This is a genomic window from Roseibacillus persicicus (assembly GCF_014651675.1).
GTDB classification, from domain to species: Bacteria; Verrucomicrobiota; Verrucomicrobiia; order Verrucomicrobiales; family Akkermansiaceae; genus Roseibacillus; species Roseibacillus persicicus.
Genome location: NZ_BMXI01000001.1, coordinates 238982 through 296652, shown reverse-complemented (window position 1 = coordinate 296652; position 57671 = coordinate 238982). Strand labels below are relative to the sequence as shown.

General features: G+C 56.3%; 46 protein-coding genes and 1 tRNA gene (1 of these 47 cut by a window edge). 28 read left to right on the top strand and 19 right to left on the bottom strand.

Translation table 11 applies throughout. From position 1 onward, the window contains the following. Positions 1-233: 233 nt before the first annotated feature. On the bottom strand, positions 234-434 hold the full coding sequence (locus tag IE099_RS20740) for a hypothetical protein (protein WP_229809334.1): 201 nt from the start codon (positions 432-434) through the stop codon (positions 234-236). A gap of 89 nt (positions 435-523) precedes the next feature. On the opposite strand from IE099_RS20740, the gene IE099_RS01125 reads away from it, so the two are divergent. Both IE099_RS01125 and IE099_RS01120 read left to right on the top strand, forming a co-directional pair. Next, entirely contained in the window at positions 524-1672 is a 1149-nt protein-coding gene (locus IE099_RS01125; RefSeq protein WP_189566533.1) for an AAA family ATPase, read from the top strand. A 60-nt stretch (positions 1673-1732) separates the two neighbouring features. Further along, positions 1733-2485 (top strand): hypothetical protein, encoded by a 753-nt coding sequence (locus IE099_RS01120; RefSeq protein WP_189566531.1) that lies wholly within the window; start codon positions 1733-1735, stop codon positions 2483-2485. 346 nt (positions 2486-2831) lie between these two features. On the opposite strand, the gene IE099_RS01115 is transcribed toward IE099_RS01120, so the two are convergent. Together IE099_RS01115 and IE099_RS01110 are read right to left on the bottom strand one after the other, a co-directional pair. Next, positions 2832-2907: transfer RNA gene (locus IE099_RS01115), tRNA-Lys, on the bottom strand. Between the two features lie 133 nt (positions 2908-3040). Next, positions 3041-4531 (bottom strand): malate:quinone oxidoreductase, encoded by a 1491-nt coding sequence (locus IE099_RS01110; protein WP_189566529.1) that lies wholly within the window; start codon positions 4529-4531, stop codon positions 3041-3043. Between the two features lie 179 nt (positions 4532-4710). On the opposite strand from IE099_RS01110, the gene IE099_RS01105 reads away from it, so the two are divergent. The 5 genes from IE099_RS01105 to IE099_RS01085 all read left to right on the top strand — a co-directional run bounded on the left by IE099_RS01105 (position 4711) and on the right by IE099_RS01085 (position 8061). After that, entirely contained in the window at positions 4711-5733 is a 1023-nt protein-coding gene (locus IE099_RS01105; RefSeq protein WP_189566527.1) for an ABC transporter permease, read from the top strand. A 65-nt stretch (positions 5734-5798) separates the two neighbouring features. Beyond that, complete coding sequence (locus tag IE099_RS01100) at positions 5799-5978, top strand: addiction module protein (RefSeq protein WP_229809333.1); 180 nt, start codon at positions 5799-5801, stop codon at positions 5976-5978. 53 nt (positions 5979-6031) lie between these two features. Continuing rightward, the gene (locus IE099_RS01095) at positions 6032-6304 is read left to right on the top strand and encodes a type II toxin-antitoxin system RelE/ParE family toxin (RefSeq protein ID WP_229809332.1); all 273 of its coding nucleotides are present in this window, start codon (positions 6032-6034) and stop codon (positions 6302-6304) included. Positions 6305-6331: 27 nt separating this feature from the next. After that, positions 6332-6691 (top strand): hypothetical protein, encoded by a 360-nt coding sequence (locus tag IE099_RS01090; protein ID WP_189566521.1) that lies wholly within the window; start codon positions 6332-6334, stop codon positions 6689-6691. Between the two features lie 38 nt (positions 6692-6729). Continuing rightward, positions 6730-8061 carry a dipeptidase gene (locus IE099_RS01085; protein WP_189566519.1) on the top strand — a complete coding sequence of 444 codons (1332 nt, stop codon included), beginning with the start codon at positions 6730-6732 and terminating at the stop codon, positions 8059-8061. On the opposite strand, the gene IE099_RS01080 is transcribed toward IE099_RS01085, so the two are convergent. Next, positions 8058-10748: an ATP-dependent DNA ligase gene (locus IE099_RS01080; RefSeq protein ID WP_189566517.1), complete on the bottom strand. Its 2691-nt coding sequence runs from the start codon at positions 10746-10748 to the stop codon at positions 8058-8060. The genes IE099_RS01085 and IE099_RS01080 overlap by 4 nt on opposite strands. Positions 10749-10895: 147 nt before the next feature. Here IE099_RS01080 and IE099_RS01075 point away from each other — a divergent pair, with 147 nt between their 5' ends. The 4 genes from IE099_RS01075 (at position 10896) to IE099_RS01060 (ending at position 16480) form a co-directional block, all read left to right on the top strand. Further along, a complete protein-coding gene (locus tag IE099_RS01075) occupies positions 10896-11270 on the top strand; it encodes a GntR family transcriptional regulator (protein ID WP_189566515.1) in 375 nt (124 codons plus the stop codon). Next, positions 11263-12174, top strand: coding sequence for an ABC transporter ATP-binding protein (locus tag IE099_RS01070; RefSeq protein WP_189566513.1), 912 nt, complete (start codon positions 11263-11265; stop codon positions 12172-12174). Before IE099_RS01075 ends, IE099_RS01070 begins: the two co-directional genes overlap by 8 nt. A gap of 80 nt (positions 12175-12254) precedes the next feature. Beyond that, complete coding sequence (locus tag IE099_RS01065) at positions 12255-14630, top strand: hypothetical protein (RefSeq protein ID WP_189566512.1); 2376 nt, start codon at positions 12255-12257, stop codon at positions 14628-14630. After that, entirely contained in the window at positions 14627-16480 is a 1854-nt protein-coding gene (locus tag IE099_RS01060; RefSeq protein WP_189566511.1) for a hypothetical protein, read from the top strand. The genes IE099_RS01065 and IE099_RS01060 overlap by 4 nt, the downstream gene beginning before the upstream one ends. A gap of 60 nt (positions 16481-16540) precedes the next feature. Here IE099_RS01060 and IE099_RS01055 read toward each other — a convergent pair whose 3' ends face one another. The 9 genes from IE099_RS01055 to IE099_RS01015 form a co-directional block, all read right to left on the bottom strand. After that, positions 16541-18502, bottom strand: a complete 1962-nt coding sequence (locus tag IE099_RS01055) for an alpha-amylase family glycosyl hydrolase (protein ID WP_189566510.1) — start codon at positions 18500-18502, stop codon at positions 16541-16543. 351 nt (positions 18503-18853) lie between these two features. Next, positions 18854-19174, bottom strand: coding sequence for a hypothetical protein (locus tag IE099_RS01050; protein ID WP_189566509.1), 321 nt, complete (start codon positions 19172-19174; stop codon positions 18854-18856). Between the two features lie 444 nt (positions 19175-19618). Continuing rightward, entirely contained in the window at positions 19619-20977 is a 1359-nt protein-coding gene (locus IE099_RS01045) for an alkene reductase (protein ID WP_189566508.1), read from the bottom strand. 115 nt (positions 20978-21092) lie between these two features. Further along, positions 21093-24053, bottom strand: a complete 2961-nt coding sequence (locus IE099_RS01040; protein WP_189566507.1) for a glycoside hydrolase family protein — start codon at positions 24051-24053, stop codon at positions 21093-21095. Positions 24054-24083: 30 nt separating this feature from the next. Then, positions 24084-26531: a sulfatase-like hydrolase/transferase gene (locus tag IE099_RS01035; RefSeq protein WP_189566506.1), complete on the bottom strand. Its 2448-nt coding sequence runs from the start codon at positions 26529-26531 to the stop codon at positions 24084-24086. Beyond that, entirely contained in the window at positions 26532-27938 is a 1407-nt protein-coding gene (locus IE099_RS01030; RefSeq protein ID WP_189566505.1) for a glycoside hydrolase family 2 TIM barrel-domain containing protein, read from the bottom strand. Between the two features lie 24 nt (positions 27939-27962). After that, positions 27963-30158, bottom strand: coding sequence for an autotransporter-associated beta strand repeat-containing protein (locus tag IE099_RS01025; protein WP_189566503.1), 2196 nt, complete (start codon positions 30156-30158; stop codon positions 27963-27965). 64 nt (positions 30159-30222) lie between these two features. Then, positions 30223-30882, bottom strand: a complete 660-nt coding sequence (locus IE099_RS01020) for a PEP-CTERM sorting domain-containing protein (RefSeq protein WP_189566501.1) — start codon at positions 30880-30882, stop codon at positions 30223-30225. Positions 30883-31143: 261 nt separating this feature from the next. Continuing rightward, a complete protein-coding gene (locus IE099_RS01015) occupies positions 31144-32181 on the bottom strand; it encodes an aldose epimerase family protein (protein WP_189566499.1) in 1038 nt (345 codons plus the stop codon). 193 nt (positions 32182-32374) lie between these two features. Between IE099_RS01015 and IE099_RS01010 the strand changes: the two genes are divergently transcribed. Further along, positions 32375-33427, top strand: a complete 1053-nt coding sequence (locus IE099_RS01010) for a M42 family metallopeptidase (RefSeq protein WP_189566496.1) — start codon at positions 32375-32377, stop codon at positions 33425-33427. Between the two features lie 355 nt (positions 33428-33782). On the opposite strand, the gene glnD is transcribed toward IE099_RS01010, so the two are convergent. From glnD to IE099_RS00980, 6 genes are all read right to left on the bottom strand, one after another. Then, positions 33783-36491, bottom strand: a complete 2709-nt coding sequence (gene glnD, locus IE099_RS01005; RefSeq protein ID WP_189566494.1) for a [protein-PII] uridylyltransferase — start codon at positions 36489-36491, stop codon at positions 33783-33785. 11 nt (positions 36492-36502) lie between these two features. Beyond that, the gene (locus IE099_RS01000) at positions 36503-37189 is read right to left on the bottom strand and encodes a transporter family protein (RefSeq protein ID WP_189566492.1); all 687 of its coding nucleotides are present in this window, start codon (positions 37187-37189) and stop codon (positions 36503-36505) included. A 235-nt stretch (positions 37190-37424) separates the two neighbouring features. Then, positions 37425-38711, bottom strand: a complete 1287-nt coding sequence (locus IE099_RS00995) for an ABC transporter permease (RefSeq protein WP_189566490.1) — start codon at positions 38709-38711, stop codon at positions 37425-37427. A gap of 41 nt (positions 38712-38752) precedes the next feature. Next, positions 38753-39454 carry an ABC transporter ATP-binding protein gene (locus tag IE099_RS00990; protein ID WP_189566488.1) on the bottom strand — a complete coding sequence of 234 codons (702 nt, stop codon included), beginning with the start codon at positions 39452-39454 and terminating at the stop codon, positions 38753-38755. A gap of 9 nt (positions 39455-39463) precedes the next feature. Further along, entirely contained in the window at positions 39464-40954 is a 1491-nt protein-coding gene (locus IE099_RS00985; RefSeq protein ID WP_189566486.1) for an efflux RND transporter periplasmic adaptor subunit, read from the bottom strand. Positions 40955-40960: 6 nt separating this feature from the next. Continuing rightward, a complete protein-coding gene (locus IE099_RS00980; RefSeq protein WP_189566484.1) occupies positions 40961-42667 on the bottom strand; it encodes a TolC family protein in 1707 nt (568 codons plus the stop codon). Positions 42668-42687: 20 nt separating this feature from the next. On the opposite strand from IE099_RS00980, the gene IE099_RS00975 reads away from it, so the two are divergent. The 16 genes from IE099_RS00975 to IE099_RS00900 form a co-directional block, all read left to right on the top strand. Further along, positions 42688-42996: a hypothetical protein gene (locus IE099_RS00975; RefSeq protein ID WP_189566482.1), complete on the top strand. Its 309-nt coding sequence runs from the start codon at positions 42688-42690 to the stop codon at positions 42994-42996. 25 nt (positions 42997-43021) lie between these two features. Then, positions 43022-44965 carry a molecular chaperone DnaK gene (dnaK, locus tag IE099_RS00970; protein WP_189566480.1) on the top strand — a complete coding sequence of 648 codons (1944 nt, stop codon included), beginning with the start codon at positions 43022-43024 and terminating at the stop codon, positions 44963-44965. Between the two features lie 82 nt (positions 44966-45047). Further along, entirely contained in the window at positions 45048-45341 is a 294-nt protein-coding gene (locus IE099_RS00965) for a co-chaperone GroES (protein WP_189566478.1), read from the top strand. Positions 45342-45372: 31 nt separating this feature from the next. After that, the gene (gene groL, locus IE099_RS00960) at positions 45373-46998 is read left to right on the top strand and encodes a chaperonin GroEL (RefSeq protein WP_189566476.1); all 1626 of its coding nucleotides are present in this window, start codon (positions 45373-45375) and stop codon (positions 46996-46998) included. Between the two features lie 916 nt (positions 46999-47914). Continuing rightward, complete coding sequence (locus IE099_RS00955) at positions 47915-48907, top strand: thiamine pyrophosphate-dependent enzyme (protein WP_229809331.1); 993 nt, start codon at positions 47915-47917, stop codon at positions 48905-48907. 13 nt (positions 48908-48920) lie between these two features. Further along, positions 48921-49889: an alpha-ketoacid dehydrogenase subunit beta gene (locus IE099_RS00950; RefSeq protein ID WP_189566474.1), complete on the top strand. Its 969-nt coding sequence runs from the start codon at positions 48921-48923 to the stop codon at positions 49887-49889. A gap of 8 nt (positions 49890-49897) precedes the next feature. Next, the gene (locus IE099_RS00945) at positions 49898-51130 is read left to right on the top strand and encodes a dihydrolipoamide acetyltransferase family protein (RefSeq protein ID WP_229809330.1); all 1233 of its coding nucleotides are present in this window, start codon (positions 49898-49900) and stop codon (positions 51128-51130) included. A 79-nt stretch (positions 51131-51209) separates the two neighbouring features. Beyond that, entirely contained in the window at positions 51210-52115 is a 906-nt protein-coding gene (gene trhO, locus IE099_RS00940; protein ID WP_189566472.1) for an oxygen-dependent tRNA uridine(34) hydroxylase TrhO, read from the top strand. 60 nt (positions 52116-52175) lie between these two features. Further along, entirely contained in the window at positions 52176-52892 is a 717-nt protein-coding gene (locus IE099_RS00935) for an SGNH/GDSL hydrolase family protein (protein WP_189566470.1), read from the top strand. Positions 52893-52910: 18 nt separating this feature from the next. Next, positions 52911-53285: a VOC family protein gene (locus IE099_RS00930; protein WP_189566468.1), complete on the top strand. Its 375-nt coding sequence runs from the start codon at positions 52911-52913 to the stop codon at positions 53283-53285. Between the two features lie 92 nt (positions 53286-53377). Then, the gene (locus tag IE099_RS00925) at positions 53378-54268 is read left to right on the top strand and encodes a S1 family peptidase (protein ID WP_189566466.1); all 891 of its coding nucleotides are present in this window, start codon (positions 53378-53380) and stop codon (positions 54266-54268) included. Positions 54269-54384: 116 nt separating this feature from the next. After that, a complete protein-coding gene (locus tag IE099_RS00920) occupies positions 54385-55431 on the top strand; it encodes an acyltransferase family protein (protein WP_189566464.1) in 1047 nt (348 codons plus the stop codon). Between the two features lie 76 nt (positions 55432-55507). Then, positions 55508-56188: a MotA/TolQ/ExbB proton channel family protein gene (locus IE099_RS00915; RefSeq protein ID WP_189566462.1), complete on the top strand. Its 681-nt coding sequence runs from the start codon at positions 55508-55510 to the stop codon at positions 56186-56188. Continuing rightward, positions 56189-56614 (top strand): ExbD/TolR family protein, encoded by a 426-nt coding sequence (locus tag IE099_RS00910; RefSeq protein ID WP_189566460.1) that lies wholly within the window; start codon positions 56189-56191, stop codon positions 56612-56614. Positions 56615-56618: 4 nt separating this feature from the next. Further along, the gene (gene def, locus IE099_RS00905) at positions 56619-57179 is read left to right on the top strand and encodes a peptide deformylase (protein WP_189566458.1); all 561 of its coding nucleotides are present in this window, start codon (positions 56619-56621) and stop codon (positions 57177-57179) included. 112 nt (positions 57180-57291) lie between these two features. Further along, positions 57292-57671: the beginning of a hypothetical protein gene (locus IE099_RS00900; protein WP_189566456.1), read on the top strand. 520 nt of this gene lie beyond the right edge of the window; 380 of the gene's 900 nt are visible here — the first part of the coding sequence; its start codon is at positions 57292-57294; its stop codon lies beyond the right edge, outside the window.

Below are 57671 nucleotides of genomic sequence, written 5' to 3'. Positions count from 1 at the left end.
CCAAAGATTGGCGGGCGGATCTCTGGTATAGCTCACCAGTATGGGCCGATACTCCAGCCTTGGCGACTTTTGCATTCATAGACGTTCTTTTTCCTCCTGAAGCGATTATCTGGATGGGGGAGTGTCACGAGACTGGTAAAGAGAAGCATCGGGAGAACTTCAAGACCTGTCGGGAGTGGATAAGACAAAGCTCACTTCCGTCTCGTGTTGCAGCCGGGCATTTCCAAGCAGGCTCAGTCAGTCGTTCGAAAGATAATGTGATTACCAGTCCCTTCATCGTAATCGAGAGCGACGATTTGATTGGCAAGAAGCCTGTCACCGATGAGGAGAAGAGGCGGAACAAAGTCCTTAGCCATGCCTTGGCGGGGTATTGTCAAAAGGAGCTCGGGCTGCACCTCCGTGCTGTTATCGACACCGGAAACAAGAGTCTCCATCTCTGGTTTGATAGACCGTCCCAAGATGCTCTCACGGCAGTGAGAACGCTCGCTCCCGGGCTACGGATAGACCTTGTCCTTCTTGACTCGTGCTCATCTGCGCCCTTGAGAATGCCCTCCTGCATACACGAGAAAACCAAAGTGCCCGCAACCCTTCTTTACCTCGACCACTCCGCATCATGAGCGCATCAAAAGAACTTACAAAGGCCGAGGAAGCGCTAGCTCGAGAACGAATGGAGGCGGGTATTCAAAACGGGCCGCGACTTCTAGAGGCCACCGAGAACGAGGAGAACAAAAGCGCCTTGGAAAGTGCCTTCGCTGCTTCCTTGGCTTCTGCACCTGCTTTTCTCGCTCAAGAGATTCCAGAGAGAGCAACCTATCTCTCACCATTCTTTCGTGAAGGTGACTATGGGATTCTCTTCGCGCCGCGTGGAGTTGGGAAGAGTTGGCTCAGTCTTCTCATGGGGAAAGCTCTTTCGGAAGGTATGGGCGTAGGTCAGCACTGGGAAGCTCCCCTCAAACAAAAGTGTCTGTATCTCGATTCAGAAATGAACATTGCCGACCTTCAAAAGCGTTGTGAGCTACTAGATATTCGAAGCCCCCAGTTTCACGTTCTCAGCCATGAATCACTTTTCGAGCGTTCTAATGATGAAATCACTTTGAATTTGGCAGACCCGTCACAGCAAATCGCTCTCCTTGGACTATGTGAGACCGAAGGTGTTAAGGTTTTGATTCTGGATAATCTCTCAACGGCTTTTCGTGGCTTGAACGAAAATGAAAGTGATTCTTGGGAACGAGTCGGACCATGGCTTCTCGATCTTCGGCGAAGGGGCATCGCTGTGGTTCTGGTTTGTCACGCAGGACGCAACGGTCTGATTCGAGGCACGAGTCGTCGGGAGGATGCTGCGCATTGGATCGTAAGCTTGGAGGAGTCAGGCGATGGCGATGAGTCGTCACACCAATTCAAGACTCGCTTTACCAAGTGTCGAAACTGTCCAGCTGCAGATGCCCCTCCCTTGCTTTGGAAGATTGATACGACCGGTGGCAGGGCCGAAGTAACCACTGAGACCTACGACCCCAAGTCGCAGATGCTGGATATGATTCTTGGAGGAATGACATCAGCTTCCGATATTGCCAATGAGCTAGGAAAAGCAAAAGGCACCATTTCGAAGTGGGCGAAAACGCTTCAGTCTGATGGGAAAATACGGATCAACAATGGCCGTTATATGCCAGCCTAGGCTAGTGTCGGTTTCCTGTTTCTCCTCTTAAGGGGGAGAACAGGAAACGAGAGCCTTGAATTGGAAACTAAAAAAGAAACGAGCGGAAACCACGGTGCCGAAATCTTGAGTGGTGTGGAGTTTCCGGGAATCACTAATGGAAACGGACTCAGTCGAGGTAAGTGGAGAGTTCATCCGCCTTTGGTTTCCAATCATATTATCATGAGAAAGAACGTCCTCACGGTAGAAAAACTCGCTGCCATAGAGAGTGCCATTGAACGAAATGGGGGTGAGGTCACGAGTCGTCATTTGGAACGGAATCACGAAATTAGTAGGCTTGTACTCGAAGAAGCGGAACGACGTGGTTTTGTGGAGCTTTTCAAACGCCAGGGAAAGCGAGGTAGGCCCTCGTTGCTCGTGAGAAAAGTTAACAAAACTCGTCCGACAAAATTACCACCAATGAGAGCAGAGGTAGAGAAGGTGATCAGTATTCGTCATTGGAATTTTGCCCGCTACTACGTTCTAGGCGAAACCGGTAATGGCCTATTCACCTTCAGAAGACGAGCGTATGTGGCTTACCTCAAGGCTTATCCGAATGTCATGAGTAAAAGTGCAGCAAAAGCCAGTGCAAGCCGCTTGATGAGAAAGCCTCACATTCAAGCCGCGATTCAATGGCAGGCGGTGATACTGAATGGCGAAAACAGGGGAATCACTCTGTATCCAGACACAGCAATCGAGATTTGGGAGGCCTTGAGGGAGCTTGGCAGCTTCCGCGCCAACTGGGCCCCTTGGTGGGTGAAGTCCAGATGGGAAGACGAAGGGGTTTCAGGCTGAAGCGAATTTGAGGCAAGGGCTAAGCTTGTTTTCCCGTGATCAAGGTGGTCAGCCAAGAGAAAAGGTCCGCTGATGAAAGCTCTCTTTGAAAGAGAGGGATGAACCAAAAGGAATCGACGAGATTTGAGGCTATGAATGCCTAAGTCTTTCTGAGGGATGAAACGGTGAATTCTGAACAGCGCGCGAGACGTTCAATCCTCGGCTAACGGGGAGGGCTGTTGAAGGGGCTCTGAGCCTTCCCCGAACTTAGCCGGACGTTATGAACTGTTACTACTATGTTACTAATTCACCGCCTCTAGAAACGAGGAAACCCGCTAGGCCTTTGGGGCTTAGCGGGTTTCGAAAGTGGTACGTGGACTGGGATTCGAACCCAGGACCAATTGGTTAAAAGCCAACTGCTCTACCGACTGAGCTACCCACGCATTTTGTGTTGCTTGACCCTCCGTGTTACCGGCGGGGCGGGAGCCTTAAAGGCTCCTCGTGGGGGATGCAAGGGAATTTTGAAACGAATTTGGAAAAAATTCGGAATTTCCCGTTCTTACCCTCCATCCCTCTTTAGTTGATGCCCAAAGTGGTGTCGGCTTCGGATCGGATTTCCCGGTAGGCATCGGGAGTTTCCGCCAAGGTGGTGCCATAGCTGGGAATCATCTCCTTCAGTTGCGCGGTCCACTCCGGCAGACGCTTGGGAAAGGCTTTGGCGATGAGGTCCAGCATGATGTTGACCGCTGTGGACGCACCGGGGGAAGCCCCCAGGAGAGCGGCGAGGGAGCCGTCTTCGGCAACGATGGTTTCCGTTCCGAACTGCAGAACTCCACCCTTGTGATCGTCGGACTTGATGACTTGCACGCGCTGGCCGGCGGTGACGAGTTTCCAGTTGTCCAACTGGGCGTCGGGGAAGAACTCCTGCAGAGCTTCCAGCCTGTCCTCGGGGGACTGAAGGCATTGCTCGATGAGGTATTTGGTTAGATCGAGATTATTGGCTCCCACCGCGAGCATGGGAGTCAGGTTGGAGAGCTTGACCGAGCTCGGGAGATCGAGAATGGAACCGGTCTTGAGGAATTTGGGAGAGAATCCAGCGAAGGGCCCGAAGAGAAGGGAGCGCTTGCCATCGATGACGCGGGTGTCGAGGTGGGGGACGGACATGGGCGGGGCACCGACTGCGGCCTTTCCGTAGACTTTGGCCTGGTGCTGATTGACGACCTCGGGGTTGTCACAGACGAGGAACTGTCCGCTGACGGGGAAGCCGCCGAAGCCCTTGCCTTCCTTGATCTTCGATTTCTGCAGCAGAGGCAAAGACGCTCCACCTGCTCCCACGAATACGAAGGGAGTGTCGATGGTGCGGTTGATGCCCTTGGTGAGGTTGCGCACCTCCACCCGCCAGCGACCATCTTTGCGGCGCTCCAGATCTTTCACGATGTGGTGGGTGGCCAGACGAATGCCGTCCTGCGCATCGAGGTATTCCACCAGGCTTTCCGTCAGGGCGCCGAAGTTGACATCGGTTCCAGTTTTCACGCGGGTGGCGGCGACCACATCGCGCGGGTCCCGGCCTTCTAGAAGTAGGGGAGCCCATTCCCGAATGACCGCGGGGTCCTCCGAGTATTCCATCTCGGAGAAAAAGTGGTGCTGCTTCATGGTCTCGTAGCGGGCCTTGAGATAGCGGCGGTTTTCGTCGCCCCAGACAAAACTCATGTGCGGAACGGGCTGGATGAATTGCTCGGGCTGGGGCAGCACGCCGGCTTTGGTCAGGAAGGACCAGAACTGTTTTGACTGCTCGAAAGCTTCGTTTATTTTGAGCGCCTTGGAAATGTCGATGGAGCCGTCAGGCTTTTCGCTGGTGTAGTTCAGCTCGCAAAGGGCAGCATGTCCGGTGCCGGCATTGTTCCAGGGGTTGGAGCTTTCCTTGGCCACTTCGGCGAGGGCCTCCACGATTTGAATCTTGAGAGTGGGGTCGAGCTGGTGGAGCAGAACTCCGAGGGTTGCGCTCATTACTCCACCGCCGATGAGAACCACATCGGCTTCCGCCATTGTTTCGACCCGATTGTCCATGGCGGTTTCGTTCCCTAGCTCGCTCTTTCTGTCAATGACAGGCCGATACGAATTTCGGGGTTTTATGCGATAGGAAAGGGAAAAATGGCTGTCGAAAGCGTTTCTTAGCAAAGAAAGAGGTGGCGTCTTTGGCGACTTTCCTTCTTTCGCCCGCCAGTTCTTCTCTCTAACTTCCCGCTATGGATTCGTCGCAGGATTGGTGGAAGTCACGGGATTTGCCCGAGCGGCTGGGGCCGATGATGACCAAGGAGCTTCGCCAAGGACTGCGGCGGGGGCTTTTCCTTTATCCGTTCATTGGGATTCAGGTCTTCGCCATTGCGGCCATGGCGGTGGAGTTCCAGATGAATATCGATGACATCGAGAAATCGACCGAGTTCGGGGGACCCCTCAATTTCCTCATGTTCTTTCCAGGGGAAATGTTTTCAGGCCCGTTCTGGGTGGTGGTCGGGCTGATCTGTCTGGTGATGATGCCACTGGGCGGGCTGATGCTGATGGGGCAGGAGCTGGAGGAGGGAAATCACGAGCTGCTCCTGATGACTCCTTTAAGCCGCTGGAAAGTGGTGCGCGGCAAGTTCCTGACGCTGTGGGGAATTTGCCTGCTGACTTTTTCCTCGCTGCTGCCCTACGCCATCGTGCGCTATTTCATCGGCGGAATTGATGTGGGGCGGAATATTTCGCTGGCCCTCACGGTGGTCTTGGGATCGGGAATGATTGCGTCGGGGGCGATTGGGGCCTCGTCTTTCAAAGGCATGATTGCGCGCATCGGGGTGCTGGGATTGTTCTTGGGCTCGATGGCGCTTTCAATGATGGCTTGCTTAATGTCGGCGGGTGCGCGCACGGGCGGAGCGGGGGTGTTTTTCCATCTGAATGCTTATGGGATTTTCTTCTGCTACACGGTCTTGGGGTTGGCGATGGCCCGGTCGCGGATTCGGCTGGTGGTGCATCACTATGAGGTGAAGCCGAGCTGGATGATCATTGGTCTCCTCTTTTTCACCCCCTTCGTCATCGGCATGGCCGCAGCGGTGACCACGGGCTATGCGGGATTCGTAGGAGCGATTGGGATGGGGTTCGTGGCGTGGTATGCCGACGTGACCCCCAAGGCTCCCTCTTGGGTCAATGCCCCCGTTCCCAATGTCCCGCAGCCCCCGCAACTTCCTTCAGTGCCGGAGGAGGGGACTGGCCTTTCTTCTGACCCAGAATAGTTCGCAATCTTTCCTTTCGGCGGTATCATCTGGCAATGAATGCGACAGAAATTTGCTCCGAAGCAATGAATTTACCCGAAGACCAGCGGGCAAAATTGGTCGCTGAATTGCTGGGCTCTCTGCCTGCGGTTTTGGCCGACTCGGATGATGGTTCGGACGAGGCCGGCAGACGTCTCGCCGAGATGCGTGCGGATCCAACTTCCCGCAGAACGTGGGCACAGGTGAAGGCTGAGATAGGTCGCTAATTTCCGTCGTCGAGTTGATGGAGACAGAGTATCACCGCTTGGTTCCTCGCGACTTGAGAGTTGCGCTGGACTATTACGAGTTTGAGGGTGGGCCAGATCTAGCCGATCGATTTTTCGCAGAGGTGGAAAGCTGTATTTCAGCGATCGAGAAACGACCCAAAGGACATCACTTCTCCGATGGGGGTTATCGTCGAGCAGGGTTGCGCTCCTTTCCCTACCACTTTCTCTATGAGGTTGATGAAGAGGGGATCTGGATTGCCGCTCTCAGACACGACAACCGCCATCCTTCCTATGGGCTGCGCCGGAACAAACGGAGTCAGAGGTAGGTTCGCCAAAAGGAGCAGGAACGAGCGGTGCTACGTGCCTTTGTGGCCTTCGTGGTTGAATCCCCTTCGGCTTTGGTCCACCTTGGTTCAGTTGTGGCAAAGAAGCAGAGTTTCCTCATCGATATCTGGTATTTTTCGCGGTCCATCTTGCGAGATCGGGCGATGCGGCGTCGCTTTCTGGCTCAACTTCTCATCGTGATTCTCACCCTGTTAGTTTTGGGCAATTGGTTTTTGAGTGACTGGGTGGAAAGCACCCGGCCTCGCTTCATTGTCTGGTGGGGTGGGACGACATTTCTCACTGTCTGGATGCTGATGCTGGCTGCCTACGATGCCTTGCGGGTGCGGCGGGAGATTCTGGAAGAGGATGAGTTCGAGGATTTTTCCTGAAGGCTTGCGAATTTCGTAGGGATGCGGAAGATGCCGCCATGACTCCTGCATTGGAAGACCTCTTCGCCGTTCTCCGTTTCCCCAGTATCTCCACTGACTCCAATCACGCCAGCGATGTGCGGGCTTGTGCGCAGTGGTATGTCGACAAGTTCAAGAGCATGGGCCTTTCGGTCGAGCTCTGCGAAACCGCCAAGCATCCCATCGTGTTGGCGAAAAACGAACCAGTCTCTGGACGTAAAACAGTTCTCATCTATGGGCACTATGATGTCCAGCCTGTTGACCCGATTGAACTCTGGGACAGCGCGCCCTTCGAGCCTGTCATCAAGGATGGAAAAATCTGGGCCCGCGGAGCGACCGACAACAAGGGCCAGCACATGGCGCACCTGTTGGGAGTGGAAGAAACCATCAAGGAAAAGGGCGAATTGCCCGTGAACCTCATCTTCCTGTTAGAAGGGGAAGAGGAAATTGGGAGCCCCAACCTCCCGGGCTTTCTTGAGGAGCGCAAAGAAGAGCTGGCCTGCGACGTCATCGCGGTGAGCGATACCGGAATGGTGGCCAAGGGAATTCCCACCCTGGGCTATGGCCTGCGGGGAATCACTTGCTGCGAGGTGAAGGTGAACGGTCCGGACAAGGACTTGCACTCCGGTCTCTATGGCGGCGCGGTGGCCAATCCGGCGACTGCGGCGGCGCAGCTCATCGCCAGTTTACACGATTCAGAAGGCAAGGTTGCGGTGGAAGGATTCTATGATGAAGTCGAGCCTCTGGCCGACTGGGAACGCGAGATGTGGAGCCAAGTTCCAGGCGTCTCGGAGTCCGACTTGCTCGAGGTTACTGGTTCACCGGCTGTCTTCGGCGAAGCGGGCTTCAGTTCAGCGGAACGCCTTTGGGCGCGTCCGACTTGTGAGGTCAATGGCATGTGGGGCGGCTATCAGGGCGAGGGCTCGAAGACGGTTCTGCCATCCTATGCTTGTTTCAAATTGTCCTGTCGTTTGGTTCCTGACCAAGAGCCGGAGGTGATCATTGCTCGCGTGCAGAAGCACCTCGAAGCCCACCTTCCCACCGGCGTGACGATGGAATTTACGCCCGGTCACTCGGGGAAAGCTTATGTTGCTGATCCTCATTCGGAGGCGGGCAAGGCGGCTCAGGAGGCACTCGAGGAAGTCTTTGGCCGTCCACCGGTCTTGATTCGCGAGGGAGGCAGCATTCCCATCATCCAGAGCATGAAGGAGATTCTCGGCACCGACACTCTCATGCTTGGTTTGGCTCTACCGGATTGTCAGATTCACTCGCCCAACGAGAACTTCACCGTTGAGAATTTCGAAGCCGGAATTCGTCTCAGCAAGGTCTTGTTAGAAAAGCTGGGAGCCTAGGGTTTCCTGCCTGCAAGGGCTTGTGCTGAGGCCAATGTATCGATGTCGGCGGGGCCCTTGTCCCGTCGGATCGCCTTGATGCATGGAAAGCGCAGCGCGAGGCCGGAGTCGTGGCGCTTGGAAGGGTTGATGGAATCGAAAGCGATTTCCAAGACGATGGTGGGCTCCACCCACTGCACGCGCCGCTTCTTTTCGAGGGTCGTCTTTTTGAAATGCTCGGTGAGGTCCTCGATTTCCTCGTCGGTGAGACCGGAGTAGGCTTTTCCAATGGTCGCCAAGGCTCCGGTGCGTTCATCGCGAACGGCAAAGGTGTAGTCGGAGAGAACTTCGGCACGGCGACCGTGTCCCTGCTGTGCCGCAATCACCACGCAATCCAAGGTGGGCATCATGCCCTTGAGCTTGAGCCAGGATTTGCCCCGTCGACCGGGTGAGTAGGGGGACTTCGGTTCCTTCGCGATGAGCCCCTCGTGACCGGCGGCGAGAGCGTGTTTGAACTGTTGTTCGACCTCCTCCAAGCTGCTTGCTTGGTAGTGTTCAATGGTGTGAAAGGGTTCGGTGAGAGAGAGTTCTTCCAAGTGCTTCCGCCGCTCCAGATAGGGACTTTCCAGAAGATTTTCCTCATCAAGCGAGAGCAAGTCGAAGGCTACAAAACGCACTGGAACGGCTTCGCCGAAAAAGAGGTCGCCTTGATGGCGCTTGCGGCCCAGCCGCTTTTGCAGGTCAAAGAAATTGAGTTGTCGTCCCGCCGCGAAAGCGATCAATTCTCCATCCAGAATACAGGGGGCGGGAAGGGTTTTTGCGGCTTCCAGAACCTCTGGAAATTCTTCGCCCAGTGAGCGGAGGTCGCGGGAAAAAAGCGAGGCCTCTTGTCCATCGTAATGCAGCTGGGCTCGAATACCGTCGTGTTTGGGTTCGAGATGAATCGGGAACTCGCCCAGTCGTTGCACGATAGCTTCCGCGTCGGGTTCGGGGGAGGCCAGCATAGGGGAGAGAGGAGAATGGGCGCGCAGGCTGGCGGAGTCCAGTGTGCCGGACTTGGCCAGCAGAGCGGTTTTTGCCAAATCTCCCTCCAGCATGTGGGCCCGGCGAACTTGCTTTGGATCGGCCGAAAAGGCTTCGGCCACTGCGTCTTCTAACAGGGCTGTCTTGAGTCCAGCCCGGAGGTCGCCGGTGAGGAGGCGGACCAGGAACTCGCTCTGAGCAGGCAGGAGTTGGCGAAAGGTAGTCGCGAGCAGAGAAGACTTTTGCAAGGTCCCGGGGATGCTGGCGAGCTGTTGGAAGAGTTCGGCGAAATCGGTTAGATTTACAGGCCCGCTATTTTCCGGGGATTCCAGTTGAGTTTGTTCTAACAGAATTCGGGCCGTGCGGGCGGCATCGGCGGTGGTGTTGGAGATTTGCCGATAGTGGGCGAGCGATGACTGGGTGGCCTCCAACAAGGCCTGGCGGATAGCGGCGGTCCCGAGGGTGAGGGCTTTTCGTTCTCCCAACAGCTTCCCCGAGAGAAAATGGACGGAGAGCGCGAGCACCTCATCGTCCAAGGGCCGTAGATAATCGGCCAGCAGAGAAATCTTGCGCAGGCGGGAAGGCGTCTCGCTGACTTTTGTAATTGTCTGAGCCAAGTCCGCGAACTGGCCTTGGCCCAAGGAGCCTTCAGGCGAGGTCGCGAGGGGGCTGGCCTCTTCTTCTTTTTCCAAGGACAGTTCGATTTGGTCGTCCCCGTAGATGGACCAAGCCTCGAATCCTTCCCGGCGAAGATCGCGGGCGAATTCGCGGGTGGAACCGTGGAGGGTGAGAACCAGCTTCGGGGAAACCTTTCTCACTGTTTCTATCAGCTCGGGATAGTCGGCGTGGTCCGAGAGCGGGAAGACCGCATCGGTTTGGTAGCGGTATTGCGAGCCGGGAGTGAGCGCCCATCCCGAGAGCATCGCCACTCGTCGTTTCTTGAGTCCTTTGACTTGTTTGGCGCGAACTGCATTGGGCGGAGCGACCAAAGCGAATCCCTCGGGGAGAGTTCCTTCGAAGACGGGAGGGGGAGGAAAGGGAAGTCCGGCCTCGTGACAAGCCACTGACATCTCGGCGACGGTTTTGTGGGCCATCACCGGAATGTTCGCTTCCTGGAGGATGGCCAATGCTTCCTGCGCTTTTCCCAAAGAGTAGCCCAAGAGGACCGGTTGCTCGCCATCCTCCAGCGTGGACTTTACGAAGTGAATGATGTCGGCGACGATTTTTTCGCGGGGCGGAAAGACGAAGTTCGGCCGACCGAAAGTGGTCTCCATGATGAGGGTGTCGGCGGGGAGAAGTTCGGTGGGCTCGCTGGTGAGGGAGCCGCGCAGCTTATAATCTCCGGTGTAGAGGAGGGTTGCCTGGTCCTCGCGGCGCGTGACGTGAAGCATCGCGGAGCCGAAGATGTGCCCGGCGGGGAGAAGGCGAATCTCGTGTCCGGCTATTTCGAGGACTTCGTGGTAAGCGAGGGTTTGAATCCGGTTGGCCCCCACCCGAAAACGCTTTCGCAAGAGATGGCCCGTGGCGGTCGAACAGAGAATTTTCTCATGGCGGGCAAAGTGGTCCGCGTGAGCATGGGAGACGAAAGCATGGGGGAGGCCGCGATGGGGATCCAAGTAGAGGTCCAGCGCAGGCAAGTGCAGGGCTGGGCGGGTGCTTATGTTGATGAGGGAATCTTTCTTCACTAGGAGAATCGCGATTGCACCGTAGATGCGATTAGAGGGAAATCAACTTCGCGCCTCTGTCGGCCTTCGGTTCGTTCACTGATCTCTTGATCAAAAAATGCCTTGCTAAACAGGCGTAACAGTTGTTACTGATACACCAAGAACGCAATGTTGCCTTTTCGTCTCCAGTTACAAGATGGTCTTCCGGTCTCGGAGCAGATGTTCCGTGCCTCGGTGCGGGCGATCTTGAGCGGGGAGCTTGTGGGCGGAACTATTTTTCCGTCCGTGCGGGTAATGGCGCAGGAGTTGAAAGTGAGCCCCACGACCGTTCACAAGGCGATCCTAGAGCTGAAGGAAGGTGGCTTTCTGGTCTCGCGACCAGGAGTTGGGATGGTGGTTGTGGGTAAAGATAAGTTGGGCACAGAAGTTTTGCGCGAACAGCTTCGTGAGCCAGCGGAGGAGCTTCTGCGGGAAGCGAAGCTACTAGGTTTAGGTGTAGTGGAGTTGAGTGAACTTTTACAAGAACTGGAAGAGAATGAGTGATTTGTTAGAATTTGAAAAAGTCAAAAAGCGATTTGGGGGAGTCTCCGCGCTATCGGGTGCCAGTTTCACTGTTCCTAAAGGATCGGTCACGGCCCTGTTAGGCGCAAACGGAGCGGGCAAGTCCACCGCTCTTCGAGTGGCGCTCAACCTCGAAAAGCCGTCGCAGGGACTCGTGCGAGTGCTCGGTCAAGACTCGCGAAGAATTGGTCCGGTTGAGTTGCGCAAGATTGGCTATGTGGCGGAAGGAATGGAGATGCCGGAGTGGATGACTGTGGACCAATATCTCAATTGGTGCCGTCCTCTTTACCCCGATTGGGACCGTAAGTTGGAGGAGAAGCTACGGGGAATCTTTCACGTCCCAAGTAATCGCCCTCTCAAGGCGCTTTCACGAGGTCAGCGGATGAAGGCGGCGCTCTTGAGTGTACTTTCCTATCGTCCCGAATTGTTAATTCTCGATGAACCGTTTTCGGGCCTTGACCCGTTGGTCAGGGACGATTTGACGAAGAGTATTTTGGAGCTGGCCGACCAGGATTCGTGGGGAGTGGTGATCGCGACCCATGATATCGAGGAAGTTGAACGTTTGGCCGACCGAGTGGTGGTGATGAAGCTAGGGAAGGTGGAGCTGGCGGGAGATCGTGAGGAGCTGTTAGAAAAGTGGCGCAGAGTCGAAGTCCTCGTTACTGACGAGTGGGAGGAGCCTGCACGATATCCGAGTGAGTGGTTGAACGTTAAGCGGGTGGGGATGGTAGTGCGGTTCTACGAGTCCAAATACGCCAAGGAGGATTTGGGTGAAAAGTTGAAGACTCACTTTCCGCTCACTGCAGATCCGGCGCTGCAAAGAGTGAGCTTGCGGGATGTGTTGCGGGTTTTAACAAAAGCAGGACGAGTGGAGGTGGGATCATGATTACGGGGTTTCGACAAGTTTGGCAGAGCGAGTGGCGACTGGCGCGTTGGTTCGTTTTTGCGTGCTGGTTCTTAGTCCTTTTGCCGATCCTTGTTCATCTCGCGATTGGTCCGAGCACCGAGATTCCAAGGTGGCCGTATTCGCTGCGGGTTTGGGGTGGCTTCATGCTTCTCTTGCTAGGGGTAGCGCTTTTGTCTTGGTCTTCGTCACGGGGGCGGGGAGTGGTAAATCTTCGTCCCGTCAGCCGTCGTGCGGTGCTTGTGGTGCGCTCAATCATCGTGGCGTTGGCCTTGGTCGTGCCGGTTCTACTTTCCACCATCGGATGGTTCTTAGTATTTGGCTTTTCCGCCCGGCAAGGGCTGATTGATGCGGGCTGGGTCGCGATTGTGATCGTGCCGCTCTGGAGCTTCTTGGCTTGTGTGGTGAGTGTTTTGGAAAGGGCGAAGTGGTTGGCGCTGACTTTCTTGATACTGCTTTTGTTGCAAACCCTCATGGACGCCACTGGAATCCAAGGTCTTTTGGGACCTTGGACAAACACTCTGGCGACCGAGTCGAACTGGAGATTCTGGTTCCCTATTTGGGTGCCTTGCGTTTTGATTCTGGTTAGCTATCGGTGGTTAAAGAAGCGGGCTGAGCTGGCTCGAGTGCTTTTTGTGGTTGGGTTTGTTCTCAGCGGGTGGGGAGCAACTGCTTGGTATCTCAGTGAAGGGTATTTTCTGCACTACCCGGAGCTGGAGGCAAGAAAGGTCGAGCTTCAGTTATTGGGAGAGGGGCCTGATGGAAACCCCGAAGTAGGATTTCGGGTGCCTATTAATGACAGGGACCTGACGGAAGGAGCTTTGTCATGGGTAACGGCGTTTGACGGAACCCTTATGAAAGGTGATAGACGCTTTCATAAGGAGGGGAATGGCTCTGGATGGCTGCATCCATATGGCTCTGGATGGTTTCTTCACACGAGTGGGGCGATTGACCCAACTTGGGAAGTCTTTGGCGAGCTTCTCAGAAATGAAAATGCCCTGACTGTGGAAGGGCCCAATCGATTGGCAAACGTCTCCAACCGAAGTTTCTGGGATGGTGATCTTCAGTTTCAAAAAAATGGTTCGATCGAAGGGTGGCAAAATGGAGTGAGCTTTCAAGGGGAGCTTCTTGCTCACGCAATTGAATATGAAAAGGTAGCGGACTTGCCCGCCGGCAAAGATGCGGAGGTGAGCAGAGAAGGTCTAACCCTCAGATACGAAGCGAATCTGTCATCGAAGAGTCCCAAGAATCCGCGTTTTTCTGTGGAAGAAGTTCAGCGGAGTCGTCTCCCGTCATACGTAAACGATGTCTCGTGGTTATTTGTGTTCGTGAGTGAGTCTGGTGATTTAGTTTTGAGCGCCAACCTGAATGGTTTCGGGGTGGTCGCTCACTTTGCAGGGGTTCAGATTGAGAGCTCAGACCTCGAATTTAAATTGAACCCTTACCGCGGCAAGCCCTTGACTAAAGATGAATACTCCAAAGGTCGACTGATGGTCTTTCGCACACAAGTGCGGAGAGTGGGTCGTTTGGCGGTCAATGAGGAGGTGGGGGCTCCAAATCCTCGAACCCGACAGAATCCTTACTATGGGATTTCGGATGTGGGACCTTCCAGTGCGAATGCGGCGCTCTCTCTTTTAGCTGACAGTCGACCTGAGGTTGAGGGAGCGACCAAGGAGCAGGTGGGAGGCAGGATTCGTCAAATTTTAAGCTCATTTCCATTGAAGCTCAAAGGGGATGACCTCGCCGAGTTTGCCATTGAGCATGGGGAACTTTTGCTGGAGGCCGAGGTGCTTTCACGAGATGGGACTGCGCTTCGTGCCTTTGAGAAAGGCGCTGGAGAGGAGCTAAAGGGAGCCTTCATTGAGCGCCTGGAATTGTTGCCGAATTCGGCTATGAGTACACTCGTAGAGAGAGGGTGGGGGGAAGATGCTTTGCCGAAAATTGAGACCTTAATCGCGGAAGGCAGAGCGAGCGAGAATGTGCTGAGACTGGGGATCTATCTGGGTAGTAAGAAGGCTATTGATGCCGGTCTGGCGAGAGCTCGTAAGAGCGCGGGCGACGAATTGGTGATGGCATTGTCAGAGGTAGCTGGATTGGAGTCGCAACTGAGTGAAGCTCTTGAAGCGTCGATTCCACAAGTCAAGGGTAGGTTGTCGGAGCGTATTCTCACTGGGAGAGGGAGTATTGAAACCGGAGGCTGGGCAGGCGCTCTTCGGCTTGGAAATCGGAAGATGTTGGAGGCTTTTCTCGAATCCATTTCGTTGTCTGATGACAATAGCACAGCCTACTCATTGTTCGGCGATAGGACGAAAAGAGACTACTTCATCCTGGCATCTAACGATTCGGAGAAAAAGTGGAGTCGCTATCAAGCGGAGGATTTCCAATGGGATGGCTTGAGGGAGAAATGGATTTATCAAGAGAGAGGAGAATCACAATGAACGTATTAGGAGTGTTGACTTGTTTGTGGAAGAGGCATCGTTGGGAAATTCTGACGCTCGTGGTGGTCTCGCTTTTGTTGAGCGCGATGGCAGGGAAGTTCTCGTTGGATGGAGGACAGTTGAGGCTACTTTGGCATGGGCTCCGGATGGATGGAGTAGTGATGCTAGAAGTGGGACTGGTCGCGCTGGTTACTGCACGGGTGGCGATGAGTGAAGGTGCCTTTGGGAGTTTTGATGGGTGGCGGAGTCGTCCCCTCATGCCTTGGGCGTTTGGGATGGGAAGCGTGTTGTTGCTCTTTCTTGTATTTGCGCCCCTCTTGCTAGTTCGCTTGTTAGTGGTTTCCGAAGTTCTAGAGCCTTCTCAAATGGGTTGGCAAGTATTGTGGGAGAAGCTTTGGAGAGCGATGATCTCTTGGCATCTTGCTTTGTTAGTATTCGCCTACGGACTAGGTTTTTTTTTGAGGAAGATTGGAGGGAAGGCCCGAACGCAAGGGGGCTGGGTTGCGGTTGGGATGATGAGCGTGACAGCGTGGACGAGCACTCCAATGGGTGGATACTTTCCAGTTCGTTCAGGATCGGCCGGTAGCGGAAGAACTGTGCTTGCGCTGGTTCCTGAAAATCGTTTTGAAGTCTGGCAAGAGGGAAAGTGGTTGGGTAGGGGATGGGATTGGTCGGAAATAGGAACGATTTCGACTTCTCATCCGAGTGTGACGACCCTCCCGCTGAAGAAGGGTGAGGAAAAGTCTTTGGAAGACTTGAAGGTGCGGATTCACAATGTTCGCTGGTCGACAGGTTCGCGCTTGCGAGTTTCGGTCGAGATTAGTCGAGCGGGTGGGCTGTCACGGAAGCCTTTGCAGGTGGAGGCTGCGGTTGCCCGTTACGGCAACGGGTATTTTGGGGTGCCGGTGCAGAACCGTCATTCAATTGCTGGTGAGCAGATTCCCTTTTTGCCTTTGGAGGTGGTGAGGCAGGATTTTGAGATTCTTTCACCCTTGATGCTGCCCGAAAATAAAGTGTCAAAAGAGGGTTTGTTAGAAGGGGCACAGCTGTCGCTGTTGATTGGGCATTGGGAAGGGCAGAAAGGACATCGGCTCGATTTAGAGGAGCTTGTCGAGGAGAGGGAGGAGCCGGTCGAGACGGTTTTTGCGCTGGTTGATCGAGTGGATAGTAACAATCGGAACGGTCACAGTAGCGATGCTGTTCGGAGGCAGCTAGAGCTGTACCGAGACCCTGAAAGTATTGCGCTCATCTTGCAACGAGGACCCTATAGCAGCAAATTTTGGGACACGACTTTGATGGCGTTTTTGGCGAAGAATGTCCAAGAGAGCCACAAAGCGCAGCTGTTAAAGCGCCTGAAGTGGAGTCCGGTCTATGGGGAGTTGATGGTGCGCAAAGGATGGGCGGAAGAGGCTTTGCCGCTTTTAAAAAGTCATTTGATGGCGGGGCGGAAGGTCGGGCCGCAATCGTTGCTCGCTCTGATTGCGCTGGGTGACAAAGAGATGGGGCCGATGTTAGAAAGGCAGATTCTGAACATGCACGGCAAAGTTTTGGACACGGTTATGCAAGGGGCTGCGGGGCATCCGGGGATCGATTTGGATCGAATAAAGCGCGAGGGCTGGCGACGGACCAAGTTTGGTTTCGGGGGAGACCACGTCCGCGTGCTCTGGGGCGCGGAGGCAGGAGACAAGGAAGCGCTCCGACGGATGTTGGTCAAATCTCTGGACGGAAAGACTTGGGAGAAAGATATTCTAGAAAACTGGTTTGCGGGACAGGGAGGGGTTACACGGCTTGAGCAAGAATGGGAGAAGGTGGAATTTAGCAATGATCGCTGGGTGATTGAAAGTCCTTGAAAAGACTCCGGGTCGCCCGAGAGAGAGTTGGGTCTTTCTTCCTCCCAGAAGACGCCGTCTTTAAACTTTTTCAAACACCACCGCGCAGCGGGCGGGCAGATAGGCGCTGAGATGTCCGTCGAGCGCGTGGTGCAGGGTCTTTGGCGTCAAGCGTTCCAGGCCATCGAACTCCGGTTGATCGGTATCCAGCAGGTGCCGGAAAGTGCCGGGGACGTGGGTGGAGAACTGGTAGTCCGCGATGCTGTTGTGGGGATGGAAGTTCAAGGCGAAGATGAGGTTGGCGCGCTCGAATTGAATCGAGAGATTTTCCTGATCAATGTTGAGGAGCTGTGCGGGAGCGGACTCGAGGACTTTGTGATCGCGAACCAGTTGGAGCATTGCACCTTCGAAGTTCTGCAAGCCTCCGTATTTCAGCTTGGGGTTGTCGGCGAGGCTCCATTGGCGGCGGGCATACTTGTAGGACCAATCGTTGCCCTCACGCGGAAAGTCCAGCCACTCGGGATGGCCGAATTCGTTTCCAATGAAGCTGAGCCAGGCTTCTCCTCCCGCGATCATGGTCAGGAGGCGAATCATCTTATGGAAGGCGATGCCGCGGTCGATGATGGGGTTCTCGTCCCCTTTCTTCATGTGCCAATACATCTCTTTATCCATCAGCCAGAAGGCGAGAGTCTTGTCGCCGACGAGGGCCTGGTCGTGGGACTCGGCATAGGCCACGGTCTTTTCCCCAAAGCGTCTGTTAGAAAGCTGGTTCCAAATGACGTTGAGGTCCCACTGCTCGTCGGGCGTGTGTTTCAACAGCTTGATCCAATGGTCGGGAATCCCCATCCCGAGGCGATAGTCGAAGCCCAGTCCGCCTTCTTCCGGTGGCTGGCAGCAGCCCGGCATGCCGGAAAAATCTTCCGCAATGGTGAGGGCCTGGGGATTGATTTCGCGGATTAAGGCATTGGCGAGTTGGAGATAGGTGACCGAGCTCCAGTCCACGCCATCGTAAAAATACTTGTCGTAATGATCGAAGGTGGTGTCGCCGTGATGATGGTAGAGCATCGAGGTCACTCCATCGAAGCGGAAGCCATCAAAGCGAAAGTCCTCCAGCCAGTAGGCGAGGTTGGAGAGGAGGAATCCGCGGGTGGCGGGGTGGCCGTAGTCGAAGAGCAGGGAATCCCACTGCTCGTGCTCGCCCGCAGGTCCACTGTGGAGGAGGTAGCCTTCTTGCCCATCGAACTCGCGGATGCCTTCGGCAAAGTTTTTCACGGTGTGGGAGTGCACCAGATCCAAGACAACCGTTATACCTAAGCCATGAGCTTCATCCACCATGGCGCGGAGCTCATCGGGAGTGCCGAAGCGGCTGGAGGGAGCGAAGAAATTGGCGACATGGTAGCCAAACGACCCGTAGTAGGGGTGCTCGGCGATGGCCATGAGCTGCACGGTGTCGTAGCCGAGCTTGGCGATGCGGGGCAGAACGAAGGTGCGGAATTCGTCGTAGGTGCCGACTCCCTCGCGCTCGGTGGCGAGGCCGATGTGGGCTTCGTAGATGCGGGGGGCAGTGGGCTTGGGTGGGGCTTCGTTCTTCCACTGATAAGTTTCTTCGGGATGCCAGACGGTACCCGTGAACTCGTGAGTGTCCTCATTCTGCAAGGCATAGCGCGTGAAGGGGGAGAGCCGGTGGTGGGTGCCATTGTCGCCCACGACGCAGACTTTGTAAGAAGAAAGGTGGGTGAGAGTGTCGGCCGGGAGGGTCAGGTGCCAATTGCCGTGCTCGTCGCGGGTCGCGGGGTGGGCATTGTTGTCCCAGTTATTGAAGTCACCCACGAGGGAAAGCTGGTGGGCATGGGGAGCATACTCGTGATAGGTCCACTGCTGGTTTTCTTCGTCGAAGAGAAGACCATTGGTGCGATGGAGCTGGGCCTCGGAGCGCAAGCCGGTTCCCCAAGCTTCCGAGAAACGATCGCGGCGAGCCTCAATCGCGTTGGTGTAGGGGGTCAGCCATGGGTCATCACGGACGAGGGCTAGTTCTGATTCCATAGTTTAATCATTGGCTCTCTTTAGAAGGGAATCCAGATAATGTTGCGAAAACTGTATGGAAGGTGGAGTGCCTGATCTTGTCACCCAATGGCTTGAGCACATTTTGTGCCCAGCCAAGCCAGGTGGATAGAGGGGGCGACCCCTTCGGGCCGTCTATCCAGAGTGGCCGACAAGGCGGCTGGGCTTGAGGCAGAGTAGAACTGGGGACTTCTGCCGAGGGCGGTTATTGGGTAAATCTTGCTAGCGATGCTTCACGGGTAGGCCGTTTTGATCGTCGGAGAGGGGGCGGCAGAACCTTCCCGTTGGAGGGGATAAACTCTCGTAATTCAGCGCGAAAGGTTGCGGTGGTTGCTAGGCCACCGAACTCAGTTCCGGAGTTGAACTGGGCGCAGGCATACTGTTGAGAATCTGCTGGCGAAGGATGTAGCTTTCGCCTTGGGCGAGCTGTATATACATCGTGGCTTTCTCCAAGCCGTTGTAGAGTCGGGTAATACTTTCTTCCATAGCCTTGATTTGTTCTACCAAAGCTGGGTTTTCAGTCCCGATAAGTGATTTCAGCTGAGCAGTTTCGAGCTCAAGTTCGCGCTCGGCACGAACCATCTCATTTGTCAGTTCAGCGGAAACCAATTCCAAGTCCCTCTCCAAGTCATCCGTGATATCCCTCTTAAGCATCGTCATACAATGTATTTATACCGTAGAAGCTCTGTGTGCGGCAAGCTTCTTTTGTAAATACGTGTAAGAAAATGCAATCATTGCGACATCTTCCTCTGGAAAACCGGACATATTTTTCAGGAAAACGGTTGAGAGGAGGCCTCTTTTTCTTTCCTGGAGTTAAAGTTTAAATAGTTAATAATCAGTCGTTTAAGTCGTTTTCGAAGAGGCTCTGATTCATTGGTTTTCACGGGCATTGTCTTCAATGCAAGCAGGCTGTTCGGCCGGGTGCGTTTTCTTGAGAAAGTTTGAATGAACCGAGAATCGTTCTCCCGCCGTCCCTAGGCGGGGCAGTCTTGGAGCGGCGCTAGCGGGGTCTCCCAAGCGGCGGATCGCGCTCTGCTTGGAACACAGATTTCCCGCCCGAGCAACCGCCGGGTGTCTTTTTACTGGAGTATCTAGAAATCAAGCCGAGTCCTTGGGGTCGCCGAGATTGAAGGTTTCTTCAACGAAATCAATTTCGGGAGCAGGCTTGGTGGTTGGCTTCGGTTCCCCGGCCTCGCTAGGTTCAGCGGCGGGCGGAGGCTCGCTTTCGTGGGAGGAACTTGCCTGAGATGGGTTGTCGTCCGGGGTCTTTTCTTCCTCCTCGCTCGCTAGATCCGTGACTTCTTCAACGGCCTTTTCGGGGCGTTCATGGAGGTAGGGCTTCTTGAGTGATGGGTCGGCTTCGACTTGTTCGAGGGTCGGGTAGTCGGTGTATCCCACTTCGGTGCCGCCGTAGAAGCTGTCCCGATCGTAGTCGTTGAGAGGAGCGTCGATCTCGAACCGACGGGGAAGATCGGGGTTGGAGATGGCCAGTCGTCCAAAGGCGATGAGGTCGGCCTGCGCATGATTGAGCAGCACGGACGCGCTTTCCTTGAGATGACCTCCGGAAGAAATGAGAGTTCCTTTGAAGATGGGGCGCCAGGTTTTGGAGGAGAGTGGCAAATCGTAGGTGCTCAAGTCATAGTCGGCAAACATGCGGGGCTCCACGAGGTGAAGGTAGGCCAAGTCATATTCGTTGAGTTTGTCGATGACGTGCTTGTAGAGCGGTTCGGCATTCTTGGCGTCGATGTCGTTGAAGGTGCCGGGAGGGGAAAGGCGCAGGGCGACCCGGTCGGGCCACTCGGTGGTCACCGCGTCGAGGACCTCGAAGAGAAAGCGCGCCCGATTTTCGATGGAGCCACCATACTCGTCCTTTCGTTTGTTGCTGTTCTCGGCCAGGAACTGGTTCACGAGGTAGCCATTGGCGCCGTGAATCTCTACTCCGTCGAAACCCGCCTCGCGGGCTGCGCGGGTCGCCTTGCGGTAATCTTCGACCGTGAAGTCGATGTCATCGGGCGTCATTTCCTTGGGTTTCACGACTTTGTCCACTGGAGTCCAATCAGGCTTCCAAATTTGGGAGTCGCGCGCGCCAATGGGGGAAGGTGCGGGGGGGAATTTGCCCTTGGGCTGATAGGCGGGATGAGAAATACGGCCGCAGTGCCACAGTTGGCAAAAGATGCGTCCCCCCGCTTCGTGGACTGCCGCAGTGACCTTTTTCCAACCCTCGATTTGTTCGGGGGTATGGATTCCGGGAGTGGCGGGATAGCCGTGTCCGGCGGCATTTACAGGAGTGGCTTCGCTGATAATCAGGCCAAAGGACGCCCTTTGCCGGTAATACTCGGCCATCAATTCGGTGGGAACATTGCCTTCTCCTGCACGGTCGCGGGTCAGCGGTGCCATCACGATGCGGTTGGGAAGGGTGAGTCCGGGGGAGAGTTCTAAAGGTTCGAAAAGTTTCATTTCTGAGCGAAAAGTGCACTCTCTCCCGCCAAGAAGAAAGCGAGAATCTCGCAGTTTTAGCTCTGCAAGAAACAATCGAAGTCGAATTTGTAAACTTGCGAGGCAATAGGGCCGTCTAATTCGCCTCCACCCGCAACCGGAAGAAGGCTTTTTCGCCTAAGGGAAAAAGACTGGAGTCCGGTTCCAGCGTGACCTCTAACAGTTCGCCCTGACTGGAGACGCTGTCGGTGGCGAGAATGTCTTCGAAGTCGGTGAGGTCGGTGCTCATCTGCAGGGCGTAGCGCACACTGGCGTCTGGATTCCAAGGGAAAGTCAGCGCGGGGTTACCGGCGGTGATCCCGAACTCGGTAGGCCATTGGTCTTTCTCATTGGGGCTGGTGCCAAAGGCGTGCTCGACCAAGTTGCTGAGACCATCGCCCTCGGGATCGGCGTCGAGGCCGGCGAGGAGCGGGTCGGCCTGCTCGCTTTCGCTAAAGTGCTGGGCGAGAAAGTCCTCGTAGCTGCTGCGCACCCGAATGACGAAGGGCTTGCCATAGCCGGTTGACTCTCCGTCGTGCAGACCGCTCACGCTCACGATGAAGCGGTCTTCCAGCTCGCTATCGAAACTGAGATGGGGGCTCAGGAGCGACGCGATTTCATCGAGGGTGAAGCTGTTAGTCGTGAAAGTCTCTTCCGACAAAGTGGTCACCTCTTCGAGTCCTTCGAAGGTGAAGTCGTCGATGAACCAGCCTTGGTTGGCACCCGCGCCAGTGGTGAGGGACTCGTTGCGCAGTTCGTCGTGCTGGTAGCGGAGACGGAGTTCGAAGGCCCGGCCTTCCAGGCCTTTCAAGTCGACATCGACTTGTTTGAAGCTGCCCTCATTGCCACCGCCGATGCGAATCCAAATCGCTTGCCACTCGCTGCCATCGAAGCTCACTTCGATGCGGGCCACCTGGCCGTCGGTGGAGTTGGCCAGTCGGCTGAGAAAGCTGAAGCTGGCACCGGGACGGACATAGTAGGTGCCCGGGAAGGTCAAGGTCTCGTCTCCGTTTTCCGACAGGTGGGCCAGTTGAAAGGTCTGGCTCCCAGCTCCCACGGTGGCGCTTTGCTGGAAGGCATATCCACCGCTACCTGCATAGGTGAGCGGTGAGGTCGCTTCCTCGGCGTCAAAGGTGAGATCGACCGGACTTGCGTGCGCAATCTTTCGCATCGCGGGCGTCACATCGAGGTCGGTATTGATTTGGAAAGTCTCGTCCTGGCCGGTGGTCACTTCGGTAGGGCCGGTAACCTGGGGGGCGGCGACGATTTGGGCGACGCCGAGCGCGTCTTCGCCTTGCCCGCAATAGAAAAGGTAGGTCCGGCCATCGTTGTCAGTGAGGATCGCGGGGTCGCGCAGTTGGTTGACCCCGTCGTCCATGCGGCCGGATTCGGAGGCGAGGGGAGGGAAGAGCGCGCCTTCCCAAGTCTCTTCCGCGCGCAGGAGCTCTTGGTCAGGGAAGTCTCCCGCCCAGTTGTCGTAGTTCGCATCCAACTCGGAAAAATCGAAGGTCGAGACCGTGACGCGCTCGGGTCTTCCTTCTTTGTAAGTGAGAAAGGCGTAGAGAATGCCATCGCGCTGCAGAACCCCAAAGTGGCGGGGACGAATGGTGGGCCAACCGTGGGCTTGCGATTGGGTGGTAAAGGGATTTGGGCCCCGGTCCCAGTAGTCCCGGCTGTAGTCGTAGCCGGAGGGCGGAGTCCAGGGATTGAGCGGATCGGGGGATTCCCAGATGTCTCCCGTGTTGGACAGGGCGTAGAGATTGCCCGCTTGCTCGAAGACCCGGAAGTAGCTTTCGCCCAGAATCACGGGCCGCGTTCCGTGACCGGCATGACCACCGTTGGCCGGGAGATTGAAATTGAGACCGTCGGGGGAGGTGGCGACGATGGTGCTCTGCCCTTTGTCCACTCCATCATGGTCGGTGTAACCATGGTAATACATGATGAAGCGCTGGTTGACGTCATCGACCAAGACTTGGGGAGAGGCGATGTGCCGGTTCACCTCGACGTCGTTGCCGGGATAGATCCGGTCGGCAGTGCCCAGACTGAGCACTCCGCGTTGGGCAATGGGGAGGGAGGAATCGAGGTTGAAGCCGGTCCAAGGTCCTTCGACATTCTCCGCCCAGGCCATGCGAATGTAGTCGCCCGAGTGGTGGGCGAAGTAGAGGTAGTAGTTGGCATCGGGATCCGCGCGGTTCTCGGAAGGCAGCCAACTGGGCAAAGCGATGCAGCTGGGTCCGTTGATGTTACTCGCTTCGCCCGAGGTCATGCCTTGCGCACGTGCCCAGGTCTCATCGATGATGGGCTGTCCGCCATTGAGCCTTTTGGGGAAAAAGAGCACCCCTTCGCTGGCGTCGCCGAGTTGATCCGGGATGGCAACGGGGGGCTCGGTGTTGTTTTGGAAAGACTCCGAGGACAAGCTCCCGGAAGGTGCGGACCAATTGCTGCTGCTGGACACTTGCGCCGGATAGGCGGCGAGCTCGAGGGTGTTGCGCGCTTGGCTGAACTCCAGGGTGTCCGCATGGGCAAAGCTGATGTTGGCATTCGCCAGATTAAGTGCTTCGGGTAGTTCGGATTCGCCGCCGCCGGTCCAGCCTGCCGTTCCCTCGTAATCGAGACCAAAAATGAGGTCGCCATCGAGTTGGTCGTCCACGATCGTTCCTTGCGCGATGAAGAACTGTTCGCCGCCGTTGGTAAGTCCGAACCCTCCGGTCGAGGTCCCGATGCTTGGGGTCGAGCTGTTATTGGAAAGGCCGCTCAACACCACTACCGTGCCCGGGGACAGGGGAGTATTGCCATTGGTCCAGTAGAGCGGATTAGCTCCTTCATAGGTGCCGCCACCTGAACCTTCTCCACTGCCGTCGCCTCCGCCATCGTATCGGCCGTCCATAAACAGGATGGTTTCATCGGGAGGAAGCTCCACCCAGGTGACAAAACTGAAGGAGTCGTCACCCTGGGAATTGAAACCGACGATCATCAGATCGCCGGGGGAAAGGGCTTCGCTGGAAAGGGTGAGGGCAAGCCCGACGAGAGGGCTGAACAAGGGGAGTTTGATTTTCAAAATATAAAATTGTTAGAATTGGGGGAGTGCCTATTTGAGCCAATCGGGAAGGGAGTCGTTCTCTTTCCATTCCTCGATTCGGCGGTCGAGTTTGTCACCCTTCCAACTGTCGCTTCCGGCGGGAAGGGCTCCGTTCTTGGGAATCCACTTTTGGTGCTCGGCGATGATGTGAGTGTAGCGGGAATCCTGGGCGAGGTTGTGATGTTCGCCCGGGTCCTTACGGTGATCGTAGAGTTCTTCCGAACCGTCGCGATACTGGATGTAGCGCCAGTCGTTGCTACGGACGGCATAATTGCCATAGTACCAACTCTGCAGCACGGGAGTCTCGCGGCTTGCCGAGGGATCTTTGAGCAATGGCAAGAGAGACTCTCCGTCCAGCTTGGGGGCCTGCGGGAGGTCGCAGAGCTCAACCAACGTGGGGTAGATATCTAACAGGCTGACCACTTGCGGGCTCTTGGTGGCAGGACTAGTGGTCCCGGGAGCTTTGAAAAAGAGAGGCACGCGGGTCGACTCTTCCCAGAGGCTTTGCTTTCGCCAATGCTTTTTCTCGCCGAGGTGTTGCCCGTGATCGGACCATAGGACAATGATGGTGTTCTCGCGATGGGGGCTGGCTTCGAGGGCCTCGATCACTTTGCCAATCTGGGCGTCAACGAAGGAGACACAGGCCAGATAGCTGGTGACCATCTCCTTCCAATAGGTGTCGCTCAGGTTGATGACGGCCTGATGATCTCCACCGGGCAGGCGACCGTGGGCGATAGACTTGCCCATCAGGGGAATGTCGCTCATCTCGTCCGCCGGGATGTGGGGGACTTTGATTTCGAGGTTTTCGTAGGGCTTGAAAAATTCGCGGGGAGCGGTGAAGGGGGCGTGGGGGCGGACAAATCCCACCGCCAAAAAGAAAGGCTCACTCTGTTCCTTCTCCAACTGCTCAACGGCCCATTCGGCGATGATTTCGTCGAACATTTTGCCCTCGGGCATATCGTCGCGATCGAGCGGGCCGCAGGCGAGGGAGTTGCCGTCCTCGTATTTCTTGCCGTAGTGCCGACTGATTTGGCTGCCCTGTTTGGGGAAAGGATAGAAGTGCTTTCCGCCGTAACCGTCACCACGCTCGAGTAGCTCTTTGGGGATTTTGTATTTTGGTCCAGTCTCGTCCCAAAAGTCCTTGGTGCGTTCTTTGTAGTCAGAAGTTCCCTGATGAAAAACCTTGCCCACCGCCATCGTGTGATAGCCGTTGTCGCGGAAATGTTGCGGGAGCATTTTGTGGTCGCCCATCACCTTCTCGTAGCTTTTGCGCATCGAGGTGGTGGAGCTATACCAGCCGGAATTGCTGGGGTGGAGACCACTGAGTAAGGAGTTGCGGGAGGCGGTGCATACCGCCTGCGAGCAGTGGGCATTGGTGAAGAGAGTTCCTTGTTGGAAAAGGCGATCCATGTGGGGAGTTTGGGCCTGGGGGTGGCCGTCGAGTGCTCCCTCCCAGTCGTTCAAATCGTCGACGGAGATGAAAAGGACGTTTGGCTTTTTCGAGTTGTTAGCTGGACGCAGACTGGTGGCTTTTTCAACGAGAGCCTTTTTCAAGTGCTTGTCGAAGAAGGCAACCATCTCGCCCCGTAGATCGAAGTCTTTGGTCTGGAGTGGCCAGGCATGGTCCGCTCCCTCGATCATCCGCAGGGTGGAATCGACTCCTGTTTTTTGCAAAAGGGCGTGAAGCTCTTTCGATTGATCGCGGTCCACGGTTGCGTCCTCAGTGCCGTGAAAGATGAGGGTGGGGGGCGTCTGGGCGTTGATGTAGTTCACGGGCGAGGCATTGCGCCATTTGGCGGGCGCTTCTTCTCGCTCTTCTTTGAAAAGACGATGACCCTTCAGCTTGCCGTTGGGGGTGCCGTCTTTCTCAGTGTATTGGCGGGTGAGCAAGTTGGTGATGCCATACATGTCCACGCAGGCACTCACCTTGTCCGAGATCCCGGGGTAGGGGGTGGTGGGGCTCAGCTTGGGGTGGTCGCCGGTGTAAGCCACCATGAGCGCGAGATGTCCTCCCGCCGAACCTCCAATGACGCCGATGCGGTCGGAATCCACGCCGAGGGTGTCGGCATTTTTGCGAAGCCATCGCACTGCATTTTTGCAGTCATGCAGGTTGTTAGGCCAGCGCTTGCCCGCGCGAGTTTCGTAATTGATGCTGATGGCGAGATAGCCCTCCTTGGCCAAGGAAGTGCCTGTGACGTATTCCCGCATCCGGTTCTTGTCGCCGCTGGTCCAGCCTCCGCCATGGATGATGACCACCGCGGGCAGACGCTCGTCCGCGGTGTGGTTTTCCGGTTGATAGAGATCGAGCTTTTCCTCCCGATCGGGACTGAGAAACGAAAGGTCGCGCTGAATCTCGACTCCCGGCGGCGCCTCTGCCGGAGGGTCTTTGGCCAAGGAGAGAGGGCTCAATAGGAGCAGGAGCAATGGGGCCAGATAGGCGGATGGGGTGCGCTTCATTTAGTTTTGATCAAAGTAGTCGGCGATGCGGTAGGTGCGGGTGTTGACCGCCTTCATGGCATCAAGGAGAGCTTGGTAGGGTTCGTAGTGACTGGTCACGATTCCTTTGTTGGCGTCCAGATTGGAGGGGTCGACGCCTTTCTGATTGGGGTCGTTGTCCGAGTAGCGGAACCAATGCCAACCGACACACACTTTGGATTCCAGTAGCCCGAGAGTGAAATTCTGATAGAACGCGGCTCGGTCCTCTTGGGTTTTCACCAGCCAGCCAGCCCCGGAAGTATTGCCCATTCCACTATCGACCCCTTTGGCATACCACTCTGTGATCAGGATGGGTTTGCCGGCTTTCTCCGACCAGGCTTTCAGTCTGTCCTGCTCGGGGGTCCACGCATGATAGTAGTTCACGCTGATGACGTCGAGGTGGCGGCCCGCTGCTTCAAAGAGCTGGGGAACCCGCAGACCCGATCCGTGAAAGCGCGATCCGAGGATGAGGTGGTTGGGGTCGTGCTTGCGAATCGCGTCGCAGACCGTCTGGAAGTAGACCCCGGCGGCATAGCCCACGAAGTCGCCCCGGTTTTTTTCAGTGAACGGCTTGGAGATGCCCTCGTCCTGCAACCACTTCATCGCTGCCTGATGGCCCGGGTCCTTGTCTGGCAAAGCCAAGTAGCGATCCAGCATCTTGATGTTCCAGGGCAACTCATTGTCAGTGAAGTGGCCCAGCAGCCAGGGGTCATCCTTGGTTGCCGCCAATTGGGCTGCATGTTGATCGCAGAAGTCTTTGAACTCGGGGTCAAAGATGAAGGGGCAGTCTCCGGGATAACCACGGTGCCCGGATTTTTGGAAAGTTCCCCCGCGCTTTTTCCCATAAGCAGACATGAAGTTCCAGAGCTTGGTGTAGGGGAGCCCGGACTGGGCGGGCTGCAAGACGTCTTCATCGCACCAGGGCCCGAGACCGTTGAAGCCGTGCTCTTTCAACAGGGCTTTGGTTTCCTTGGCCCATCCCTCGGGGTTTTCGAAACGTCTTTTGAGCTCCTCTCGAGCCGACTTGGTTTTGGTCTCCTTGATAGAGGTGACTCCGCGATTGAGAAAAGGAAAGCCCTCGGGGTCGACCAGCCACCAGCGGCCATTGGCAAAGGTGGTGGAGAAGAAACCGCTCGGACGGGGAGTCGCAACCACCAAGCCTCCAAAAGCCCCAGTCTTTCCATCAGGGGCCAAAGCCGGGAGGTCGGCCAGAGTGCGGGTGGGCAGCTCTTTCCAAGATTTGCCCGGTCCCCGCGAGACTTCAATGAGTTCGGCTTGAGACGCTTCGGGGAGTAAAAGTGCAGCGAGTGAAAACACCAGCGCGGGGAGTCTCCAGTCCCGACGAAGAAGAGCTCTGATGCTGGTTTGAGGCGATGGGATGCGGGGCACAGGGAGATGAGTTTGGGAAAAAACTTACTGGGCAGTGACTCGAACAAAGAGTTTGTCGTTGCCCAAGAGTGAGGGCGGCAGAGTGACCGTGACTGTCTGGGTGGGATCTCCCTCATCAGCGAGTTCTCCCGTCTCAGCATCCAAGGTGAAGTCCGTCCAATCGGCATCGAGAGTCGTCGAGTAGGCGTAAGTGTATGTGAGACCGGTGGCGAATCTTGCCGGATTGCGTCGAGTAAAGCTGAAGGTCCCCGCAGATGCATTTAGAGGCGCACTGATAGCGTTCACCGATGCTGGGTTTGTTGGTTCGAGCCCAAAGGCATATTCATCGCCATTGCTCACTCCATCGGAGTCATCATCATCCATCATCCCTCCAACCAAGCTGAAGCCCGCAGCCCAGTTGTCGTAATCCGTGGCCACGGGGCCATTGGTCACGATCAAGTAGCCGGTGCCGTTGAAGTAAGTGTCGTTCACGTTATCCAGCGTCACGGCTGTGACGTCCGGGCTACCATAGGTTCCCGCTGGCATTTGCACCTGATTGATGAAGAGGGTGTCCACGGTGTCTCCCAGGCCGTGTTCCAGCTCGAGCTGTCCATTGCCCTCGATGGAAACCGCAGCAGTATCTGTTAGATAGGCTTCGCTGAGCAGCAAGGTTCCCGCCGTGATGCTGGTGTCACCCGTATAGCTATTGAATCCAGTCAGGCGGACAATTCCATTTCCCGCTTTGACCAGGCTTGATTCCCCGCTGATTGGCTGGGTGCAGTTCACCTGGTTGTTCCCGCTTTGAGCTTCCAAGGTGAGGGGGGATTCCAGCAGGATAGGGACGTCCAGGGTGACTGCCCCTTGATTGAGCCGTGATTTGATCGTGGAAGGGGACTGGATTAGGATCGAGCCGCTGCCATCGATAATGGAAGCGTGAACCATCAGCTGGGGTCCATCGAGAACCAGTTGGCCTTCAAAGGTTGTATCGCCGCTGATGTTGATCTGCTTGCCTCCCCCCGTGCCAGTGGCCACCACTGTTCCTTCATCGATCCAGAGAGCGACAGGCCCCGTTGTTTGCGAGCCCAGCCCGTCGTCCAAGAAGAGAGTGCCAGCTCCATCTTTGATGAAAAAATTGCTGGGAATGTCATTGGTAACGTTACCGAGAGTGAGGGACTCTTCCACATTGAGGAGTGTGCCTTGGTCACCCAGGACGGTGACTCCGTTAACCAACATTTGTCCTCCTGTTAGAATGTTGACTTCGCTGTTTTCCGAAAGGGCGAGAGAGTCAGTGGTGAGCACCCCTCCGTCGCGGACTTCCAGGATTCCTCCTGCCACTACGGTGATCTCGAACAAAGAATCATTCTCCAACGCCACGGCACCGAAGCCCGAGACGTTGAGTGAATCGGCGGTCAAGAGGCCTCCTGAAAAGGTTACCGTGCCGCTGTCGTGAGTCGTATGCAGAGCCCCTGCCACGATGCCGGCGTTTGTCAGCACGACTTCTGCAGACGAATCGAAGGTGACGTTGTCGCCCGTTGCAAATACACTCGGAGTGCTTTCGTTTAGAAAGTTTGCAGTTGCGGTATCCCAGGCTCCTCCGTCTCCGCCATTGTATGTGAGGTTGGCTCCATCCGAGGGAGGGGCACTGGCTGAGACCTTGAGATAAGACAGCCTCACCCCGGTATCATTTCCTTCGGTGTCGTCGCTGGTCATCTCCATCGTGATGGGAGTATTGGGGGGAACGACAGTGGAACCGAGGTCGAGGGTTCCTTCTGCGGTGCCGTCGTCGTTGAAGACGATATTGGTGAAGGCGGAGGAGGAAAGGGTGATTTCCGCTGGTCCAGTCCAGCCTGCGAAATCAAGCTCTTCCAACTTCACTTCGACATTGAAGCTAAATGTCCAGGCCTCCCCGGGATTAAAGTCACGGGATTGGTTCGAGTAGCCTCCCGGATTCAGGTTCGAATTGACACCAAGGGCGTTGTTGCCAGTGCTATTGGTGAGGTGGTTGGTGTCAGGGTCGCCGGATGAAGCCAGGCTGCCGTCTTGTCCCTTAATGTCGACTGTCGTGAGGATGGCGTTGGAGTTTGTTACTGGATCCAAGAGCGTTGCATTGGCTCCGATGCCCGCAGAATCGAAGTGATTCCCATTCGGAAATTCGAAGGTGACTTCACCGGGGAGGCTGGAAGAGAAGACAACTGAGCTGGTTGCTAGAAGAAGAAAGCGTGAGGTTCCTGTTGGTTTCATGGTTGTTTTTCGGGGTGAAAGAGGAAGAGCTGAAAGGGCTTCGCCTCGGGGTGTCTGACTGGGGCTAGGTATGGCGTTTCCGGCAAAGACCGAAAGCGCTGGAGCCGAGCAGGACCAAAAGAAGGGAGCTGGGCTCGGGGATTGCGGTGACAGTGAAGTTTGAAATTCGGATTCCGTCTTCCCCTGTGATGTTCGTCATAGCAATGGTCACGGGGGTGTTGGCTGCAATCGTTTCGGGGGCGGTGAAGCTATAAGTGTCGTCGCTATCATCGATGTCGTTTCCGCCGATTACGATATCTGTGATTCCTGCTGCCGAGATAGTGATTTCTCCTCCGTCGCTGCCATTCCAACCGGAAAAGTCGATATCGTTGAATTGAATGGAAGAATTAAAGGAAATAATCCATGCCTCGCCTGGATTGAAGTTTGAGTTTTCCCCGCTCACCCCTGGGTCATCCTGAGAATTGACACCCAGGGTGTTGCCGTTATTGACGTTCGTAGTGTGACTTCCCCCCTCCGATGCCAAGCTTGTTCCTGCGCCTTGGTATCCCAATATATCAACAGTTGTGAGGGTTACGAGGACGCTGGGATCGACGGAGTCCGCCACCTCCCACGACTCGCCATTTCCATCTCCATCGAAGTTTCCACTGTTGGTAAAGTTGTAGGTGACTGCAGCACTGGAGAAAGCTGTCGAAGCGAGAAGAGGTAAAATCAGTAATGCTTTCATTTTGTAAATATTGAGAGTCATGGAAACTGCAGATTTCATAGAATTTTTTGAAAGAAAAGTTACCGAGATTGACCTATATGTTCGGGTGGATTGTCGTCTTGAACGGGCTGCGGTTCTGCTATCTTCCAAACAATCGCCCGGTGGGTTTCTGTACACTTTTGTAAGGAAACAACAAAAAACCCCCAGCTCATCAGAGCCAGGGGTGAGAACGAGAACAGGGAGGTGATTGAAGCGGCAAAGCTTCTGGGGGGAAGTGACAAGTCACCAGCCAAACCGATGAATCATGGTGTGGCGATAGGTCTCGCCAGGCCGCAGGATGCAATTGGGAAAGGAAGGTTGGTTGGGACCGTCTGGAAAGAGCTCTGTCTCCAGGCACAATCCGGTGCGTTTTTCATACTTGAGACCATTTTTGCCCGCAGTTTGACCATCGAGGAAGTTCCCTCCGTAAAATTGAACCGCCGGTTGATCGGTGAAGAGTTCGAGTGTGCGGCCCGTCTTCGGGTCTTCCACTTTTGCGGCCAATCGCATTCCGTCTTCATTCAAGACCCAGGCATGATCATAGCCTCCGCCAAACAGGAGGCACTCGTATGGGGTCTCCACGCGAACCCCGATTTCGGTTGGCTCACGAAAATCCATGGGGGTTTCATCAACGGAGCGAATTTCCCCAGTGGGAATGAGCCCCGCATTGGTGGGGAGGTAGCGATCGGCATTCAGAGTCAATAGATGGTCATTGATCGAGGTCGTCGGGTCGCCTGATAGATTCCAATAGGAGTGGTGCACAATATTGACCGGAGTTGCCCGATTGGTGGTTGCTTCCGCGCTCCAAGTCAGTTCATTGTCGTCGTTCAGGCTGTAGGTGATAGTCACCGTCAGCTCGCCGGGATAGCCCTCTTCGCCGTCCTTGGAGACATAGGTCAGTTTGACTTCTTGCCCGTTGAGCTCGCCCTTCCACAGGACCTTGTCGAAACCCGCGAGACCCCCATGGAGGTGGCAGGGGAGTCCGCCGGGGTCGTTGTTGGTCGCCAACTGGTAGGTTTCTCCATCGAGCGTGAACTTTCCATTGGCGATGCGGTTGCCGAAGCGGCCGACGGTGGATCCAAAGTAAGAATTGTTAGACTCCCAGCCAGCCAGGTCATCATATCCATGCGTCAGATCCTGCACCTGACCATTCCGGTCAGGGACCATCAAATTGGTGAGAATGGCCCCGAATTCCGAGACCTTGGCGATCATGCCGTTCTTATTCTGCAAGGTGAAGATTTTGACTTCACGTCCGTCACTGAGTTTTCCGTATATTTCCACAATGGGAGGTCTTTTGAGGTGAGCTCGACGTTCAAGTCGCCGAGGCGGGTTCGAGCCCGAGAGTATCCAAGGATCGTTTCGCGAAACAATAGGAGAATTTCTCAATGCGGTGACGTGTCGATAAGGTTTAATTTTCGTCAGAAAGTCGATTATGAAGCCTTGAGTGTTCTGCTTCGCCTGCTAGCTTCCCTCGATGCCAATCAATGTAGATTTACTCGCCAAGATTTGTGAAGTGCCCGGAGCTCCTGGATTTGAGAAGCCCATCAGGGATTTGGTTTTGAAGGAAATCGAGGGATTGGCGGATGAGATTCGGGTCGATTCCATGGGCAACGTGGTGGCTCTCAAGAAAGGGGCCTCTTCGGAGAAAAAGACCATGGCCGCCGCGCATATGGACGAGATTGGCTTCATTGTGACCCATATTGACGACAAGGGTTTTGTCCGATTCAACCCCCTCGGAGGTTTTGACCCCAAGACCCTTTCCGCGCAGCGGGTCATCATCCACGGGCGTGAGGATGTCATCGGCGTGATGGGTTCCAAACCCATCCACATCATGTCGCCCGAAGAGCGTGGTAAGAATGTGAAGCTCACCGATTTTTTCATCGATCTGGGTTTGCCGAAAAGCGAAGTGGTCAAGTTGGTGGAAGTGGGCGATTCCATCACCCGGGAACGCAAGCTCATCGAGATGGGGGAGTGCGTGAACGTGAAGTCTCTCGACAACCGGGCGTCAGTTTTTCTTTTGGTAGAGGCTCTTCGCAACCTTCAGGACAAGACTCCGACTTACGATTTTTATGCGGTTTTTACCGTGCAGGAGGAAGTCGGATTGCGCGGAGCCAATGCCTCTGCGCTTGAGATTCAGCCGGACTTTGGCTTCGGTCTCGATACCACCATCGCCTACGACGTCCCGGGTTCGAAGCCACAGGAGCGTTGTACGGAACTCGGAAAAGGAGTGGGCATCAAGATCATGGATAGCTCCACAATCTGTGATCGTCGTATGGTGGCTTTCTTGAAGGATCTTGCGGGTAAGGAGGCCATTACGTGGCAGCCCGAGATTCTCGCTGCAGGCGGAACCGATACCGCCGGGCTGCAGCGCATGAGCCCTGGTGGGTCCATCGCGGGGGCAATCTCGATCCCAACCCGCCACATTCACCAAGTCATCGAGATGTGCCATAAGTCCGACCTGCAGGGTGGTATCGACCTCCTTGTCGCTGCGGTGTGCAACCTGGATTCTTGGGACTGGTCCCACTAAGAAGTGCGACGGAGCGTGGACATTCCTGTCCATGAACAGAGCCTCGGGGTTTCAGAACCTTCGTCGGGGTGGTTTCAGTTTGGGCAATTCGGCTCAGCCGGACCGTTCCAGGGACAGAAATGTCCCTGCCCCGTCGGTAGGGCTGTTTTGCCAAAACAGCCGCGAATGTTCGGGGAAGGTCCCCTGGCTAACGCTCTTCGTCCGCGAGAGAACCTCTCGAACACTCCAGAACTCTCGCGGTCCTTTTCTCAAGTGGACTCTGCCGGAGCATGGACATTCTTGTCCATGAACAGAGCCCCGGTTTGTCAGAGTCACCGTCAAAACATCGGGACGAGATGATTATCAGCAAGCTTCTTTATAAAATCGGATTCAGTTCTTCTTCCAACTCTGCTGCCGCTTGGTCGCTGAGGAGTTGGTTGTTTTTGTCCAAGATATAGAAGGCGTCCAGGGCCACGCCTTTTTCGGTGCAGATTCGGGCGTGGGTGATGGCGTATTCGTGGCGCTCGAAGATTCCCAAGATATCGTGCAAAAGCGCCAGCCGGTCGACGGCTTGAATCTCGACCACGGTGTAGACGGGGTCGATGTCGTTGCGAACGCTGGCGCGGGTCGGGACGGAGAACTCGGTAATGGGACCTTCTTCCAGATAGTTCTTGGGCTTTTGCAGATATTTGCTGGGGTCGTAACTCTCGCTACTAGAAATCTCGTAGAGAGTAGTGACGAAGGAGAGTTGGTGAATCTTGTCCGCGACGGCCTCCGCGTCGTCGGTGGTGACGCGAAAGAGGTCCAGCACGATGCCGTCCATCCGGGTGAAGGCGTCGGCGGAAAGAATGTTGATGTGGTGGGCGGCGAGGGCGCAGGAGATTCGGCGCAAAAGCCCGGGCTGATTTTCGGCCGCGATGATGAGCTCGCTGTAGCCATCCTTGGGATGCTCGATCCAACGCACCGCACACTCGAAGTAGGTGTCGGGACGCCGCTGGCGCCGTTCCCAATACTGACCGATCGCCCGCAGGTGATGGCGAATGGAGCGCGCGGACCGGAAGCGGAAGTAGCGCTTGGGCATTTGCTCGAAGTGACCTTCGATGAGGTGGGAGTAGCGCGAGGAGAGGCGGTTGGCCACTTGTTCGCGCCGCTTCTCCAGCTCCTTGCGGGCGGCGGCGTCGTACTCGGCCTCGCCTTTGACCAAAAAGGATCGGGTGGCGCGATAGAGCTGCTGCATGAGGGTCTCCTTCCAACTGGACCACGCTTCTTCATTGGTGCCATTGGCGTCGGCGAAGGTGAAAAGGAGGAGGGAATCCAGATTGTGCTTGGTCTTCATCTGGGCGGCAAAGTCGGCGATGACATCGGGATCGGACAGGTCCTTGCGGGTGGCGATGGAGAAGAGGGCGAGGTGCTGGTCGACGAGAAAAATGATCAGCTTGCGGCGCTCTCCCTTGATGACCAGTCGGCGGCAGACTCGGTCTGTTAGAATTGCCGAGCCGTCGATGTGTTCCTCGACCCCCATCGCGCGGCCGGAGTCGTGCATGATGAGCGCGAGGTAGAGGGCGTAGGGATCCTGATGGTTGATCAGGATGTCGCGGTAGACGACATGGCCGGGATCGTCGGAATCAATGAGAGCATCCAGTTGGTCGATGCAGCGCAAGGTGTGCTCGTCGGCAGTGTAGCGGTGGAAAAACTCGTGCTGCACGAGGCACTCCATCTTTCCGAACTCCGGTAAAAAGAGACCAAGCACTCCAACCCGGTGCATCAGGCGCAGGGTGGGGCCGACCTTTCCTTTTTGCTCGAGAATGCTTTGAAAGGTGTCGCGGTTGGCCTTGGCCACGCGGAAGGGGCCGTCGATGAGATGGCGGTGCGCCTTGATGAGCTTTCGCAAGTCGGGCGAGGGGCTCAGGTCGAACTTTTGGCAAAGCCGGAAAAGGGAAAGCAGGTTGGTGGAGTCCTCCTCGAAGACCTTGGGGGAGTTCGCAAAGAGTCGCCCCTCCTGCGCATAGAAGTGATCAAAGGTCCGGTCCGGTTTGGTGACGGTGGCCTTGCCGAAAATGTTCTTGGGACGGATCTTTTCCTCCAGCTCCGCGATCTCGAAGAGGGTCTCGGTGTGCTGGCGGATGCGCCGGGCGTGGCGGTAGTAGTCCCGCATCAGGGCCTCGATTCGCTTGAGCAGGTTTCGGCTAGGATAGCCGAAGAAGTTGGCGATGGGACCTTGCCGGCGCAGGGTGAGGACGTCGGCATTGCTGCCTTCGCGATAGTGCAAATCGTTGCGAACCCGCATGAGAAACTCGAAGCCTTCTGTCAGCTCGTCGCTCGCATTCTGGGAAAGCACGCCCTTTCGCCGGAGCTCGTCGAGGTCGCGGGTCTCGAAGAGCGCGTCGGAGATCCAGAGCAAGTTGTGAAAGTCGCGCAAGGCTCCGGGCGACTCTTTCACATTGGGCTCTTGGAGAAAGACGGTGTCCGAAAAGTCCTGGTAGCGCTTCGCCATGTCCGCCCGTCGGTCATCGAGAAACTCCGCCCGTTTCTTTTCGATAACCTCTTTGCGAAAGCGGGTTTGAAAGGTCTCAAACAACTGTTGGTCGCCAATGAGCAGGCGGGAGTCGAAGAGGGTGGTGCGGGTGTGGGAATCGCTTTGGCCCTCGGCGATGCATTCTTTGATAGAGCGGCAGGCCTGCCCGACCTTGAAGCCCAAGTCCCAGAGCGGATAGAGAACCGCGTCGATGAAGTCCTTCTCGGCCTTCGACAGTTTGGGGGCGGCTTTGGGTAGGAGAAAAAGGAGGTCCAGGTCCGAGCCCGGGTTGAGGTAGCCCCGACCATATCCACCGTTGGCAACGAGCGCCAGCTTGGCCCCGGGATTCTTCAGGTCTGCCATTTCGAAGAGCCGCTTCATCAGGATGTCGATGAAGTTGGCGCGCGCGGAAGCATTCTCGAGACCGCTTTGCCCGCTCTGGTGCTCTCGCTCTAACATCTCCCGGCTTTCGGTGAGGTAGGTCTTCAGAGTGGTTAGTCTGTCCTTGGGGGATGCGTCGTTCAGAGTGCGCGCATCGGGGAGGGTGGGAGGGGCGAGTTCGGTTTTCACGAAAGGGTTTGTTAGAATGAGACCGCGAGCCAGATGCCCGCATAGGCTTCGTCGTCCGCGTCGTCGCTGAGGCCAATGGAGTAGCCAGCGAAGGGAGTGAGTGAGAGGAAGGAATTGACGTTGTAGGTCAGGGAAAGACGGCCGTAGAAGTCGTTCATCCCGCTCCGTTCATAGTAGTCGCCGACCGCGCTGATGCCGGATTCGGCCGCGATGAAGAGGTCTTCGGAAAGGGGGTGAGACCATCCGCCCTCCAGCGCGAAGTAGGTGCCCTCGGCGCCAAAGTCGTAGTGGGCTTTTGCAGCCAAATCCCAGTTCTCGTCGACGAACCATTGCGCCTTGAGCCCGAGGTCGACCCCGTCTTCAAAGAGGCTTTCCGAGAAGAGATGGTAGTCCAGCGAGGCGGTCAGGCTGACCTCCTCGAAGTCCCGTCGCAGGCTCACGCCGAAAGCGGTCTCCGCGAAGTCGTCACTGGATTCTGCCACATGCCAAGCCACCAGGCCCAGGGCGAAACCTTCTCCCAGCGAGATTTCGGTCTCGATCTGAGTCTCCAACGTCGCGTCTGCGAGTTGGAATCCACGGTAATTGTAGGCCGAGCGCAGGCCGGTCACCGTCTCGATCCCCAGGGTGAGATCGTCCTCAACCTCGGCGAGGAGAGGCAGCGGAACTAGGAAAAGGAGAGCGAAAGCACGGTGAGGCACGTTGGGAGCATGGGAAGAAAGCGCCCTCGGGTCAATGCGGCTTCCTGAATGCCTTGGATTTCGATGGAGAAAGGAAAGTTCTTAGTCGAAGCAGTCAGGGTCGAACGTCGCTGTTATCGAAGGTGAAATGACAAAAGGCCTTTCCAACCGCACGGTTGATTGAGCGCTGGAGACCTTGATTCCGCTCTTCCCACTCGCGGTGATTTTGTGAGGAGTGGTCACATTCCGAAAGAAATCATTCCTGTCGCAGGGCGTCGATGGGATCGAGCTTGGCGGCTTGGGAGGCGGGGTAGAGGCCGAAGATGACTCCCGTGAGACCGGAAATGCCAAAGGCGAGCAAGACCGACCAAAGGGTGATGATAGTCTGCATCTCGGTGAAAAATTCGACCCCGATGGGAACAATGATGCCGAGAATCACCCCGATGATTCCGCCGCCGACTGACAACACGATGGTCTCAATGAGGAACTGGGTGATGATGTCCTTCCGCGTGGCTCCCAGGGCGCGGCGAATCCCAATCTCGCGAGTCCGTTCGGTGACGGTGGCGAGCATGATGTTCATGATCCCGATTCCGCCGACTAACAGCGAGATGGCGGCGATGGATCCGAGGACGATGTTGAACATTTTCTTGGTCGCTTCGGCTTCGCGCAAAAGCTGCAAGGGCACGATGAGCTCGAAGTCGTTTTTCTCGTGAAAGTGATTCATCAAATGCTGAATCTGGGCCTCGCCGACAATGACGGAGGGGGAGTCTTTCATCTTGATGATCAGCCGGTGCAACTCCACGCGCTCGGAATTGAAGCTTCCCGAGGTGCGCGTGATGAGGGTTTCGCCAAAGCGGGTGCGGGCGGCGGAGAGGGGGATGTAGATGTTGTTGTCAATGGCCTGTCCTTCGCTCTCCTGTCCCTGCGGTCGTTGCTCGGCGGTGCCGGTCTCGTTGACGATGCCGATGACCTGATAGTAGGTGTCATCCACCCGCACGGTGGATTCCAGCGGGTCCTGATAGGGGAAGAGCTGGCGGGCGAGATTGTGGGTGATCACGCAGACTGTGCGCTTGTTGAGCTCGTCGGTGGGACTGAGAAAGCGACCGGCGACCAGGTCAATGCTCTGCACTTCGCGGTAGGAGGGCAGGGTGCCAATCACTTGGCCGGATTCCTGATTGCGGTCGAAGCGGATATTCTCGCGAATGATGCGCAGCGGCACCACGCGTTCGATGGAGGGGATGGTGTCCTGAATGCGGGTGACGTCCTTGTAGGTCAGTCCGTATTCCACCGACCAGTTTCTCTGTTGCGAGGTTTGCTTGTTGTCCTCGGGAGGCTTCACCGAGTTGATGATGATGTTCTCACTGCCCAGACGTTTGATGCGTTCCTGGGCTTCGTAGGAAGCGCCTTCGCCGATGGCCAACATCGCGATCACCGAGCAGACTCCAAAGATAATGCCAAGCATCGTCAGCCCCGAACGGAGCTTGTGCATCAGCAGGCTTTTGACGGCGAGCTGAACGGTGTTGAGAAAGTGGGAGGAGAGCATTGCGATTGGGCGAGGGCAGGCTGGCGGGCAGAAGGAAAAATCTAACGGATGGCTGGCTCATTGATGACCTCGCGGGCAATCACGCCGTCCTTCATGTGGATTACGCGATGCGCGTGTTGGGCCACGGCGTCATCGTGGGTCACCATGACGATGGTCTTTCCCTCGCTGTTGAGGTCGTTGAGGATGTCCAGGACCTCGGCCTCGGTCTCGGAGTCCAGGTTTCCGGTGGGCTCGTCGGCCAGAATCATGAGGGGTTCGTTGACGAGCGATCGGGCGATGGCGACGCGCTGCTGTTGGCCCCCTGACAACTGGTTGGGGCGATGGTCCAAGCGGTTCTCCAGCCCCACCAACTTGGCGAGTGCGACACAGCGGTCGTGGTGTTCCTCCAAGTCCTCCTGCTGATAGATGAGGGGGACCTGAATGTTCTCGATGACGGTGAGTTGGGCGATGAGGTTGTAGGACTGGAAGATGAAGCCCAGCCGCTTGCCACGCACCCGCGAAAGAGTGTCGTCATCCATCTCCGCCACATCATCGGGACCTAGAAAATACTTTCCCGAAGTAGGCCGATCCAAGCAGCCCAGGATATTGAGCAGAGTGGATTTGCCCGATCCGGAAGGCCCCATGATGGCGACGAAGGATCCGCGCTCGATGGTCAGGTCCACGCCCCGCAGGGCACGCACGGTGCTATCGCCAACTTGAAAATTTTTGACGATTTGGCGGATCTCGATGACGGCTTCGGGCATGGCGAGGACTCAGTTGGCAGGTTCCTCGTTCAGCTTCAGACCAGTGGTCTCGCCCGAGAGATTGAGTTTGTCGTCCAGCGGGGGATCGAGGCTGACTTTGTCGCCCTGATGCAGACCGGAGCGAATCTCGATGTATTTGGTGTTGAAGAGACCGACTTCGACTTCGGTCGGTTGGTCGTCGCCCTTCAGGTAGCAAACTTGCTTTCCGTTCTGGGTGGTGACGGCTTGGATCGGGACGGAGAAAACGTTCTTCAGCTCTTCGATGATGATTTCGGCCCGCGCGGAGACCCCGGGTTTGACCCCTTCCATGGGGTCGGTGATTTCGATTTCGGTGGTGTAGACTTTCTTGTTGTCGCCCCAGCGGCCGTTGCTGTCGGGAAGGATGGCCACTTTGGTCACTTTACCCAAAAAGCGGCGGTCGGGTTGTGAGTCCAGCACCACGTAGGCTCGCTGTCCCTTCTGGATTTGGCTGATGGTCGACTCATGGATCTTGACCTGAACCTTCAGCTTCGAGGTGTCGGGAATCTTGATGACATCGCGGCGGTTGCGAATCTTCGAGCCCTCCGCGATCTCTGGTTCGTTGTCCCAGCTTCGGTCCGACTTGGCGTAGATCACGAGGCCATTCTGGGGAGCGTAGAGTTTAGTTGAATTGAGTTGTTCGCGGAAACGCTCGAGCTGTTCCTCTGTGATGCGCAGGGTCGACTTGGCTGAATTCACGGCGGCCTCCTGTTGCGCGATTTTGGATTCACCTTCTTTGCGAGTGCGCTCCAACTTGGCTTGGGCTTCCTTGAGGTCGGAGAGGAATTTGGTCTCTTCTTTTTTCAAGTCGTATTCTTTCAACATCTCGAAGGTCGACTGGGCGGTCTCGACCGCCTTGGAGCTTTTGCTCACTTCCAGTCGATCGCGGTCGACTTGGCTTTTGGTTTCAAAGCCCTTTTCGGCCAGCTTTTCGGACCACTCGTAACGTTGCTGGGCCAGCTTGAGGGCCTCGGCTTCGGTATCGATGGCGAGCTCGGAGCTGCGCAGCCGGTGCTGACGATCGAGGTCTTGGAATTTCTGTCGATCCATCTCGGCAAACTGCACCGCCAGCTTCGCGGCGCTCAGCTCACTATCCACCGTCGAGCGGGTGATGATGAGGTCGTTGGTGGCCTTGATGACCTCTGCCTGATGGGTTTCGAATTTGACCTGCGCCTCTTGCAAGCTGCTTTCCGCCTGACCTTTGTCGAACTCGACTAACAGATCGCCCTCTTTCACGTAGGAGCCCTCGGGGATGAGGTAGATGATCTGGGATTCGCCATCGATGGTGTTCTTCACCACCACCTCATTGACAGCCTCGATGGTGCCGCCCTCCACGATGGAGATGATGAGGTCGGCCTTGCTCACGGTGTGATAGAGACCTTGCGTCTCGGTCTTTTTTCGCGAGAAGGTGATGAGCAGGACCAGGATTCCCGCAAAGACGAGAAGGCCAAGGAAGAGTCGGTTTATCAGCAGTTTTTTCATGGGGCTTTACTCGAAGAGTTCTTCGGGGGTGGGGACTTTGTCGGAAGGGGCGAAGGCGGGTTGCGGGTTGGCTGGGCGGCCCAGGGCTTTGATTTTGGAAGGGTTGTCGCTGAGCCAGTAATCCTTGCTGTTCGGATCTAATACCCCCAGTTCGACGAGGAGCCCGAGTCGCGCGCTGAGGTAGTTCACGATGGCGCTGGTCTCCGCGTTCTGGGCGCTGATGAGGGCGTCTTGGGATTCGCTGAGCTGGCGGAATTCCACCGTGCCCGCCTGCAAGCGCAACTGGTTGCCTTCCACCCGGTTGCGAGCCAGCTTCACCGCGCCCTTTTGAATCTCGTAGCTTTGCCGGAATTCTTCCAGCTCGCGAATGCGGCGGTCGAGCAGGTTGCGCAACTCATCAAAGTTCCGGCTGAGAGTGCGGATCGAGGACTCGAAGTTGATGAGGGTGGCGCGGTATTGGTTGCGTTCCCGCAGCCGGTCGAGGGGCAGGTTGAGCTGCAAGCCGACCGTCGCACGCACGTCGTTGAAGTTGAACTTGGTGTAGTCCACCGGGCCACCGCTGTTCGCCAATGAGGCGTTCCCTACGAGGGCCAGGTCTGCCTTCAACTGGTTGGCCGCGATGCCGACTTGTCGTTTGCTGTCCTCGAAGCGGTCCACCTGATTGAAGAGGGGGAGACGGTGATCAAGGGCGATGGCAAAGGCCTCCCGGCTGGAAAGTGAAATCGGCTTCAGGCCACCCGCGCGCAGCTTGATGATTTCCGCATCGTCGAGCCGCAACTGGGTGGTCTGCGGCAGGCCGAGGGTGACCTTGAAGCTGTCGAGCGCGTTGCGGTAGTCGGAGATGGCGCTGATGTAGCGGTTGCGTGCGCTCAGCTCGTCTTGCTCCGCGATGCCCACCGCTTCGGGCCGCTCGCGGTCGACGCGGGCACTCAGGTACTCGACGTTCTTTTTGCGGGACTGATAGTTATTGTATTCGTTGAAGATGACGTCCTTGGAGCGTAGGAGGTCGAAGTATTCATTCACGATGCTCACCGAGAAGGTGTTTTGAAAGTGAGTGTAATCGCGGATGGCGTAGACCACATTGCGGTTGGCCTGGGTCAGGTTCTCGACCGCGACATCGCGTCCGGCTCCGCGAAGCAAGGGCTGCGCGAGATTGAGCGTGATGAGCGAAGTGGCCGAGCGCCGGGGATCGCCGGAGAAATATTGCAAGAGGTCATTGGCGAGGGTGACTCCCAGGCTTCCTCCCGTCGCCAAGGCCTGATTGACCCCGAGGGCCGAGGAGGCGGTGCCCACTTCTTCACCGTCGATCTGGCGTGTGTAGTTCGCTTGGGAGCTGCCGAACAGGTTGGGCCGAAACTCGTGCTGCTCGCCTGTTAGGGTGAGCGCGGTGAGATAGAGCCGTTCCTTTTCCGACTGGTATTCGCGACTATTGGCAACCGCATAGTCCAAGGCCTGGTTGAGCGAGAGTCGCACTTTCTCAGTGGATTTGCGGTCGTTGAGGATCTTGACTGGGGTCAGCGCCTGCTGCTCTTTGGATGACTTTCCGCTGGCGATGGAAAACTGGGAAGACTCGCCGAAGATATCTTTTTCGACCGTCTTCAAGATCTGATAGACATCCTTGTCCGCTTGTTTTTCGTAGTAATCAGCCGAGCATCCAAAGAGAGCGAGGAGAGTAAGTGTGGTTCCGAGGCGGCAAAAATTAAGGACGGTCATTGGGCAACAGGATCGCGAAGATGGCCGAGCAATTTGGCAAAAAAGGTCAGGGGCTGGGCGTCGCCGTGCTCGATAAAGTTAACGCCACTGGAAGCGTTTCCTGTCAGAACTTTATCAAAATTCGGAGCGCAGGGGAGTGTTCCACGGCCGTGGAGCAGGAGATGACCAACTTGTCCCATCGCGACACATTGACCACGCGAACTGTGACAAAATTGCGCGATTTCGAGCCGGTTTCGCAGTTACCTGGTTGTAACTCGCTGAAAATCAGTGGCGGCATGGTTCATGCGATAGGAACGGGAGAATATCGCGGCTCGGACCGCACAGACTAACCTCAAAAACAGAAAGACAAATAGTATGGCAAAGATTTTAGGAATCGACTTGGGAACAACCAACTCCTGCATGGCCGTCATGGAAGGCGGGGAGCCGGTTGTTTTGGAAAACTCGGAAGGCGCACGCACCACTCCATCAGTGGTGGCGTTCGGTAAAGGCGGCGAGCGTCTGGTCGGTCAAGCGGCCAAGCGTCAAGCGGTGACTAACCCCCGCAACACCATTTTCTCCGCAAAGCGCCTCATCGGTCGCAAGTTCTCGGAGCTCTCGGATGCGGACAAGAAAGTCCCTTACGAGATCGTGGCAGCCTCTAACGGCGATGCCCACATCCAGGTCGAAGTCGACGGTGAGAAGAAGGCCTACTCGCCTCAGGAAATCTCGGCCATGATTCTTGGCAAATTGAAGGCGGATGCGGAAGCCAAGCTCGGTGAGACCATCACCGAAGCGGTTATTACTGTTCCAGCTTACTTCAACGACTCTCAGCGGAACGCGACCAAGGCCGCAGGCGAAATCGCCGGTCTGAAGGTGCGCCGCATCATCAACGAGCCCACTGCCGCCTCTTTGGCCTATGGCTTGGACAAGAAGTCTGATGAGAAGATTGCGGTCTACGACCTCGGTGGTGGAACCTTCGATATCTCCGTTCTCGAAATCGGTGACGGGGTCTTCGAAGTTCTCGCAACTGACGGTGACACCCAACTCGGTGGTGACGACTGGGACAACACTCTCATCCAATACATCCTCGACGAGTTCAAGGCGCAGGAAGGCATGGACCTCAGCAGCCAGCCCGACGCTCTCCAGCGGATTAAGGAAGAAGCGGAGAAAGCCAAAATTGCGCTCTCTTCCTCGACCACTTACGACATCAACCTCCCTTTCATTACTGCCGACCAGAACGGACCGAAGCACATCCAGTTGCAGCTCACCCGCTCCAAGTTGGAGCAGTTGACCGACAAGCTGTTCGCCCGCACCAAAGGCCCCGTTGAGCGTTGCCTCAAGGAGTCCGGTCTCAGCGCTAGCGAAATCGGCGAGCTCGTTCTCGTGGGCGGAATGACCCGCATGCCCAAGGTGCAGGAGACTGCAAAAGCTTTGGCTGGTAAAGAGCCGCACAAAGGCGTCAACCCCGACGAGGTGGTGGCCATCGGTGCCGGTATCCAGGGCGGAGTCTTGATGGGGGATGTGAAGGACGTTGTTCTCTTGGACGTGAGCCCTCTCAGCCTTTCTATCGAAACCGAAGGCAGCCGTGCGACGCCCATGATTGAGCGCAACACCACCATCCCGGTGAAGAAGTCGCAGATTTTCTCGACCGCGGTCAACAACCAGCCCGCAGTGGATATCCGCATCTGTCAGGGTGAGCGCCCGATGTTTGCCGACAACAAGTTGTTAGGCAACTTCCGCCTCGATGGCATCGAGCCCGCTCCCCGCGGCATGCCCCAGATTGAGGTCACCTTCGACATCGACGCCAATGGCATTCTCCACGTCTCCGCGACTGACAAGAAGTCTGGCAAAGAGCAGAAGATTTCCATCGAAGGATCCAGTGGTCTCAGCGACGAAGAAATCGAGCGTGCCAAGAAGGAAGCCGAGGAAAATGCCGAGGCAGACAAGAAGCGTGCCGAGGCCGTCGACATCAAGAATGGTGCCGAGAACATGGTCTTCCAAGTTGAGAAGCAACTCGAGGAACTGGGTGACCAGGCTCCCGCCGAACTCAAGTCCGGCATCGAGGAGAAGGTCAACGCGGTGAAGGACGCTCTCAAGAGTGACGACATCGAAAGCATCAAGACCGCTCAGGCCGAGCTCGAGAAAACTCTCGGCGACCTTGCCCAAGCCGCACAGGCCGCAGCCGGTGCTGGTGGGGGAATGCCTGATATGCCCGACATGGGTGGAGCTGCTCCTGCCGACGATTCTGCCGGTGAAGACAGCGAGCCTCGCAAGGCCAAAGGCAAAGTGGTCGACGCTGAAGTCGTCGACAACGACTAATCAAAAGAAGATTTCCCGCTTTGGTTTCTTTCGAAGCCAGGGCGGGCTTTTTTAAACCAACAAACAACTAAGAAACAAAAACATGGCTAGCATTAAACCGCTTGGAGCCCGAGTGCTTGTGAAGCGCTTGGAAGCTGATGAAGTGACTGCAGGAGGAATCGTTCTTCCCGACAGCGCAAAGGAAAAGCCCCAGGAGGCTGAAGTGGTCTCCCTCGGAACGGGCGGCAAAGACGAAAAGGGTGAAGTCATCGAGTTCACCGTCAAGGTGGGCGACAAGGTGCTCATCTCCAAGTATGGCGGAACAGACGTAAAGGTGAACGGAGAAGACCTCCTCATCCTTTCCGAGTCCGATATCCTCGGTGTTGTTGAAGACTAATTACTAACAATCTAGTAGAAGAAAAAATTATATGTCAGGCAAACAATTGGAATTTGACGAAAAGGCACGCCAGTCCCTCCTCCGTGGAGTTGAGAAGTTGGCTCGTGCGGTAAAGGCGACACTTGGGCCCTCCGGCCGCAACGTGATTCTTGATAAGAAGTTCGGTTCTCCCACCGTGACCAAAGACGGTGTCTCGGTTGCGAAAGAAATCGAGCTCGACGACCCTTACGAAAACATGGGCGCCCAGCTCATCAAGGAGGTCTCTTCCAAGACTTCCGACATCGCTGGTGACGGAACCACAACTGCGACCGTTCTTGCGGAAGCCATCTACCGTGAAGGTCTGCGCAACGTGACTGCGGGTGCCAACCCAATCAGCCTCCAGCGTGGTATCCAGAAGGCTGCCGAAGCCATCGTGGCTCAGCTTGCTGAAATCTCCAAAGAGGTCAGCGACAGCAAGGAGATCGCACAGGTTGCTACCGTTTCCGCCAACTGGGATGCCGAGATCGGCAACATCATTGCGGAAGCGATGGACAAAGTGGGCAAAGACGGAACCATCACTGTTGAAGAAGCCAAAGGCATCGAGACCACTCTCGACGTGGTTGAAGGGATGCAGTTCGACAAGGGGTATCTTTCTCCTTACTTCGTGACTGATTCCGAGACCATGGAGTGCTCCCTCGATAGCGCTTACATCCTCATCCACGAGAAGAAAATTTCTTCCCTCAAGGACATGCTTCCTCTTCTCGAGAAAGTCGCCAAGACCAGCCGTCCTCTCCTCATCATTGCTGAGGACGTGGAAGGTGAAGCCCTCGCTACTCTCGTAGTGAACAAGCTGCGCGGCACTCTCAACATCGCAGCTGTGAAGGCTCCTGGCTTCGGCGACCGTCGCAAGGCGATGCTCGAAGACCTCGCTATCCTCACCGGCGGACGTTGCATCACTGAAGACCTTGGACTCAAGCTCGAGAACCTCGAGCTCTCCGACCTCGGTGAAGCCAAGCGCGTTTCCATCACCAAGGAAAACACCACCATCGTGGAAGGTAACGGAACCAGCGACGCCATCACTGGTCGCGTGAACCAAATCCGCAAGCAGATCGAAGACACCTCTTCTGACTACGACCGCGAGAAGCTCCAGGAGCGTCTTGCCAAGTTGGCTGGTGGAGTTGCCGTCATCAACGTCGGAGCTGCTACCGAAACTGAGATGAAGGAGAAGAAGGCTCGTGTTGAAGATGCTCTTCACGCGACCCGTGCTGCAGTTGAAGAAGGTATCGTCCCCGGAGGTGGCACCGCTCTCATCCGTGCGCACAGCCAAATCGGCGACCTCAAGCTCACTGGTGACGAAGCGACTGGTGCGGGCATCGTAGCGAAAGCAATCGAAGCTCCTCTCCGTCAGCTTGCTGCCAACGCTGGTCTCGAAGGCGCGCTCATCGTTGAGCAAGTCAAAGGACGCAAAGGCAACGAAGGTTACAACGTCGCTACTGGCGAATACGAAGACCTCGTGGCTGCTGGTGTGGTTGACCCAACTAAGGTCACCCGCAGCGCCCTCCAGAACGCTTCCTCAATCTCTGGTTTGATGCTCACCACCGAGTGTCTCATCACAGATATCCCTGAGCCCGAAGCTGCTGCTCCCGCTGGTCACGACCACGGTGGCATGGACTTCTAAGTTCGGAACGATTCAAAAAGATTCACATCAGAAAGCCGGAGGGAAACCTCCGGCTTTTTTTGTTTTTGGAGTGGAGGAGATTGAGCGCTTTCCGGAGAGCTTACTTCACCAACGATGAAAGGGCTGGTTGTGGGCTGGCGAAGAAATGGAAACGCTCAAAGCCTTGAACAAGCTTCGCATCAGTCCGTAATGGCACTGCATCAAGCATGTTGCCGGCTAATTTCTAGCGGAGCGCGGGTCTTCAGCCCGCCCCACTGGTCCGTCATTTTGCTTCGCCAAGCAGGCTGACTAAGCCCTCCCGTACAAGTTCTGAGCTCCTTCCTGAAGACTCTGAATTGCTGGGGGCTTTTGGCTTTGACTTGGGCAGTGGGGCGGGCTGAAGACCCGCGCTCCGGATGCGACCACTTCCGGTTTTTTCGGAAGTGACTTGGCCCGGGACGAGCTGGTCCTCGCTCATTGGTGCGCGTTGGAAATTCGTGAAGCTGTCCTGTCTCTCATTGCGGTTTCGCTTCAGCTTCCGAGCGGCGGCGAGCCTTCGCACTCGGGAGTCTTGGGGTGAGAACACCGAGGAGGAGGGCTGCCGGCGAGTTCAGTTAGCTGTCTCCGTTGGCCCCTTTTTTCCAGGCTAGTCAAACCGAGGGTCTCGTCTCGTGTGAAGGTGATCGAAAAATTTCGGTTTTCTGGAGGAACTTGCAAATGGAGGCGGATCTCTGAGCTCGGATTGTGACGGAAAGCCGCAAAGAGACCGGACTCCTAACAGCGGGATTTTCTCCTTCTTTCAGGGAGGGAAGGGCTGATTGGAAGGTTTCTTGAACAAGCGTTTTTCGTCAAAGCAGGATGTGCACGGGAAAGGCAAGGAAAGGCGTTGCGAGTTGAGGCTAAGAGGTCCAAGCTAACTGCAATGGCCCTTGGGGAAATGAGTGAAGAATTGCGGGAGGCGGCGCGGCGCGCGGCGCGCGCAATGATTGAGGCCCGCGTATTGGAGGACAAGCTGCGCAGTCTGTACAAGGCAGGGCAGATTGTGGGAGGGGTTTACTTGGGACGTGGCCAGGAAGCTTTGAGCGGAGTGTTGGGCACTCAGTTGCAGCAGGGCACGGATGTTTTCGCGCCCTTGATTCGCGATCAGGCGGGGCGCACGGGCTTTGGAGAGGAGATCTTGGATGTCACCCGGACATATTTGGGCTCGGTGGAAGGTCCTATGCGGGGTCGCGACGGAAATATTCATCGTGGCCGTCCCGAGATGGGCATGCCTGCAATGATTAGCCACCTCGGAGCAGCCGTTTCGGTGGTGACCGGAATGCTCTTGGCCCGACGCTTGAAGGGGCGGTTGGATGGAGTGGTGGGTGCGACTTGTATTGGCGATGGGGGGACTTCAACGGGAGCTTTTCACGAGGGACTCAATCTGGCTGCGGTGGAGCAGTTGCCGCTGGTGGTGGTAGTGGCCAACAATCAATATGCGTATTCGACGCCCAATACGCGACAGTTTCGGGGTGACCTCTTTGATCGAGCCGCTGGGTATGGCATTCGTGGGTGGAAGGCGAGGGGCAACAGTTTGATGGATTGTCTCGATAAGGTGGGCGGGGCGGTTGCGGCTGCCCGCGCTGGAGAAGGCCCGCAATTGGTCGTGGCCGACTTGCTGCGCCTGGGAGGTCATGGCGAGCACGATGACGGAGCTTACGTGGCCGACGCTCTCAAGGCCGGAGAGCTGGGGCGCGACTGCTTGGAGGTCGCGAAAGAGGAGTTGTTAGAGGCTGGCCTAGTAGATGAATCTCTTTGGAATCAGTGGGAGGAGAAAGCGCGGGAAGAGGTGACCGCCGCCGTGGCGCAGACCCAGCGTGAGGCGGCTCCCGATGCCCGGCAGGAGGACTGGCGGGCGATGAAGGGCTTGGCACCGGAAGGAAACTTTTAGAGGGAAGAAAGGTATGGGAGAAGTGACTTATATCGATGCGATTCGTGCGGCGCAGCACGACTTGTTGCGGGATGATGACCGCGTTTTTATCTACGGTCAGGACGTGGGGCAGTTTGGCGGTGCCTTCAAGGCCACCCAGGGGTTAAAGTCGGAATTTCCCGAGCGTGTGCTCGATACCCCGATCAGCGAGGACGCCATGGTGGGAGCTGCTATTGGAGCGGCCATCGAGGGCATGCGGCCGATTGTGGAGATGCAGTTCGCGGACTTTTCCTCCATTGCATTGAACCAGATGGTCAATCATGCGGCGACTTATTATTATCGCACCGGGACTTCCATTCCATTGACTCTGCGGCTGCCGTCGGGGGGGACGCCCGGTTCGGGGCCTTTCCACAGTCAAATGATGGAGGCGCTCTACTCGCACTATCCCGGCATGATGGTGATTGCACCGGCTACGGTCGGAGATGCCTATCATATGCTCAAGGAGGCGGTGGAGTTTGACGACCCGGTTGTCTTTTGTGAACACAAGTTTCTCTATCGTTGGCTCAAGGCGGATAGCTTTGCGTCGGATGGCCTCCCGCTCACGCAAGCCCGCATCACCCGCCCGGGCAAGCATGCGACGGTGGTGACCTATTCGGCCATGGTGCATGAGGCCGTAAAGGCTGCGGAGCGTCTGGCGGAAGACGGCTGGGAGATCGAGGTCGTTGACCTGCGTTGCGTCAAGCCCATCGATACCGATACCATCATGGCCAGCGTGGCACGCACCGGGCGGGTACTGGCGCTGGGCGAAGCTTTTCCTTGGGGCGGAGTCACTGCTGAAGTGGTTTCGCGTGTAGCCTCGGAGGGTTTTCATCTCTTGGATGCCCCTCCGGCACGTCTGAATGCCAAAGACACGCCCATCCCTTATCATCCAGACCTCTGGCGCGCGCACCGGCCCACGCCCGAGACCATTGTCGATGCTTTACGAAAACTTCTGAACTTCTAACAACTACGATGCCTCTAGTAGCAGTCACCATGCCCCAGCTCGGGGAGTCCATTGCCGAAGCCACCATCATCCGGCTTGATGTCGCCATCGGGTCCGAGGTCCAGGCCGATCAGGAAATCATTGAAGTCGAAACCAACAAGGCCACCATGGGCGTCACCACCTTGTGTGGCGGGGTGGTGAAAGAGCTTTTCGCTGAAGAAGGGGAGACCTATGCGGTGGGAACGATATTGGGATTGCTGGAAGCGACCGCCGAAGAAGTCGAGCGCACGGGGGTGACTGTGCATGGGGACGAGTCGGCTGCTACTCCGGTGGAAGAAGAGGTGAATCGCCCGCATGATTATCGCCCGGGGACGGAGGAGGAGAGTTACACGCCCCCCAAGGTGGAGGTCGAGCCTAGCGTGCAGGGCCTCAAGGTGCCCGCCGGCGGCTTGCAGGGAGCGCACTACATCTCACCCCGGATGCGCGCGCGGATGAACGAGCTTGGGCTTCAGGGAGCCGATGTTTCTGCCATTGCGGGCAGCGGGGCGGGAGGTCGGGTGACGGTCGAAGATCTGGAGAGTTTCCTCTCCTACATCGAAGGGTGGCCGGGAACAAAGGCTTCGCCAATGCGATTGGCGGTGGCTGATGCCATGCGTCGGAGCTGGACCCGTCCTTTGGCTACCGTGGGAATGGAAGCTCCGTTGGAAAAGCTCGTTGCCTATCGCAAGACGCTGGACCCAAAGCCGGGGCTGACCCTTTTCCTACTTCGTGCCTTTGGTCTTGCTTTAAAGGAGCATCCTGCCACGGCGGGCTTCCTCGTGGGCCAAAAGGTCGTTCACCCCAAGGCCTATGACATTGGGGTTGCTGTGCAAGTGGAAGACGGAGTGGTCGTGCCGGTGGTTCGCAACGTCGACCAACGCAGCGTGAGCGAATTGTCCGCCGATTATGAGAATTTGGTAGTGCAGTCCCGCGACAAGAAGGTGCCCGAGGAGGCAGTTGGAGGCGGCATTGCCACGGTCACAAATTTCGGGACTTTCGGTCTTCGCTGGGCCACTCCGGTTCCGCTTCCGAGTGAGACTTTGATTCTCGGCATGGGTTCTGGGGAGAAGCGTCCGGTATGGGATGAGGCAGCTGGCCAATTTGTTCCCGTTCTCGAGGCGGAGCTGACATTGACCTTCGATCATCGGGTGGTTGATGGCGGTGGTGCCGGGGTTCTCCTGCGAAGAGTGGTTGAGCTGTTGCAGAACCCCGAGGATCTTTAAGTCGAGGAGCTTGGGTGGCACTCGTTCGGTCGTCACTTCAGACTTTCGTTGTTTTCAAAAATTGCTAAGAAGCCCCGCCATGGATTTTCGGATTCTCCTCTACTACTTTTACAACGAGATCGAGGACGTTGAGGCCTATCGCCAATGGCAAAAGGACCTTTGTGAAAGACTCGGTTTGCGGGGTCGCATTCTGGTCGCGCGCGAGGGCATCAATGGCACGGTCTCCGGAACCACGGAGGCGACCCTCGAGTATCAGCGGGTAATGGATGAACATCCCCTGACCGCTGGGATGGAGTGGAAGGTCGATCCTTCCGAGGGGCATGTTTTCCCCCGTTTGTCGGTGAAGGCCCGAGAGGAAGTGGTGACTTTGGGGTTGGGTGAAGAGGACTTTTCCCCCCGTGAGGTCACCGGCGATTATCTCGCGCCCAAGGAGTGGAAGGAGATGATGCAAAAGGAGGATGTCGTCATCATCGATGCTCGCAATGATTATGAGTGGGAAATGGGACGCTTCGAGGGAGCCATGCTGCCGGATGTGCCAAGCTTCCGCGACCTCCCGGGGTGGGTGCGTGACCATCGGGAGGATCTGGAAGGAAAGAAGATTCTGACCTATTGCACGGGTGGGATCCGGTGTGAAAAGTTCAGCGGCTTTCTCAAGCGGGAGGGTTTCGACCAGGTCTATCAGTTGCATGGCGGCATTGTGACATACGGCAAGGATGAGGAGGCCAAGGGGGAGGGCTTTGAGGGCAAGTGCTATGTCTTTGACGAACGCATTGGGGTGGAAGTGAACCGGACGCCGGGGGCCAAGGTGATCGCGCGCTGCAAGTGGTGTGACGAGCCTTGCGATATTCAGATCAACTGCACCTACACCCGCTGCAACGAGCGCCATTTCTGCTGCCCGAGTTGTCAGGCGGAGCACGAAGGTTATTGTGATTCCATCTGTCGGGAAGCCGTGCTCTCCGCGCATCTGGTGGTGACGGGAGAATAAGGTGGTGCTTTTGGCTGGGAAAAGCTGGAGGTTTTTTCCCCAAGAGAGAGACTGGTGCCCATGAACAAATTGCTGACCGCGCTGCTCCTTTGGGTGACGATACCATCTGCCTTTCTGTCGCTTGCCGAGGCTTCGGCAGAAGAGGCTTTGCCCCGGGTGCTGATTATCGGGGATTCCATTTCATTGGGATACACTCCCTATGTGGCACGGGCGCTTGAGGGCAAGGCGGTGGTGGAACACCACAAGGGGAATGCCCAGCACACTGGCACTGGATTGGCAAAGATTGACCAGTGGATTGGGGACACGCAGTGGGATGTGATTCACTTCAACTGGGGACTCTGGGACCTGTGCTACCGGCATCCCGAATCGAAAGTCCAAGGGAAGAGGGACAAGGTGAACGGGACCCTCACTACCTCGCTGGAGCAGTATGAGAAAAATCTCGAACGACTGGTTGCTCGTTTGCAAAAAACTGATGCGAAACTCATCTGGGCCAGCACGACCGTCGTGCCAGAGCTGGAAGCAGGTCGCATCGTAGGCGACGATTTGAAATACAATGAAGTGGCGGCCAAGGTGATGGAGAAGCACGGGATTGCGGTCAACGATCTCAATGCATTGAGCCGCCAGTTTGCCGCCGAGCTCTTCACGCAACCGGGTGACGTTCATTATACCAAGAAGGGTTATCAAAAGCTGGCCAAGCAGGTCGCGGCGCACCTCTCGAAGGCGCTTGAGCTCAAGGAGGATGTCGAAGACGAACCGACTGCGAAGACCAAGTCCTAGCGGGTCTTTCTGATAAAGATGAAATTGGCTTCGTCAGTTCTCAATCTCGTCGTCATTCGTTCCGGTGACCTCGACTGGGCGGAGCAATTTTATGGTGCGCTCGGGCTTCATTTCGAGAGGCACCGTCATGGCGCCGGTCCGCTTCATCTCGCTGCCGTGACAGGTGGGGGTGGGCTGGTCTTTGAGATCTATCCGCTCAAGAACCCGGAACAATCCACCCATTTCGTGAGGCTGGGCTTCCGGGTGGAAGACGTGGACGGATGCGTTCAACGTTTGATGACCCTCGGGGCTCGGGTGGTGAGCGAGGCCAAGGAAAGTGAATGGGGGAGGAGAGCGGTCGTTGAGGATGGCGACGGGCACAAGGTAGAACTGGTGGAGCCTCTTTCGAATTGAGCTTGGCTATCCAGTGAAGCCGGTTGGAGGTGATCGGCGTGAGTGGTCCGAAGGCTGCTTGCGGGTTTTAATTGAGCGGGTTAGTTTCTTTTATGAATCAATTTTTATCTTTGGGGTTGTTAGGGATTCTGTGCGGGCAGATGTGGGCGAAGGCTCCCTTGGTAGTGGATGATTCTGCGATTATTGATGGTTTCGAGCTGGGTGCCGGCAGGTATGCGGATGAGGGGACTTACCCAAATGCGAAGGCGATCTTGAAGTCCCTCAAGCAACCCGGTGGCTTGAAAGAATATCCTACTGGAAAAGCAGTCGAGCGGACGGAGGACGGAGTTTATCTCCTGGGTGCGGTCTATGATTGCGGAAAGTGTGACAAGTGGCATTCGGCCGGATTTGCCACGGCTTGGGCCATCGGGAGCGAAGGAATTCTGTGCACCAATTATCATGTGATTCGATCGGTCAAAGGTGATTTGGTAGCTGCGGGTTCCGCCACCGGAGAGGTCTATCCGGTGGAAGAAATTGTCTTGGCGGATGAGTCCAACGATATCGCGATTCTTCGGGTCAAGGCCACTGGCCTGAAGGTTCTTCCTCTCGCCAAGGAGCCTGCTGCGGTGGGCGAGCGGGTCCATTGTGTGAGCCATCCTGACCGCCATTTCTACAGCTATACCGGAGGAGAAGTTTCTCGTTACTACTATCATCGCAAGCCAAAGAAGGAGGGCGATCGGGTTCCCTTTATGGCCATCACCGCAGATTATGCGAGGGGATCATCGGGTGGGCCCATCCTGAACGAAAAGAACGAGGTGGTCGGTATGGTGAGCAATACCTCCAACATCTACTACGGCAAGAAAGGCCAGAAGGCTGAGAACGTGCTCCAGATGGTGATGAAGAATTGCGTTCCGGCTTTTAAGATCAAAGAGTTGTTGGAGCAGGTTTCTGACGAGACCGAGGATGACGTCGAAGAGGCGGCTGACTTGCCCTCGCAGAATTAGAAAGCGCGCCTGAGGGCAAATCGCGAGTCGACGAATCGGGGGCTTCCTGCTGGATTGGAGAAATGGAACAGAAGCCGGCCCGACTTCGGTCACTTGATGCCTTGAGAGGCTTCGATATGCTGTGGATTATTGGACTGGATTCGGTCTTTCACGCCCTCGCCAAGGCGACCGACAACTCGTTCTTCCATCTCATGAGCGAGCAGTTGCATCATGTGCCGTGGGAGGGGCTCCGGCTCTACGATCTAATCTTTCCGCTCTTCATGTTTCCCTCCGGAGTGTCGATTCCTTTCGCGCTCACTTCCCGGATGAACCGGGGATGGTCGCGTCGTCAGATTCTTCTGTTTATCGCTCGGCGGGCTTTCATTTTGGTGTTCTTGGGCATGGTCTACAACGGCCTGTTGGATCTGCGCTTCGACACGCTACGGGTGGCGAGCGTGATTGGACAGATTGGCCTCGCCTACGGAATCGCGGCCACGGTTTGGTATTTGATTCAGAACGTGAAGCTTCGAGCCGCGGTTTTGGCGGGGATTCTGATACTGGTGGCAGTCTTGCAGCTGATGATTCCAGTGCCCGGATTCGGGGTCGGGGTATTGACTCCTGAGGGGATTTTCAACAGCTGGCTGGACCGGACGATACTCCCCGGACGTCTGCATGCCGGGGTCTACGATCCGGAGGGTTTGCTTTGCATTTTCTCCTCGGCGGCACTGACGCTGGCGGGGACCTTTGCGGGGCAGGTTCTCCGGGCCGCGCCAGCTCCCCGGGTTCGAACGCTCTATTGGTTCGCTGGCGCGGGGGTGGTTTCCATCCTTCTGGGGGCGGCTTGTCAGGCGCTGGGATATCCTCCCATCAAGTCGGCTTGGACCACCACCTTCAACTTTTATGCGGGCGGGATTTCTCTTCTGCTTTTGGCGTTTTTTCACGGTGTGGTGGACTTTCCGAAGCGCAACTGGAGCTTTCCGCTGCAGGTCGTGGGGATGAACCCTCTCACAATTTATCTCCTGACCCGCATCGTCGCATTCGAGCCCGTTGCAGAGTTCTTTGCGGGGGGAGTGGCGCGACTGTCGGGGGCCTTTGGACCGGTGGTTCTGGCCGTAGCCCTTCTGATCGTCGAGTGGCTGGTGCTGTGGTTCCTCTATCGAAAGAAGGTCTTTTTGCGAATTTAGCAGGGGCGATTGCAGTCGCGAGCAAGCTCGGAGCTTGGCCTTGGCGAAAAGATGTGCCATTGAGCTGTCCGCGAACATGACTTTCTATTGGGCAGTATCCGTAATTAAGGCGACCAATCAGGTCTGGGACTTTTTCGTCAATGGCGGACCCTTCATGTTCGCCATCGTTTTGTGCTCGGTGGTTGCGCTCGCGGTGACGGTAATGAAGCTGATGACCCTGCGGAAAGATCGCATCATCCCCGACAAGCTGGCGGGGGAGGTCGAGCGCTTCGATGAGTATCTGGAGAACGACAATCTCAATGAGCTGGAAAGTGAGTTTCGCGCCGGACATTCCGCGCTTTCCCGTCTGTGCACGGTAGCCATTCGCAATGCGGGGCGCAGCCAGATTGAGGTGCAGGAGGCCGTGCAATCCAGCGCCCGTGAGGAGATTGTGAAGTTGAATGGTGGCTTGCCCGTGCTGGAGGTCGTCATCACGATTGCGCCTTTGCTCGGGCTTTTGGGGACGGCCAGCGGATTGACGATCGTCTTTCGCGATTTCGGTGCCGACGCGGATTATTCACAGCTTTCGAAGGGGATTGCGATGGCTCTCAGCACGACCATTGCGGGACTGGCTGTGGCGGTGCCTTCGGTGATTGCGCACAGTTACTTTTCCCGCCAGATCGAAACGATGGCCGCGCGCTTGGAGGTGGTTTTGAGCAAGGTGGTGTCGGCTTGTCACCAGCATGTCTTTTTCAAACGTTCAGGAGGGCTGGGCTAGATGGAACTCTATCGACCCAAGCGCAAGGCTTACAACGTACCGATTGTGCCCTTGATCGACATCCTCGCGATCCTGCTCATCTTCGTGATTGTAACTTCGACGCGGAAAAAGACCCGTCCGGTGGTGCCCATCGACCTCCCGACAGTGCGCGAGGTGGCTTCTGCCGAACTCAGCGCCGAGCGTTCCGTCCTCGCTATCACCAAGGAGGGGGAAATTTTGCTGGAGAATGTGGCCGTTCCCGATGGGGAGCTCGCTGATTATTTAAAAGCCTTTCAAACGGTCAATCCTGGTCGAAAACTGGAGTTGGAAGCCGACGAAGGTTCTTCCTTGGGCCAGCTTTTCACGGTATGGGAGGCGCTCAGCGAGGTCGGCATCCAGTTGAAAGAAGTGCCGGCCCGCATTAAATTGGCAACTGAAGAGAACTGAGAACATGGTTTTGGAAATCAAACAATACGGCGACCCGGTGCTGCGCAAGAAGTGCCGCCGAATCACTGAAGTCACCGAGGAGATTCGCGAACTGAGCGAGAATATGATCGAAACCATGATCGATGCCAATGGGGTGGGCCTGGCTGCTCCCCAAGTGGGTATCGATCTGCGGCTGGCTGTTGTCGATGTCGCTCATGATCCGGAATCGATCACCTACCTGAAGGTGGATGGGAAAGTCGCTGAGCTAGAGGAAGTCATGCCTTTGGTCTTTATCAATCCCGAGTTGGAATTTGGTAAAGAAAAGGAACTCGGCCGAGAAGGCTGTCTGAGTATCCAGGGAGTCTTATCCGAGGTGAAGCGGCCCATCGACGTCATCGCCACATTGGAACTGCTCGATGGCCGAGTGATTAAACTCGAGACGGACGGCCTGCTGGCGAGGGCGATTCAGCACGAGGTCGATCACCTCAACGGCGTGCTTTTCACCGACCGGGTTCCTCCCGCAACCAAACTTTCTTTAAAGAGAAGATTGAAGCGATTGCAGGAAGAAAACCTGATGGGAGATTGAACAGCGGGCTTCTTCGGGTGTCGAGGATACTGGGGGGAGACACATTCCCCGAGCTTAGGTCTTGGTGAATCACTTGGACTGTGCTAAATGCAAACGTAATCAGTTAATCAAGATGTCCCAAGGAAACAGTATTTTCTCAAGCCCCAATGGTTCCAATGGGGAAGCGCCAGCCAACCCCTTCGCCAGCCTTGGGTCTCAAAAGGCTGCCAGCCCCTTCGCTGCGGTTCCCCCGGCAGAAGCGGAATCACCCTTCGGCTTTGCTGCTGAAGAGACTCAGGAAAAGCCCCAAGCGCGGCTTCCAGAGCGTCGTTCGCAAGCTCCTCTCCCTGCCACCGAGGAGAATCCATTTCTTTCGGCCGCGACTGCCGCTCCTCAGGCGGAATCGACATCTCGTCCGGCAGCCGAGGCACCTGCCTCTCCATTCACCTCGGAAAGCTCTTTCGAGGCTCCAGCTCAAAAGGCGGAGGCTTTCTCCGCTCCTGCAACCCCAGC

What these genes read in the sequence shown, in the direction of transcription:
- IE099_RS20740 (WP_229809334.1), bottom strand. Translation starts at nt 434, where the DNA reads ATGGAGACTCTTGTTTCCGGTGTCGATAACAGCACGGAGGTGCAGCCC.
- IE099_RS01110 (WP_189566529.1), bottom strand. Translation starts at nt 4,531, where the DNA reads ATGGACAATCGGGTCGAAACAATGGCGGAAGCCGATGTGGTTCTCATC.
- IE099_RS01105 (WP_189566527.1), top strand. Translation starts at nt 4,711, where the DNA reads ATGGATTCGTCGCAGGATTGGTGGAAGTCACGGGATTTGCCCGAGCGG.
- IE099_RS01100 (WP_229809333.1), top strand. Translation starts at nt 5,799, where the DNA reads ATGAATTTACCCGAAGACCAGCGGGCAAAATTGGTCGCTGAATTGCTG.
- IE099_RS01085 (WP_189566519.1), top strand. Translation starts at nt 6,730, where the DNA reads ATGACTCCTGCATTGGAAGACCTCTTCGCCGTTCTCCGTTTCCCCAGT.
- IE099_RS01075 (WP_189566515.1), top strand. Translation starts at nt 10,896, where the DNA reads ATGTTGCCTTTTCGTCTCCAGTTACAAGATGGTCTTCCGGTCTCGGAG.
- IE099_RS01070 (WP_189566513.1), top strand. Translation starts at nt 11,263, where the DNA reads ATGAGTGATTTGTTAGAATTTGAAAAAGTCAAAAAGCGATTTGGGGGA.
- IE099_RS01060 (WP_189566511.1), top strand. Translation starts at nt 14,627, where the DNA reads ATGAACGTATTAGGAGTGTTGACTTGTTTGTGGAAGAGGCATCGTTGG.
- IE099_RS01055 (WP_189566510.1), bottom strand. Translation starts at nt 18,502, where the DNA reads ATGGAATCAGAACTAGCCCTCGTCCGTGATGACCCATGGCTGACCCCC.
- IE099_RS01050 (WP_189566509.1), bottom strand. Translation starts at nt 19,174, where the DNA reads ATGCTTAAGAGGGATATCACGGATGACTTGGAGAGGGACTTGGAATTG.
- IE099_RS01045 (WP_189566508.1), bottom strand. Translation starts at nt 20,977, where the DNA reads ATGAAACTTTTCGAACCTTTAGAACTCTCCCCCGGACTCACCCTTCCC.
- IE099_RS01035 (WP_189566506.1), bottom strand. Translation starts at nt 26,531, where the DNA reads ATGAAGCGCACCCCATCCGCCTATCTGGCCCCATTGCTCCTGCTCCTA.
- IE099_RS01025 (WP_189566503.1), bottom strand. Translation starts at nt 30,158, where the DNA reads ATGAAACCAACAGGAACCTCACGCTTTCTTCTTCTAGCAACCAGCTCA.
- IE099_RS01020 (WP_189566501.1), bottom strand. Translation starts at nt 30,882, where the DNA reads ATGAAAGCATTACTGATTTTACCTCTTCTCGCTTCGACAGCTTTCTCC.
- IE099_RS01010 (WP_189566496.1), top strand. Translation starts at nt 32,375, where the DNA reads ATGCCAATCAATGTAGATTTACTCGCCAAGATTTGTGAAGTGCCCGGA.
- IE099_RS00995 (WP_189566490.1), bottom strand. Translation starts at nt 38,711, where the DNA reads ATGCTCTCCTCCCACTTTCTCAACACCGTTCAGCTCGCCGTCAAAAGC.
- IE099_RS00990 (WP_189566488.1), bottom strand. Translation starts at nt 39,454, where the DNA reads ATGCCCGAAGCCGTCATCGAGATCCGCCAAATCGTCAAAAATTTTCAA.
- IE099_RS00985 (WP_189566486.1), bottom strand. Translation starts at nt 40,954, where the DNA reads ATGAAAAAACTGCTGATAAACCGACTCTTCCTTGGCCTTCTCGTCTTT.
- IE099_RS00980 (WP_189566484.1), bottom strand. Translation starts at nt 42,667, where the DNA reads ATGACCGTCCTTAATTTTTGCCGCCTCGGAACCACACTTACTCTCCTC.
- IE099_RS00975 (WP_189566482.1), top strand. Translation starts at nt 42,688, where the DNA reads ATGGCCGAGCAATTTGGCAAAAAAGGTCAGGGGCTGGGCGTCGCCGTG.
- dnaK (WP_189566480.1), top strand. Translation starts at nt 43,022, where the DNA reads ATGGCAAAGATTTTAGGAATCGACTTGGGAACAACCAACTCCTGCATG.
- IE099_RS00965 (WP_189566478.1), top strand. Translation starts at nt 45,048, where the DNA reads ATGGCTAGCATTAAACCGCTTGGAGCCCGAGTGCTTGTGAAGCGCTTG.
- groL (WP_189566476.1), top strand. Translation starts at nt 45,373, where the DNA reads ATGTCAGGCAAACAATTGGAATTTGACGAAAAGGCACGCCAGTCCCTC.
- IE099_RS00955 (WP_229809331.1), top strand. Translation starts at nt 47,915, where the DNA reads ATGAGTGAAGAATTGCGGGAGGCGGCGCGGCGCGCGGCGCGCGCAATG.
- IE099_RS00950 (WP_189566474.1), top strand. Translation starts at nt 48,921, where the DNA reads ATGGGAGAAGTGACTTATATCGATGCGATTCGTGCGGCGCAGCACGAC.
- IE099_RS00945 (WP_229809330.1), top strand. Translation starts at nt 49,898, where the DNA reads ATGCCTCTAGTAGCAGTCACCATGCCCCAGCTCGGGGAGTCCATTGCC.
- trhO (WP_189566472.1), top strand. Translation starts at nt 51,210, where the DNA reads ATGGATTTTCGGATTCTCCTCTACTACTTTTACAACGAGATCGAGGAC.
- IE099_RS00935 (WP_189566470.1), top strand. Translation starts at nt 52,176, where the DNA reads ATGAACAAATTGCTGACCGCGCTGCTCCTTTGGGTGACGATACCATCT.
- IE099_RS00930 (WP_189566468.1), top strand. Translation starts at nt 52,911, where the DNA reads ATGAAATTGGCTTCGTCAGTTCTCAATCTCGTCGTCATTCGTTCCGGT.
- IE099_RS00925 (WP_189566466.1), top strand. Translation starts at nt 53,378, where the DNA reads ATGAATCAATTTTTATCTTTGGGGTTGTTAGGGATTCTGTGCGGGCAG.
- IE099_RS00920 (WP_189566464.1), top strand. Translation starts at nt 54,385, where the DNA reads ATGCTGTGGATTATTGGACTGGATTCGGTCTTTCACGCCCTCGCCAAG.
- IE099_RS00915 (WP_189566462.1), top strand. Translation starts at nt 55,508, where the DNA reads ATGACTTTCTATTGGGCAGTATCCGTAATTAAGGCGACCAATCAGGTC.
- IE099_RS00910 (WP_189566460.1), top strand. Translation starts at nt 56,189, where the DNA reads ATGGAACTCTATCGACCCAAGCGCAAGGCTTACAACGTACCGATTGTG.
- def (WP_189566458.1), top strand. Translation starts at nt 56,619, where the DNA reads ATGGTTTTGGAAATCAAACAATACGGCGACCCGGTGCTGCGCAAGAAG.